Annotated in this window: 51 protein-coding genes (2 of these 51 cut by a window edge); 22 read left to right on the top strand and 29 right to left on the bottom strand. The window is 68.9% G+C overall.

The window, feature by feature from the left end:
• A protein-coding gene (locus N7L95_RS09935) for a right-handed parallel beta-helix repeat-containing protein (protein ID WP_301259660.1) crosses the window boundary here: on the top strand, positions 1-692 show its 3' end. 937 nt of this gene lie to the left of the window's left edge; 692 of the gene's 1,629 nt are visible here — the last part of the coding sequence; its start codon lies beyond the left edge, outside the window; it ends in the stop codon at positions 690-692.
• A gap of 421 nt (positions 693-1,113) precedes the next feature.
• Here N7L95_RS09935 and N7L95_RS09930 read toward each other — a convergent pair whose 3' ends face one another.
• Positions 1,114-2,142 carry a capsular biosynthesis protein gene (locus N7L95_RS09930; protein WP_301259659.1) on the bottom strand — a complete coding sequence of 343 codons (1,029 nt, stop codon included), beginning with the start codon at positions 2,140-2,142 and terminating at the stop codon, positions 1,114-1,116.
• Between the two features lie 448 nt (positions 2,143-2,590).
• A complete protein-coding gene (locus tag N7L95_RS09925; protein WP_301259658.1) occupies positions 2,591-3,763 on the bottom strand; it encodes a sigma-54 interaction domain-containing protein in 1,173 nt (390 codons plus the stop codon).
• Positions 3,764-3,999: 236 nt separating this feature from the next.
• Here N7L95_RS09925 and N7L95_RS09920 point away from each other — a divergent pair, with 236 nt between their 5' ends.
• The 7 genes from N7L95_RS09920 (at position 4,000) to N7L95_RS09890 (ending at position 9,982) form a co-directional block, all read left to right on the top strand.
• Positions 4,000-4,218, top strand: a complete 219-nt coding sequence (locus tag N7L95_RS09920) for a TOBE domain-containing protein (protein WP_301259657.1) — start codon at positions 4,000-4,002, stop codon at positions 4,216-4,218.
• Positions 4,219-4,246: 28 nt separating this feature from the next.
• On the top strand, positions 4,247-4,861 hold the full coding sequence (locus N7L95_RS09915) for an RBBP9/YdeN family alpha/beta hydrolase (protein ID WP_301259656.1): 615 nt from the start codon (positions 4,247-4,249) through the stop codon (positions 4,859-4,861).
• A 139-nt stretch (positions 4,862-5,000) separates the two neighbouring features.
• Complete coding sequence (locus N7L95_RS09910; RefSeq protein WP_301259655.1) at positions 5,001-6,011, top strand: sulfate ABC transporter substrate-binding protein; 1,011 nt, start codon at positions 5,001-5,003, stop codon at positions 6,009-6,011.
• A gap of 124 nt (positions 6,012-6,135) precedes the next feature.
• On the top strand, positions 6,136-7,173 hold the full coding sequence (locus tag N7L95_RS09905; protein ID WP_301259654.1) for a sulfate ABC transporter substrate-binding protein: 1,038 nt from the start codon (positions 6,136-6,138) through the stop codon (positions 7,171-7,173).
• 13 nt (positions 7,174-7,186) lie between these two features.
• Positions 7,187-8,029 (top strand): sulfate ABC transporter permease subunit CysT, encoded by an 843-nt coding sequence (gene cysT / locus N7L95_RS09900; RefSeq protein ID WP_301259653.1) that lies wholly within the window; start codon positions 7,187-7,189, stop codon positions 8,027-8,029.
• A 13-nt stretch (positions 8,030-8,042) separates the two neighbouring features.
• The gene (gene cysW / locus N7L95_RS09895; protein WP_301259652.1) at positions 8,043-8,951 is read left to right on the top strand and encodes a sulfate ABC transporter permease subunit CysW; all 909 of its coding nucleotides are present in this window, start codon (positions 8,043-8,045) and stop codon (positions 8,949-8,951) included.
• Positions 8,948-9,982, top strand: coding sequence for a sulfate/molybdate ABC transporter ATP-binding protein (locus N7L95_RS09890; protein ID WP_301259651.1), 1,035 nt, complete (start codon positions 8,948-8,950; stop codon positions 9,980-9,982). Before cysW ends, N7L95_RS09890 begins: the two co-directional genes overlap by 4 nt.
• Positions 9,983-10,004: 22 nt before the next feature.
• Here the strand turns inward: N7L95_RS09890 and N7L95_RS09885 are convergent, their stop codons facing one another.
• The 4 genes from N7L95_RS09885 to N7L95_RS09870 form a co-directional block, all read right to left on the bottom strand.
• Positions 10,005-10,823 carry a DUF72 domain-containing protein gene (locus N7L95_RS09885; RefSeq protein ID WP_301259650.1) on the bottom strand — a complete coding sequence of 273 codons (819 nt, stop codon included), beginning with the start codon at positions 10,821-10,823 and terminating at the stop codon, positions 10,005-10,007.
• Positions 10,824-10,898: 75 nt separating this feature from the next.
• Positions 10,899-11,843, bottom strand: coding sequence for a CysB family HTH-type transcriptional regulator (locus N7L95_RS09880; protein ID WP_301259649.1), 945 nt, complete (start codon positions 11,841-11,843; stop codon positions 10,899-10,901).
• A gap of 129 nt (positions 11,844-11,972) precedes the next feature.
• Positions 11,973-12,620, bottom strand: coding sequence for a peroxiredoxin (locus tag N7L95_RS09875; RefSeq protein WP_301259648.1), 648 nt, complete (start codon positions 12,618-12,620; stop codon positions 11,973-11,975).
• 132 nt (positions 12,621-12,752) lie between these two features.
• The gene (locus tag N7L95_RS09870; protein ID WP_301259647.1) at positions 12,753-13,310 is read right to left on the bottom strand and encodes an HNH endonuclease; all 558 of its coding nucleotides are present in this window, start codon (positions 13,308-13,310) and stop codon (positions 12,753-12,755) included.
• Between the two features lie 196 nt (positions 13,311-13,506).
• Here N7L95_RS09870 and N7L95_RS09865 point away from each other — a divergent pair, with 196 nt between their 5' ends.
• The 10 genes from N7L95_RS09865 to N7L95_RS09820 all read left to right on the top strand — a co-directional run bounded on the left by N7L95_RS09865 (position 13,507) and on the right by N7L95_RS09820 (position 25,745).
• Positions 13,507-14,871, top strand: a complete 1,365-nt coding sequence (locus tag N7L95_RS09865; protein WP_301259646.1) for a S1 family peptidase — start codon at positions 13,507-13,509, stop codon at positions 14,869-14,871.
• A complete protein-coding gene (locus tag N7L95_RS09860; RefSeq protein WP_301259645.1) occupies positions 14,859-15,857 on the top strand; it encodes an FHA domain-containing protein in 999 nt (332 codons plus the stop codon). Before N7L95_RS09865 ends, N7L95_RS09860 begins: the two co-directional genes overlap by 13 nt.
• A 517-nt stretch (positions 15,858-16,374) precedes the next feature.
• On the top strand, positions 16,375-17,085 hold the full coding sequence (locus N7L95_RS09855; RefSeq protein ID WP_435870073.1) for a TetR/AcrR family transcriptional regulator: 711 nt from the start codon (positions 16,375-16,377) through the stop codon (positions 17,083-17,085).
• 31 nt (positions 17,086-17,116) lie between these two features.
• Positions 17,117-18,907 carry an acyl-CoA dehydrogenase C-terminal domain-containing protein gene (locus N7L95_RS09850; RefSeq protein ID WP_301259644.1) on the top strand — a complete coding sequence of 597 codons (1,791 nt, stop codon included), beginning with the start codon at positions 17,117-17,119 and terminating at the stop codon, positions 18,905-18,907.
• A 72-nt stretch (positions 18,908-18,979) separates the two neighbouring features.
• A complete protein-coding gene (locus N7L95_RS09845; protein ID WP_301259643.1) occupies positions 18,980-19,423 on the top strand; it encodes a DUF2147 domain-containing protein in 444 nt (147 codons plus the stop codon).
• Between the two features lie 55 nt (positions 19,424-19,478).
• Positions 19,479-21,863 carry a 3-hydroxyacyl-CoA dehydrogenase/enoyl-CoA hydratase family protein gene (locus N7L95_RS09840; protein ID WP_301259642.1) on the top strand — a complete coding sequence of 795 codons (2,385 nt, stop codon included), beginning with the start codon at positions 19,479-19,481 and terminating at the stop codon, positions 21,861-21,863.
• A gap of 18 nt (positions 21,864-21,881) precedes the next feature.
• The gene (locus N7L95_RS09835; protein ID WP_301259641.1) at positions 21,882-23,081 is read left to right on the top strand and encodes an acetyl-CoA C-acyltransferase; all 1,200 of its coding nucleotides are present in this window, start codon (positions 21,882-21,884) and stop codon (positions 23,079-23,081) included.
• A gap of 193 nt (positions 23,082-23,274) precedes the next feature.
• Positions 23,275-24,165: an alpha/beta hydrolase family protein gene (locus N7L95_RS09830; protein WP_301259640.1), complete on the top strand. Its 891-nt coding sequence runs from the start codon at positions 23,275-23,277 to the stop codon at positions 24,163-24,165.
• On the top strand, positions 24,162-24,926 hold the full coding sequence (locus N7L95_RS09825) for an enoyl-CoA hydratase (protein WP_301259639.1): 765 nt from the start codon (positions 24,162-24,164) through the stop codon (positions 24,924-24,926). Before N7L95_RS09830 ends, N7L95_RS09825 begins: the two co-directional genes overlap by 4 nt.
• Before the next feature lie 24 nt (positions 24,927-24,950).
• On the top strand, positions 24,951-25,745 hold the full coding sequence (locus tag N7L95_RS09820) for an SGNH/GDSL hydrolase family protein (protein ID WP_301259638.1): 795 nt from the start codon (positions 24,951-24,953) through the stop codon (positions 25,743-25,745).
• Between the two features lie 30 nt (positions 25,746-25,775).
• On the opposite strand, the gene N7L95_RS09815 is transcribed toward N7L95_RS09820, so the two are convergent.
• The 3 genes from N7L95_RS09815 to N7L95_RS09805 all read right to left on the bottom strand — a co-directional run bounded on the left by N7L95_RS09815 (position 25,776) and on the right by N7L95_RS09805 (position 29,692).
• Positions 25,776-27,995, bottom strand: a complete 2,220-nt coding sequence (locus N7L95_RS09815; RefSeq protein WP_301259637.1) for an amylo-alpha-1,6-glucosidase — start codon at positions 27,993-27,995, stop codon at positions 25,776-25,778.
• An 85-nt stretch (positions 27,996-28,080) separates the two neighbouring features.
• Positions 28,081-29,151, bottom strand: a complete 1,071-nt coding sequence (locus tag N7L95_RS09810) for a glycosyltransferase family 4 protein (RefSeq protein ID WP_301259636.1) — start codon at positions 29,149-29,151, stop codon at positions 28,081-28,083.
• Between the two features lie 94 nt (positions 29,152-29,245).
• Entirely contained in the window at positions 29,246-29,692 is a 447-nt protein-coding gene (locus N7L95_RS09805; protein ID WP_301259634.1) for an acyl-CoA thioesterase, read from the bottom strand.
• 54 nt (positions 29,693-29,746) lie between these two features.
• Here N7L95_RS09805 and N7L95_RS09800 point away from each other — a divergent pair, with 54 nt between their 5' ends.
• Positions 29,747-31,567 (top strand): ABCB family ABC transporter ATP-binding protein/permease, encoded by a 1,821-nt coding sequence (locus tag N7L95_RS09800; RefSeq protein ID WP_435870096.1) that lies wholly within the window; start codon positions 29,747-29,749, stop codon positions 31,565-31,567.
• A 62-nt stretch (positions 31,568-31,629) separates the two neighbouring features.
• Here the strand turns inward: N7L95_RS09800 and N7L95_RS09795 are convergent, their stop codons facing one another.
• Positions 31,630-31,815 (bottom strand): hypothetical protein, encoded by a 186-nt coding sequence (locus N7L95_RS09795; protein WP_301259632.1) that lies wholly within the window; start codon positions 31,813-31,815, stop codon positions 31,630-31,632.
• 92 nt (positions 31,816-31,907) lie between these two features.
• Here N7L95_RS09795 and N7L95_RS09790 point away from each other — a divergent pair, with 92 nt between their 5' ends.
• Positions 31,908-32,462: a YaeQ family protein gene (locus N7L95_RS09790; protein WP_301259631.1), complete on the top strand. Its 555-nt coding sequence runs from the start codon at positions 31,908-31,910 to the stop codon at positions 32,460-32,462.
• Between the two features lie 118 nt (positions 32,463-32,580).
• Here N7L95_RS09790 and msrQ read toward each other — a convergent pair whose 3' ends face one another.
• From msrQ to N7L95_RS09760, 6 genes are all read right to left on the bottom strand, one after another.
• Positions 32,581-33,201: a protein-methionine-sulfoxide reductase heme-binding subunit MsrQ gene (msrQ, locus tag N7L95_RS09785; protein ID WP_301259630.1), complete on the bottom strand. Its 621-nt coding sequence runs from the start codon at positions 33,199-33,201 to the stop codon at positions 32,581-32,583.
• A gap of 16 nt (positions 33,202-33,217) precedes the next feature.
• Positions 33,218-34,219: a protein-methionine-sulfoxide reductase catalytic subunit MsrP gene (msrP, locus tag N7L95_RS09780; RefSeq protein WP_301259629.1), complete on the bottom strand. Its 1,002-nt coding sequence runs from the start codon at positions 34,217-34,219 to the stop codon at positions 33,218-33,220.
• A 232-nt stretch (positions 34,220-34,451) separates the two neighbouring features.
• Positions 34,452-34,892 carry a hypothetical protein gene (locus tag N7L95_RS09775; protein ID WP_301259628.1) on the bottom strand — a complete coding sequence of 147 codons (441 nt, stop codon included), beginning with the start codon at positions 34,890-34,892 and terminating at the stop codon, positions 34,452-34,454.
• A 56-nt stretch (positions 34,893-34,948) separates the two neighbouring features.
• On the bottom strand, positions 34,949-36,286 hold the full coding sequence (ccsB, locus tag N7L95_RS09770) for a c-type cytochrome biogenesis protein CcsB (protein WP_301259627.1): 1,338 nt from the start codon (positions 36,284-36,286) through the stop codon (positions 34,949-34,951).
• Complete coding sequence (locus tag N7L95_RS09765) at positions 36,283-38,409, bottom strand: cytochrome c biogenesis protein ResB (RefSeq protein WP_301259626.1); 2,127 nt, start codon at positions 38,407-38,409, stop codon at positions 36,283-36,285. The genes ccsB and N7L95_RS09765 overlap by 4 nt, the downstream gene beginning before the upstream one ends.
• A gap of 132 nt (positions 38,410-38,541) precedes the next feature.
• The gene (locus N7L95_RS09760) at positions 38,542-39,153 is read right to left on the bottom strand and encodes a c-type cytochrome (RefSeq protein ID WP_301259625.1); all 612 of its coding nucleotides are present in this window, start codon (positions 39,151-39,153) and stop codon (positions 38,542-38,544) included.
• A gap of 59 nt (positions 39,154-39,212) precedes the next feature.
• Here N7L95_RS09760 and yihA point away from each other — a divergent pair, with 59 nt between their 5' ends.
• A complete protein-coding gene (yihA, locus tag N7L95_RS09755) occupies positions 39,213-39,962 on the top strand; it encodes a ribosome biogenesis GTP-binding protein YihA/YsxC (RefSeq protein WP_301259624.1) in 750 nt (249 codons plus the stop codon).
• Between the two features lie 58 nt (positions 39,963-40,020).
• On the top strand, positions 40,021-40,917 hold the full coding sequence (locus N7L95_RS09750) for an alpha/beta fold hydrolase (RefSeq protein WP_301259623.1): 897 nt from the start codon (positions 40,021-40,023) through the stop codon (positions 40,915-40,917).
• Positions 40,918-40,935: 18 nt separating this feature from the next.
• Here the strand turns inward: N7L95_RS09750 and N7L95_RS09745 are convergent, their stop codons facing one another.
• The 13 genes from N7L95_RS09745 to N7L95_RS09685 form a co-directional block, all read right to left on the bottom strand.
• The gene (locus tag N7L95_RS09745) at positions 40,936-41,997 is read right to left on the bottom strand and encodes a protein-glutamate methylesterase/protein-glutamine glutaminase (protein WP_301259622.1); all 1,062 of its coding nucleotides are present in this window, start codon (positions 41,995-41,997) and stop codon (positions 40,936-40,938) included.
• Complete coding sequence (locus N7L95_RS09740; RefSeq protein ID WP_301259621.1) at positions 41,994-42,794, bottom strand: CheR family methyltransferase; 801 nt, start codon at positions 42,792-42,794, stop codon at positions 41,994-41,996. The genes N7L95_RS09745 and N7L95_RS09740 overlap by 4 nt, the downstream gene beginning before the upstream one ends.
• A gap of 37 nt (positions 42,795-42,831) precedes the next feature.
• Positions 42,832-43,362 (bottom strand): chemotaxis protein CheW, encoded by a 531-nt coding sequence (locus N7L95_RS09735; RefSeq protein ID WP_301260114.1) that lies wholly within the window; start codon positions 43,360-43,362, stop codon positions 42,832-42,834.
• A 16-nt stretch (positions 43,363-43,378) separates the two neighbouring features.
• A complete protein-coding gene (locus N7L95_RS09730; RefSeq protein ID WP_301259620.1) occupies positions 43,379-45,049 on the bottom strand; it encodes a methyl-accepting chemotaxis protein in 1,671 nt (556 codons plus the stop codon).
• A gap of 42 nt (positions 45,050-45,091) precedes the next feature.
• Positions 45,092-47,107: a chemotaxis protein CheA gene (locus tag N7L95_RS09725; RefSeq protein WP_301259619.1), complete on the bottom strand. Its 2,016-nt coding sequence runs from the start codon at positions 47,105-47,107 to the stop codon at positions 45,092-45,094.
• Positions 47,104-47,454, bottom strand: coding sequence for an STAS domain-containing protein (locus tag N7L95_RS09720; protein ID WP_301259618.1), 351 nt, complete (start codon positions 47,452-47,454; stop codon positions 47,104-47,106). Before N7L95_RS09720 ends, N7L95_RS09725 begins: the two co-directional genes overlap by 4 nt.
• A complete protein-coding gene (locus tag N7L95_RS09715; RefSeq protein ID WP_301259617.1) occupies positions 47,451-47,819 on the bottom strand; it encodes a response regulator in 369 nt (122 codons plus the stop codon). The genes N7L95_RS09720 and N7L95_RS09715 overlap by 4 nt, the downstream gene beginning before the upstream one ends.
• Positions 47,820-47,827: 8 nt before the next feature.
• Positions 47,828-48,958, bottom strand: coding sequence for a methyl-accepting chemotaxis protein (locus N7L95_RS09710; RefSeq protein WP_301259616.1), 1,131 nt, complete (start codon positions 48,956-48,958; stop codon positions 47,828-47,830).
• Positions 48,959-49,212: 254 nt separating this feature from the next.
• On the bottom strand, positions 49,213-50,853 hold the full coding sequence (gene groL / locus N7L95_RS09705) for a chaperonin GroEL (protein WP_301259615.1): 1,641 nt from the start codon (positions 50,851-50,853) through the stop codon (positions 49,213-49,215).
• Between the two features lie 58 nt (positions 50,854-50,911).
• Positions 50,912-51,202: a co-chaperone GroES gene (groES, locus tag N7L95_RS09700; protein ID WP_301259614.1), complete on the bottom strand. Its 291-nt coding sequence runs from the start codon at positions 51,200-51,202 to the stop codon at positions 50,912-50,914.
• Between the two features lie 284 nt (positions 51,203-51,486).
• On the bottom strand, positions 51,487-52,887 hold the full coding sequence (locus tag N7L95_RS09695; RefSeq protein ID WP_301259613.1) for a PQQ-dependent sugar dehydrogenase: 1,401 nt from the start codon (positions 52,885-52,887) through the stop codon (positions 51,487-51,489).
• Between the two features lie 32 nt (positions 52,888-52,919).
• Entirely contained in the window at positions 52,920-54,017 is a 1,098-nt protein-coding gene (locus N7L95_RS09690; protein WP_301259612.1) for a catalase family protein, read from the bottom strand.
• Between the two features lie 81 nt (positions 54,018-54,098).
• Positions 54,099-56,088, bottom strand: partial view of a penicillin acylase family protein gene (locus N7L95_RS09685; protein ID WP_301259611.1) — the 3' portion only. Its footprint extends 476 nt past the window's final position; only the last 1,990 of its 2,466 coding nucleotides appear in the window; its start codon lies beyond the right edge, outside the window; the stop codon is at positions 54,099-54,101.

The raw sequence follows: 56,088 nt of genomic DNA, 5'->3' as shown, positions 1-56,088 counted from the left end.
TGCGCTACAACCGCATCGAGGACGGCGCCCACGCGCTCGACCTGGTGGAGACCGAGGACTACTACAACAGCCACGCCAAGAACGATCCGACCTACCGCTACACCTATGTGTACGGCAACCAGATCGTCAAGGACGGCCGCAAGGGCACCACCATCCATTACGGTGGCGACCATGCCGGCAACGAGGCGAGCTACCGCAAGGGCACGCTGTACTTCTTCAACAACACCGTGCACCTCACCGGTGGCGACTATGCGGTGGTGTTCCAGCTCTCCACCACCGACGAGAAGGCCGAGGTCTGGAACAACGTGTTCATGTTCGACCGCGACATCGAGTTTCCTCGCATGCGCGAGAAGCAGGACAACGCCGAACCCTTTGCGCTGCCCTCCCAGACCGGCGGCATCGTCAACCTGGGCCGCAACTGGATCGATGCGAAGTGGAGCGACGCCGGCCCCTGGCACAAGGTGGGCGGCCAGCTCAATGGCGCTGCCAACCTGATCACCGGCACCACCCCGCCGGTGGACCCGGCCACGATGCAACCGCTGCCCGGCAGCCCGGTGCTCGATGCCGGGCAGGAGGCGCCGCTGGCTGCGCGCAACGTGACGGTGCAGTACCAGTTCGACGGCAAGGGCCAGCTCGTCAAGCGCCAGAGCGTGGGGGCCGGGATGGACCTGGGCGCCATCGAGCGCCAGTGAGGCGCGGGCAGCGGCGCCCCGAGGCGGGCCGCTGCTGCCACCGCCTGATGGCCTGGCCGCGGTCCCCCGCGGCCTGGTCAGGTTCGGGCCTGGCCTGGGCAGGGCGCCGGAAGAAGGCGCCGCAACGGCGCGTGGCAAGGGGTGCCTGAAGAGAACGCGGGCCTGCGGCGCTGGTAAGGCCAGGCCGTTCGCGGTTGAGCGCCGCGGCGGGAGCCGCTGCCCGGTGGAAGCGCCGCCACCTGCATTGCTCGATCAATGGGGAGCCGTCGGTGTCAGCCGTCAGTGGCAACACACCGGTGGCAACACACCGGTGACGACGCAAAGGTGACGACTCTCCGCGAGCGTCGCCAGCGGTGGCTGCCGTGGGCAGCACACGCCCGGCAGCCCGCAGGGCGGGCGGCGCCGCCGCCGCCCGGCGCCATCAGCTGCGCAGGTCGCGCATGCGCCCGGCGATGCCGGCCGCCGCATATTCCAGCCGGCGTCGGACCTTGCGTTTCCAGGTCAGGGCGGCCCGCACCTCGGACCAGTCGAACATCGAATCATTGATGTTGTAGTCGCCGCGCTGTGCCTCGGGCACGTCGCCGGCCTCGATGCGTGCGATCAGGTGCGGCAGTTCCTGGTAGAAGCGCGGCGAGCGGTGCACCGGATGCAAGGTCCACAGGCCCGGGCCGTTGCCGAGGAAGTCCAGTCGCGACAGGCCACGTTCCACCATCAGCGCGCCCAGGCTGTCTTCCAGCGCGAGGTAGGGCGGCGTGTAGTTCACATAGCACTGCAGGCGCTTGGACAGGCCCGGGTTCAGCAGCGGCACGCGCAGCTCGCCGCTGCGGAAGCGCCGCGTGTCGAGCAGGCAGACCCGGGTGCTCAACGAATGGAAGCGGAACGCCGGGTAGGGCGCCGGCACCCGCTCCGCCTGCTGCGAACGCAGGCTGCCGTCCGCGGTCGGCGGGCCGGGCAACGGGTTGCAGGTCAGAAGCTGCCGGTCCTCGGCGAGCTTGGCCACCGCTTCGCGCACCCAGGTCAGCGAGCCGCCGCCGAACAGCATGTCCGAGTCCAGGTGCAGCACATGCGGCGAGCGGGCCGAATACATGCCGAAGAGGTAGGCGTAGAACGGGCTGCCGTTCTCGGCCCGCATCGGAATGAAATCGCCGCCGAGGAAGGCACGTGCCACCTGGCGCGCGGTCTGCTCGGCATAGTCGACCTCGACCACATAGGCCTTCGGATGCTCGGCGCAGATGCGGTCGATGGTCTGCCGCAGGCTCTTGAGCTTCTCCGGGTAGTCCGTGGTGCGGTAGCGGCTGCCCTGACTCAGGTGCAGGTCCAGCGTCAGCTGGATTTCGTCGACCTGCGGGCCCAGGGCGCGCATCTGGTGGGGAAGGGTGTGGACGGCGTGGGGCGCATCCAGCGGATGCAGATTGATCTGTAAACAGACCTCCCGGTCGTTGACATCCATCGTCGACTCCTGTTTTGCAGCCTGCATTGTAAGTGGGAGGGGGTCCGCGCCCGACCGCCGAGGTGTGAGTGGGCGCCCGGGCCGGCTGGCCGGCCGGTGGCGCGGGCCGCGGGTCAGGGGAGCCGCCGAGCCCACTGCCGGTGAGCACCGCGCTGGCTGCCGGTCGATGCAGGCGCTGTATCGCCGGGCCTGCCCGCCAGGCGGCCGACGCCGGGGCTTACGTTTCTTACCTCACTGCGCGCGTCAGGGCACGGGACCCGTCGGCCTGCAACGGCCGGCAAAGCGGTGGCCAGGGGCAGGGAGCCGGGGCGCGAAGCCAGGCCGCAGGGCCCGGCGGCGCGCCGGTGCGCGGCGGCCACACGGGTCATCTTGTGACGGGGTCCGCGGCTCTGGCTTGCGCTGCGTCGTGCCGGAGGTGCGCCTTCGCCATCCACGCCGTCGCGGTGGCTCAATGGGTCAGGGCCGGCTCGCCGGCGGCGTCCGCCTCGCCGGTCAGCTCGCCGCCATCGCCGAGCAGGCCATAGCGCTTGAGCAGGGTGCGCAAGGTGTTGCGGGTCACGCCCAGCAGGCGGGCGGTTTGCACCTGGTTGTCGTCGCAACGGGTGTAGGCGTGTCGCACCAGGCTGGCCTCCACGGTACGGAAGAGGTCGCGCTGCCCGCCGGCCAGCAATGCCTCGAAGGCGGTCAGCAGCTGCTCCACCGGCTCGGGCGCCGCAGCGCCGCAGCGGCCCGGCAGGGCAGTGCTGGCCAGGGGGTCGCCATGTGGCGGCAGCGGGCCGAGCGGCGCGGGTGCCGGGCGGCCGCGCAAGGGCACGAAGCGGAAATCCTGCGGGCGGATGACGCCATGGCGGCAGACGATCAGCGCGTAGTGGACGACGTTCTCCAGCTCGCGGATGTTGCCGGGCCAGGCATAGGCCAGCAGCGCCGCCTCGGCCTCGGGCGACAGCGCCACCTCGTCCAGCTGCAGCTTGTCGCCATACAGCTCGATGAAGTGGCGCGCCAGCGGCAGGATGTCGCCGGGCCGCTCGCGCAGCGGCGGCAGCTGCACCGAGGCAACGCTCAGCCGCCAGTAGAGATCGGCCCGGAAACGCTGGCCCTCGACCGCCGCGCCGAGGTCGATGTTGGTCGCCGCCACCAGGCGCACGTCCAGCGGCGTGGCGCGCCGCGAGCCCAGCCGCACCACCTGGCGCTCCTGCAGCACCCGCAGCAGCTTGACCTGCAGCGGCATCGGCAGGTCGCCGATCTCGTCGAGGAACAGCGTGCCGCCGTTGGCCGCCTCGAACCACCCCGCCCGTGCCTGCGAGGCGCCGGTGAAGGCACCCGACTCATGGCCGAACAGCTCGGCGTCGATCAGGGACTCGCTGAAGGCGCCGCAGTTGACGGCCACGAAGGGGCCCTTGCGGCCGCTCTGCTTGTGGATGTGGCGCGCGATCAGCTCCTTGCCGGTGCCGGTCTCGCCGATGACCAGCACGGTGGCTTCGCTGCGGGCGATGCGCTCCACATGCTCCAGCAGCTCGAGGGAACGCCGGTCATGGAACAGCAAGGCCTTGGCCCGGTGCGACCGGGCCAGGGAGGTCGGATCGGGAAAGCTCAGCAACTGGTTCACGGCGGGCAGGCTCACGGCGGTCAGCACGGGAAGTGGCGGGATGGGTGACCTTAAGGCCGGGCCCGGACGAGGCCAAGCGTTGATTTCGAGTTTGCATATGCGCTGGCGCGCGCCCGGCCAGGCCGGCTCAGGCGCGCGGCGCACATGCGATTTCGGCATGTGCAGCGCCGAAATCCTTCGTTCGGGATGACGGCCGGCTTGGCTACCTTTGCGGCCAGGCTTCATCCCCATCCACGCAGGAGTTCCCGAGCATGAGCATCACCGCCATCAATGTGCGCAACCAGTTCCGAGGCAGGATCAAGGAGGTCATCGAAGGCCCGGTCGTGTCCGAGATCGATGTCGAGACCGCCGGTGGCCTGATCGTCACCTCGGTCATCACCACCCGCTCGGTGAAGGAGCTGGGCCTGGTGGAAGGCAAGGAAGTGATCGCCCTGGTCAAGTCGACCGAGGTGTCCATCGCCACGCTCTGACGAGCGCCAGCAGCGAAAGGGGCCGACCATGCCATACCGAGGCGATCCTGTGCGCGTGCTGGTGATTCCTGGGCTGTACGACAGCGGCCCGGACCACTGGCAGAGCTGGCTGCAGCAGCAGTTCAGGCGCAGCCTGCGCGTCAGGCAGGAAGACTGGGCCCGTCCCGAGCTCGACCGCTGGGCCGAACGCATCGCCGAGACGCTCGACGGCCAGCCGCCCGGGCGCTGGGTGGCGGTGGCGCACAGCTTCGGCTGCCTGGCGCTGGCCCGCTACCTGGAGCGTGGCCGCGAGCGCCTGGCACCATGGCAGCCGCTGCCGGTGCGTGCGGCGCTGCTGGTGGCGCCGGCCGATCCGCGCAAGTTCGGGCTCGAAGCCCGGCTGCCGCAGGCGCGCCTGCCACTGCCCAGCTGCATGATGGCCAGCGAGACCGATCCCTGGATGCGGCTCGACGCCGCCCGCACTTGGGCGCGGCGCTGGGGCAGCCATTTCATCAACCTGGGCGACGTCGGGCACATCAATCCCGAGTCGGGCTTCGGCCCGCTGCCGCAGGCCAAGACGGTGACGCAGCTGCTGGTGCACCAGCTCGAGCGCACCCGCCGGCCGGAGAGGGCGCACACGCTGGAGTTCTCCTTCGCTGTCTGAGCGTGCCGCTTCCTTGTTTTCCGAATAAGCAAGGTCGCAAGGCTTCCTTCCACCGGGCGGCGGCCCTTCCTAGCATCGGGTCCATGGCCGGTGGCACCGGCCTGCAGCAAGACAACAGATCCACAACAAGGACCTTCGCATGAGCCCCCGCCGCTTCCTCCGTTCCGCTTCCGCCCTGCTGGCGCTGTCCGCCGTGGCGCTGGCCGCCCAGGCCAAGGACTACACGCTGCTGAACGTCTCCTACGACCCCACGCGGGAGCTCTACCAGGAGTTCAACGCCGCCTTCAGCAAGCAGTACAAGGCCAGGACCGGCGACAGCGTCACCGTCAAGACCTCGCACGGCGGCTCGGGCAAGCAGGCCCGCTCCGTCATCGACGGCCTCGACGCAGACGTCGTGACGCTGGCGCTGGCCTACGACATCGACGAGATCAGCGAGCGCGGCAAGCTGCTCGGCGGCGACTGGCAGAAGCGCCTGAAGCACAACAGCGCGCCCTACACCTCCACCGTGGTGTTCCTCGTGCGCAAGGGCAATCCCAAGGGCATCAAGGACTGGGACGACCTGGTCAAGCCCGGCGTCCAGGTCATCACGCCCAACCCCAAGACCTCTGGCGGCGCACGCTGGAACTACCTGGCCGCCTGGGGCTACGCACAGAAGAAATATGGCTCCGACGCGAAGGCGCAGGAGTTCGTGGCCAAGCTGCTGGCCAACGTGCCGGTGCTGGACTCCGGCGCGCGCGGCGCCACCACCACCTTCGTCGAGCGGGGCATCGGCGACGTGCTGCTGGCCTGGGAGAACGAAGCCCTGCTGGCACTGAAGGAGCTGGGACCGGACAAGTTCGACGTGGTGGCCCCTTCGCTGAGCATCCTGGCCGAGCCGCCGGTGGCCCTGGTCGACAAGGTGGTCGACCGCAAGGGCACACGCGCCGTGGCCCAGGCCTATCTTGAGTACCTGTACTCCCCCGAGGGCCAGGACATCGCCGGCCGCAACTACTACCGCCCGATCGACGCCCAGGCGGCAGCCAGGTACGCCGCCCAGTTTCCGAAAGTGCAGTTGTTCACCATCGACCAGGCCTTCGGCGGCTGGGCACGGGCGCAGAAGACCCACTTCGCCGACGGCGGCGTCTTCGACCAGATCTACTCCAAGAAATGAGGGCAGGGGGCCGGCGCCCGCTTCTTCATATATGAAAAGTTCATAAGCATTCGCGTATCAAATCGTTCCTTGCAGAAGCAACGGTCCTTACGATGCGGCATTCCTGTCCGATCGTGGATACGCCATGCCCTCTCTTGCCCTTCGCCTCTCCCTCGGCCGCCGCGCCTTGCTGAACACCCTGCTGGCTGCGGCTGCCCTGGCAGCCGCCGGCCCGGCACTGGCGCAGAAGAACACGCTGCTGAACGTCAGCTACGACGTCTCGCGCGAGTTCTACAAGGACTACAACGTCCTGTTCGCCAAGCACTGGAAGGCCACCACTGGCCAGGACGTGACGCTCAACCAGTCGCACGGCGGCTCCAGCAAGCAGGCCCGCAGCGTGGCCGACGGGCTGGAAGCCGACGTGATCACGATGAACCAGTCGAACGACATCGACCTGCTCGCCGTGCGCGGACAGCTCGTGCCGGCCGACTGGGCCAAGCGCTTGCCCAACAACAGCGCGCCCTCGTCCTCCACCTCGGTGATCCTGGTGCGCAAGGGCAATCCCAAGGGCATCAAGGACTGGGAAGACCTGGGCCGCAGCGGCCTGTCGGTCGTCATCCCGAATCCCAAGGTCACCGGCAACGGTCGCTACACCTATGTGGCCGCCTGGGGCGCCGCGCTGAAGAAGGGCGGCAGCCCGGCGCAGGCGCGCGAGCTGGTCACCCGCATCTTCGCCAACGTGCCGGTGTTCGACGGCGGCGGCCGCGCCGCCACCACCACCTTCGCCCAGCGCGGCATTGGTGACGCGCTGGTCACCTTCGAGAGCGAGGTGCCGCTCATCAAGCGTGAATTCGGCGGCGACTTCGACGTCGTCTACCCGAGCTGGAGCGTGCTGGCCGAGAACCCGGTCTCGGTGGTCGACAAGGTGGTGGACCGCAAGGGCAGCCGGGCACTGGCCGAGGCCTACCTGAAGTACCTGTGGTCCGACGAGGCCCAGGAGCTGGTGGCGCGCCACCACCTGCGCCCGCGCGCCGAGAAGGTGCTGGCCAAGTACGCGGCCGATTTCCCCAAGATCCAGCTGTTCACCGTGGACGAGGTCTTCGGCGGCTGGAAGAAGGCGCAGAAGGAGCACTTCGACGACGGCGCCACCTACGACCAGATCCTGGCCGCGGCCAAGCGCTGAAGCAAGCCCGGCCATGATCTTCTCGCGCACCCTGCTGCGGCGCCACAGCGTGCTGCCCGGCTTCGACCTGGCGCTGGGCTTCACGCTGCTGTACATCAGCCTGATCGTGCTGATCCCGCTGTCGGCCGCCTTCCTCAAGACCTTCACGCTGAGCTGGCCGCAGTTCTGGGAGGCGGTGACGTCACCGCGCGTGCTCGCCTCCTACCGGCTCACCTTCGGCGCCTCGCTCGCGGCCGCCATCCTCAATGCCGGCTTCGGCCTGCTGGTCGCCTGGGTGCTGGTGCGCTACGAGTTTCCGGGCCGGCGCGTGGTGGATGCGCTGGTGGACCTGCCGTTCGCCCTGCCCACCGCGGTGGCCGGCATCGCGCTGACCGCCATCTATGCGCAGAACGGCTGGATCGGCCAGTGGCTGGTGCCGCTGGGCATCAAGGTGTCGTTCACGCCGCTCGGCGTCTTCGTGGCGCTGACCTTCATCGGGCTGCCGTTTGTGGTGCGCACCGTGCAGCCGGTGCTGGAGGACCTGCACCGCGAGCTGGAGGAAGCGGCCGCCACCCTCGGCGCCAGCCGGCTGCAGACCTTCCACCGCGTCATCCTCCCCATCCTGACGCCGGCGCTGCTGACCGGCTTTGCGCTGGCCTTCGCCCGCGCGCTGGGCGAGTACGGCTCGGTGATCTTCATCGCCGGCAACATGCCCATGGTGTCGGAGATCACGCCGCTGCTCATCATCACCAAGCTGGAGCAGTACGACTATGCCGGCGCGACCGCGATTGCCGTCGTGATGCTGCTGGCCTCCTTCGTGCTGCTGCTGTGCATCAACCTGCTGCAGGCCTGGTCGCGCAAGCGCCAGGGCCGCTGAGCCCGCTTCCCGCATGACCACCGTGACCCTGCCGCGGCCCCAGGCCCGCCCCTCCGCAGCGGCCGTGCCGCCGCCCAACGTCCGCTCCGCGACCCAGGAAGCCGCCTGGGTGCGGCGCACGCTGATCGGCGTCGCCCTGCTGTTCCTGACGCTGTTCCTCTTCGTGCCGCTGGTGTCGGTGTTCTACGAGGCCCTGAAGAAGGGCGTCGACGTCTACTTCGCCTCGGTGGTCGAGGCCGACGCGCTGTCGGCCATCCGGCTCACGCTGCTGGCCGCGGCCATCTCGCTGCCGCTGAACCTGGTGTTCGGCGTCGCCGCCGCCTGGTGCATCGCGAAGTTCGACTTCCGCGGCAAGAACGTCGTGCTGACACTGATCGACCTGCCGTTCTCGGTCAGCCCCGTGATCGCCGGCCTCATCTACGTGCTGGTGTTCGGCCTGCAGGGCTGGTTCGGCGAATGGCTGCGCGACCATGACCTGAAGGTGATCTTCGCGGTGCCGGGCATCGTGCTGGCGACCATCTTCGTGACCTTCCCCTTCATTGCCCGCGAGCTGATCCCGCTGATGCAGGCGCAGGGCCAGGAGCAGGAGGAGGCGGCGCGCGTGCTGGGCGCTTCGGGCTGGCAGATCTTCTGGCGCGTGACGCTGCCCAACATCAAGTGGGCGCTGCTGTACGGCGTCATCCTGAGCAACGCGCGGGCGATGGGCGAGTTCGGCGCGGTGTCGGTGGTGTCGGGCCACATCCGCGGCCAGACCAACACCCTGCCGCTGCACATCGAGATCCTCTACAACGAATACCAGTTCGCGGCGGCCTTCGCAGTCGCCTCGCTGCTGGCCGGGCTGGCACTGGTCACCCTGGTGCTGAAGCTGATGGTGGAACAACACGTCAAGCGCGAGAAGCGGCTGGCGGGAGAACAGGAATGAGCATCGAAGTCCGTGGTCTGAACAAGCGCTTCGGCGCCACCGTCGTCTGCGACAACCTGAACCTCGACATCCCTTCGGGCGAGCTGGTCGCGCTGCTCGGGCCCTCGGGCTCGGGCAAGACCTCGCTGCTGCGCATCATCGCCGGGCTGGAGCGCCCCGACAGCGGCTCGGTGCTCTTCCACGGCGAGGACGCCACCTTCGCCGACGTGCGCGACCGCCAGGTCGGCTTCGTGTTCCAGCACTATGCGCTGTTCGGCCACATGAGCATCTTCGAGAACGTGGCCTTCGGCCTGCGCGTGCGGCCCAAGGCCACGCGGCCGCCGGAGCGAGAGATCCGCGCCAAGGTGCAGGAACTGCTCAAGCTGGTGCAGCTCGACTGGATTGCCGACCGCTACCCGCACCAGCTCTCGGGTGGCCAGCGCCAGCGCATCGCGCTGGCCCGCGCGCTCGCGGTGGAGCCCAAGGTGCTGCTGCTCGACGAGCCCTTCGGCGCGCTCGATGCCAAGGTGCGCAAGGAACTGCGCCGCTGGCTGCGGCGGCTGCACGACGAGATGCACGTCACCAGCGTCTTCGTGACCCATGACCAGGACGAGGCGATGGAGGTGGCCGACCGCATCGTCGTGATGAACCAGGGCCGCATCGAGCAGGAAGGCTCGCCGGACCAGGTCTACGATCATCCCGCCACGCCCTTCGTGCTGCAGTTCCTGGGCGACGTCAACCTCTTCCACGGCCGCCTCGGCCACGGCCCGGGTGCCGCGGCCGGGACGGGCGAGGTGAGCTATGTGCGGCCGCACGAGCTGGAGATCCTTGGCACGCCGGATGCCGGCACGCTGGCCGTCACCCTGTCGCAGACGCTCACCGTGGGGCCCAACACCCGCATCGAGTTCAAGCGCATCGACGACGGCAGCTATGTGGATGTCGAGCTGCCGCGGGCCGAGTTCGGCCACCTGCGCGAGCGCCTCGGGCTGCGGCCCGGCCAGACGGTGCACCTGCGGGCGCGGCGCATCACCCGTTTCGAAACGGCGGCCTGACGCCCGCGGCGGCCGTGGCCGCTCAGCCGCTGGCCGGCTCCCCGGCCAGCCGCCACAGCAGCGCGCCGGCGGCCTGCGGCGCGTTCTCCTTGGCGCCGTTGATGAAGTAGACGAAGACGTCGCGTGGCTGCCCGTCGCCGGCCGCAGCCGGGTCGATGGCCGGCAGCGCCGGCGGCCGCCCGCCGGCGGCCCAGCAATGAGCCGCTTCGGCCCAGTCGTCGAGCGCCTCGTCGGGGTAGCCGGTCGGCATGTCGGGCTCAGAGCACATCAGCCGGGCGTAGACGAAATCGGCGCTGAAGTCCGCATGGCTCGGGTATTTGTCTGAGTCGGTGTAGACGCTCGCGACCTGCTGTTCGCGCAGCAGCGCCAGGTACTCGGCATTCAGGAAGCTGTCATGCCGGGCTTCCAGCACATGCCGCCGCCGCCGCCCGCCGGCCTCGCGCGGCAGTGCCGACAGGAAGCGGGCCAGGTCCTCGGCATCGAAGCGGGTGCTCGGCGGCAGCTGCCAGGCCACCGGCCCCAGGCGGTCGCCCAGGTGGGCCGCCACCTCGAGGAACCGCGCCGCGCCTTCGGCCGACTCGGCCAGCACCTTGCGGTGGGTCAGGTAGCGGGGCGCCTTCAGCGAGAAGATGAAGCCCTCCGGCGTGGCGTCGCGCCAGCGCTCGAAGATGCCGGCGGGCGGCGCGCGATAGAAGGTGCTGTTGATCTCGATCGCGGTGAGCTGGCGGCTTGCGTAGTGCAACTCGTCGTGCTGCGCCAGGCTGTCGGGATAGAAGGTCTCGCGCCAGGGCTCGTAGCTCCAGCCCCCGATGCCGACCCGGATGCGGCCAGGACCTGCCATGCATGCGCCTCCAGAAAGGGAAGACCTGCACTGTAAGCCCTGCAGCGGCGGCACGCACGCCGCTGCCTGGCCGGCTCAGATCTCGAAGCTGGCCCCCGGCTCGGCGCTCAGCGCCCGGTCCACCACCGCGCGGGTCAGCGGCGGCGCGAAGGACTCGATGAAGGCATAGACGTAGGCCCGCAGGTAGGTGCCCCGGCGGATGGCCAGCCGCGTCATGTTCATGGCGAACAGGTGGCGCGCGTCGAGGGCCCGCAGGTTGCGGTCGCGCTCCTCGTCGTAGGCGATGGAGGCGACGATGCCGATGCCCAGGCCCAGCTCCACGTAGGTCTTGATCACGTCGGCATCCATCGCGGTCAGCACGATGTCGGGCTTGCGGCCCAGCCGCTCGAAGGCCTCGTCGATGTGGGAGCGGCCGGTGTAGCCCTCGTCGTAGGTGATCACCGGCTGGCGCGCCAGGCGCTCCAGCGTCAGTGGCTCGCCGTCCAGCAGTTCATGGCCTGGTGGCACGACCACGCAGTGCGTCCAGCGGTAGCAGGGCAGGGCGATCAGGTCGTCGTAGCGTGCCAGCGCTTCGGTGGCGATGCCGATGTCGGCCTCGCCGGTCAGCAGCATCTCGGCCACCTGCCGGGGCGAGCCCTGGTGCAGGTTCAGCGTGACGTTGGGGAAGTGGCGGCGGAAATCACTGACCGCTGGCGGCAGCGCATAGCGGGCCTGGGAGTGGGTGGTGGCAATGCAGATCTTGCCGCGCGACTGCTGCGCATAGTCCTCGCCCGCACGGCGCAGGTTGTCGGCGTCCAGCAGCATGCGCTCGATGATGGGCAGCACCTCGGCCCCGGGCGGCGTGAGGCCGGTCAGCCGCTTGCCGGCCCGCACGAACAGCTCGATGCCCAGCTCGTCCTCCAGTTCGCGGATCTGCCGGCTCACCCCGGGCTGCGAGGTGTGCAGCACGTTGGCCACCTCGGTGAGGTTGAAGCCACGGCGGGCGGTTTCGCGCACGGAGCGCAATTGCTGGAAGTTCATCGAAGGAAGAGGCAAGGAGAGGCCGGGCCCGCCGGGCAGGCGGGCTCATGCGATGCCGGACAGCGCCGGCACGGGAAGCTGGCAGCTGCCGCCGACGGCGCCCGATGGGCCCGTCGCGACGGCTGGCCGTCAGTGCGGCTTGTTGGGCTGGGGCGTCAGGCGCAGGTAGGGCGTCACCGCCTTGTAGCCCTGCGGGAACTTCTGCTTGATCAGCTCGGGGTCCTGCAGCGAGGGCACGATGACGACATCGTCCCCCTGCTTCCAGTTGCCCGGCGTCGCCACGCTGTGGTGGTCGGTCAGTTGCAGCGAGTCGATCACGCGCAGCACCTCGTCGAAATTGCGGCCGGTGCTGGCCGGGTAGGTGATGACGAGGCGGATCTTCTTCTGCGGGTCGATGACGAACAGCGAGCGCACCGTCAGCGTGGCGTTCGCGTTCGGGTGGATCATGTCGTAGAGCGTCGCCACCTTGCGGTCGGCATCGGCCAGGATCGGGAAGTTGACGGTGCAGCCCTGGGTGCTTTCGATGTCACCGATCCATTTGTGATGCGAATCGACCGGGTCGACCGACAGCGCGATGGCCTTCACCTTGCGCTTGGCGAACTCGTCCTTCAGCTTGGCGGTCAGGCCCAGCTCGGTGGTGCACACCGGCGTGAAGTCCGCCGGGTGCGAGAACAGGACACCCCAGCTGTCGCCCAGCCAGTCATGGAAGCGGATGCGGCCTTCCGTGGAATCTTGTTCGAAATCGGGCGCCAGGTCTCCAAGACGCAAACTTGCCATGTTCATTTCCTCCGTGTCGAGCGACGAAAAACGATTATCAAAAGCACTTTTTATTTAACAAACAAATAAAAAGTACTTTTCACACTCGTTTTATGCATAAGGCAGGCGCTGGGAGGGGCGCGCTGGCGCGGCTCAGCCGTGCAGCCGGCTGTTGCGTGGCACGCTCGCCAGCAGGAACTCCATCTGGTCGGCCAGGATGCGGCGGCCGCGCAGGATCATGTCCTCGTGCAGGCTCGGCACGTATGGCAGGTAGAGCAGTGGCATGTGTGCCTCTTCGGGGGTGCGGCTGCCTTTGCGGCCGTTGCAGTTGCGGCAGGCAGTGATGCAGTTCATCCAGCTGTCCTGCCCGCCGCGCGAGGTGGGGTGGATGTGCTCGCGGGTCAGGTCTTCGGCCGTGTACTGGTGGCCGCAGTAGGCGCACAGGTGGCGGTCGCGCAGGAAGAGCTTGGTGTTGGACAGCGCCGGCACCTGGCGCCAGGCCCGGCTGGGGACGCTGCCGCGCACGGCGACGATGGGATGCAGCTCGATGCGCGACTGCAGGCCGCTGACACGCTGGATGCCGCCACGCAGCACGACAAAGGGAACCCCCAACGTCCACGCGACACAGTCGCTGGCGTAAAGGAGGGCCGCATCCTTGGGCGCGATCCACGCCTGGGGCCGGCCGGAAACGTCGAGTTGAAGGACGTCCATCGCTTTTGCCTCTCCGCGCAGCATATTGCAAGACACGTTCCCGGCTCAAGTGGAGGAGTGCTGGCGACAGGGCCAGCGGGCCACACCGGAGCGTGCCAGTACCGCTTGTCATCGCGCCGCAACGGCTCGCATGGCAGGCTGCGCGCCCGGGGCGGGCCGCCACAGCGGCGGCCGGCGCCTTCCTACAATGCCGCCCATGAAGTTGTCTTTTGCCTTGTTGTGCCGGGCTGTCCTGCTGTGCTTCCCGGCACTGTGCGCGGTGCACGCCGCCGCGCAAACCGCCCCGCCGCCCACGGCGCCCCCTGCCGGAGCGGGCGCCGAAGCGGCGCCTGCCGGCGCGCCGGTGTCGGCGTCGGCCCAGCGCCTCTACGAGGGCACCCGCAACCAGCTGGTGCAGGTGCGCACCCTGCTCAAGGGCCAGGCCAGCCAGGCCTCGGTCGGCTCCGCCTTCCTGGTGACCGAGGAGGGGCACCTGGTGACCAACTACCACGTGGTGAGCCAGGTGGCGCTGGAGCCGGAGCGCTACCGGCTCGAGTACAGCACGGCCGACGGTCGTGCCGGGCCGTTGCAGCTGCTGGCCTTCGACGCCGTGCACGACCTGGCCCTGGTGCGGGCCGCCGACGCCGGCCTGAAGGGGCGCTCGCCGCTTGCCTTCCGCCCGGGCAGCCGCAGCGTCGCCAAGGGGGAGCGCATCTACTCGCTGGGCAACCCGCTGGACGTCGGCTTCGCGGTGGTGGAGGGCAACTACAACGGCCTGGTGGAGCGCAGCTTCTACCCCAACATCTTCTTCTCCGGCGCGCTCAACCCCGGCATGAGCGGCGGCCCGGCGCTGGACGAGCAGGGCCAGGTCATCGGGGTCAATGTGGCGACCCGCCGCGACGGCCAGCTCGTGAGCTTCCTGGTGCCGGGCGAATACGCCCAGGCCCTGCTGCAGCAGGGACGGGCAGCGGCGCCCATCACCGCACCGGTCTACGACCGGCTCAAGGTGCAGCTGCAGGCGCACCAGCAGCGGCTGGTCGAGCGTTTCCTCAAGCTGCCGTGGCGCTCGGGCGGGCACCCTCGCTATGCCATCCCGGTGCCGCAGGAGCAGTTCATGCGCTGCTGGGGCAGCAGCTCGCGCAGCGGCACCCGGGGCCTGGAGTTCGAGCGTTCCGACTGCCAGATGGACACGCAGATCTTCATTTCCGATTCGCTCTACCTGGGCGGCCTGACCGTGCGCCACGAAGCCTACGACGGCGCCAAGCTGGGCAGCCTGCGTTTCGCGGCGCAGTACTCGCAGAGCTTTCGCAACGAGTTCTTCGGCGCCGGCCGCAGCCGCGACCGCACGCCGCCGCAGTGCAAGGAGCGCTTCATCGAGCGCGATGGCCTGCCACTGCGGGCGGTGCTGTGCATGACGGCGTACAAGAAGCTCGAAGGCCTGTACGACCTCAGCGTGCTGGTGGCGACGCTGGACCAGCCCACCCTCGGCGTGCAGGGCCGCTTCGATGCCCGCGGCATCGATTTCGACAACGCGATGAAGCTCGCCCGCCACTACCTGCAAGGCTACGGATGGACAAACTAGCTCTGGTCGAGGTGCTCGACCGCGACGGCCTGCCGCGCCAGGCCTTTGCCGTCACGTCCTGGCCCGTGCGGCTGGGGCGTGCGCTGGACTGCGACATGGTGCTGGACGACCCGCATGTGGCGCCTCACCACCTGGTGCTCCACGCGGGGCCGGAAGGCCTGCGCCTGCAGGTGGGCGACACCGTCAACGGCGTGCGGCTGGGCCGGCTCTGGCTGCAGGCCGGCGAGTCAGCCTTGCGCCCGGCCGGTGAAGACCTGGTGCTGGGTGGCACCCGGGTGCGCGTGCGCCTGGCCAGCGACCCGCTGCCGCCGGAGCAGGTGGTGCCGCACGCCGGCCGCTGGCGCCCCGGGCTGACCAGCTCGGCGCTGGCCACCACCGGCGCCTGGGGCCTGTGGCAGGCCTGGGAGCATTACCTCACCACCGATCCCGGCAACTTCCTGGCCGGCCTGGTGGTGTTGTTGCCGGCGTTCCTGGTGTTGGCCGGCTGGGCGGTGGTCTGGGCGCTCGCCTCCAAGCTGTTCCGGCATCGCTTCGACTTCTGGACCCACCTGCGCATTGCCGCAGCCGGCCTGCTGCTGTCCAGCGTGGTGGGCGCGACACTGGGCCTGCTGGGCTTCATGACGTCCTGGACCTGGCTGAGCCGGTGCAGCGAGCTGGCCCAAGCGCTGGTGCTTTCCGGCGCCATCTACCGGCACCTGTGCGCCGTGCTGCCGGCACGCCGCAGGCGCTTGGCCGTCGGGACCGTGCTGCTGACCGCGGCCGGCCTGGCCACTGGCGCGGCACTGCGCCAGCAGCAGAGCGGCCGGCTCAGCGGGGAGCTGTACATGACCACCCTGCCGCCGCCGGCGCTCCACCTCGCTCCGTCCGTTCCGGCCGACACCTTCCTGCAGGAGGCGGCTGGCTTGAAGCAGCAGCTCGACCGCGCGGTGCAGGACAGCGCCGACGACAACGGCGAGGACACGGACGCCTTCCCGGACGAAGACTGAGCGCTGGCTCGCCTGCCGGAATCCGCTGCCGCCAGGCGGCAGCGGTTCGGCGCATCGGGCGGCGGGCCTCCTGCAGCGCTAGCCCGCAGCGCTGCGCTGCCAACCCTGCGTCTGCACCGCGCTGCTGGCACCTCGCTCCTGCCATCGCGTGGCTGCCACCGCGCGCCTGCCACCGCGCGGCGCGGGCGCCCGTGGGATGCCTGGCATTCGCACCGCGTCGCCGGCCCGCCGGGCGATGCCTCCGCCCGGCGACTGCGGCGCCCGTCACGCCTGCTCCCCTTCGGATCCGTCGCCCTAGGGAAGCTCCCCTGGCTTTGCGGGCCAGTGCCCTCCATCCTTCTCCCTGCAGCGAAGAACAGCCCGGCTTTCCGGTCAGAATCCCTAGGTGAAAACCCGCGGTTCATGGCTCGCTGTGGCTTTCTAGGCACGCGACTCTAGAAATTCCTCTCCTGCGTCCCGTCCAGGCCCCCGGATTTCTGCAAAATAGAACGATCGTTCGTTTTATTTCGGGTGCCTCTTGAGTTCGCCTTCTTCTCCCGCCACCAAGCCAGTACGCGAGACTCCCCGGGAGTCGGCGCGCGGCCTCCAGAAGGGGCAGCAGACCAAGGCGGCGATCCTCGACGCGGCCTTGAGCCTGGCCTCCCAGGTCGGGCTCGAAGGCCTGTCGATCGGGGCGCTGGCCGAAGTCACCCGCATGAGCAAGTCGGGCGTCTTTGCCCACTTCGGCTCGCGCGAGGAGCTGCAGATCTCGGTCATCCGCGAGTACCACGCGAAGTTCGAGGAGGAGGTGTTCTTCCCCGCCGTCCTCGAGCCGCGCGGCCTGCCTCGCCTGCGGGCGCTGTTCGAGCGCTGGGTGCGGCGGGTCTCGGTGGAGATCGACTCCGGCTGCATCTACATCAGCGGCGCGGTGGAGTTCGACGACCGGCCCGGCCCGGTGCGCGACGCGCTGGTGGAGATGGTGCGCATGTGGCACCGCGCGCTTGGCCGCGCCATCAGCCTGTCGATCGAGGAAGGGCACCTGAAGCCCGACGTCGATCCGCTGCAGATGCTGTTCGAGTTGCATGGCCTGATCCTGGCCCTGCACCACGATGCCCGATTCCTGCGCTCGCCCGGCTCGCTGGACCGGGCGCGGCGTGGCTTCGAGTTCATCGTCAGCCACTATGCGACCGAGTCGGCCCCGAAAGCCGCGCCCCTGGCGCGCAAGACGACCAAACCCGCTTCCCGATAACCGCCTTACCTTCCCTGAGTAGGAGACCTCCATGGCCCAGTACACCCCGCCGTTGCGCGACATGCAATTCGTGATGCACGAGGTGCTGAACATCGTCGACGAACTGAAGCAGATGCCTGCGCACGCCGAGGTCGATGCCGAGACCATCAACGCCATCCTGGAAGAAGGCGGCAAGTTCGCATCGGAAGTCATCTTCCCGTTGAACCAGAGCGGCGACGAGGAAGGCTGCACGCTGGACAAGACCACCCACGAGGTGAGCGCGCCCAAGGGCTTCAAGGAAGCCTACCAGCAGTATGTGGAAGGCGGCTGGCCGGCGCTGAGCACCGACCCCGAGTACGGTGGCCAGGGCCTGCCGGTGGTGGTCAACCAGTGCTTCTATGAAATGCTCAACTCGGGCAACCAGGCCTGGACGATGTACCCCGGCCTGTCGCACGGCGCCTACGAGGCCCTGCATGCCCATGGCACGCCCGAGCAGAAGGCGACCTACCTGCCGAAGCTGACCAGCGGCCAGTGGACCGGCACCATGTGCCTGACCGAGCCGCATTGCGGCACCGACCTGGGCCTGCTGCGCAGCAAGGCCGAGCCGCAAGCCGACGGCACCTACAAGATCACCGGCCAGAAGATCTTCATCTCGGCCGGCGAGCACGACCTGGCCGAGAACATTGTCCACCTGGTGCTGGCCCGCCTGCCGGACGCGCCGGCCGGCTCCAAGGGCATCTCGCTGTTCGTGGTGCCCAAGTTCCTGTTCGACAAGGACGGCAAGCTCACCGAGCGCAACAAGATCTACTGCGGCGGCCTGGAGCACAAGATGGGCATCCACGGCAACGCCACCGCACAGATGGTGCTGGACGGCGCCATCGGCACCCTGGTGGGCCAGCCGCACAAGGGCCTGCAGGCGATGTTCGTGATGATGAACGCCGCCCGCCTGGGCGTGGGCATGCAGTCGCTGGGCCTGACCGAGGTGGCTTACCAGAACGCGGTGGCCTACGCGAAGGACCGCATCCAGATGCGCTCGCTGTCCGGCCCCAAGGCCACCGACAAGCCGGCCGATCCCATCATCGTGCACCCCGACGTGCGCAAGATGCTGCTGACCGCCCGCGCCTATGCCGAAGGCGGCCGCGCGCTGGCCATCTGGTCGGCCTTCCAGATCGACCGCGAGCTGTCGCACACCGACGAGGCCACCCGCAAGGAAGCGGCGGACCTGGTCGCGCTGGTGACGCCCATCGTCAAGGCCTTCATCAGCGACAACGCCTGGATCGCCACGTCGCACTGCATGCAGGTCTTCGGCGGCCACGGCTACATCAAGGAGTGGGGCATGGAGCAGTACGTCCGTGACGCCCGCATCAACATGATCTACGAAGGCACCAACACGATCCAGTCGCTCGACCTGCTGGGCCGCAAGGTGCTCGCCGACAACGGTGCCAAGCTGAAGAAGTTCGGCAAGATCGTCGCCGCCTTCGTCGAGGACGAGGGTGTCAACGAGAACATGCAGGAGTTCATCAACCCGCTGGCCGACCTGGGCGACAAGGTCACCAAGCTGACCACCGAGATCGGCATGAAGGCCTTCCAGAACCCGGACGAGGTGGGTGCCGCGGCGGTCGACTACCTGCGCGTCTGCGGCCACCTGGTGTTTGCCTACTTCTGGGCCCGCATGGCCAAGGTGGCGCTGGCCAAGGTCGACTCCGGCGATCCGTTCTACAAGGCCAAGCTGATCACCGCACGCTTCTACTTCGCCAAGCTGCTGCCGGAGACCGCGTCGCTGATCCGCACTGCCCGTGCCGGCGTCAAGCCTTTGATGGAGATGGACGAGGCCTTGTTCTAAGCTGGACCGCCCCCCGGCGGCTCGCGCCCTGCTTCGCGAGCCGCCTGCGTTGCCTACTCTCAAGGAGAACACATGAAACAGCTTCTGGCCCTGCTCGCCGCCGCCCTCGTCTGTGGCGGCGCCGTCGCGCAGGCGTCTCCTGTCGGCCTGTGGAAGACCATCGACGACGGCACCAAGAAGGAGAAGTCGCTGGTGCGCATCACCGAGTCGGCGGGCGTGCTGAGCGGCAAGGTCGAGAAGATCCTGGATCCCGAGGCCAAGGCGGACGCCGTCTGCGAGAAGTGTTCCGACGAACGCAAGGACAAGCCGGTCGTCGGCCTGACGATCATTCGCAACGTCAAGAAAAACGCAGACGATGCGCAGCTCTGGGACGGCGGCGACATCCTCGATCCGAACAACGGCAAGGTCTACAAGGTGAGGCTCAAGCCCGCCGACGGGGGCCAGAAGCTGGAAGTGCGCGGCTATATCGGTGCTCCCCTGCTGGGGCGCACCCAGGTGTGGCAACGCGTCGAATGAGTCTGTGCCGCCGCCTGCGCCTGTCAGGCAGCGGCCGAATACCTAGGAGAATTCCGTGAGTCGATTCCAAGTCCGCAAAGTCGCCGTGCTCGGTGCCGGCGTGATGGGTGCGCAGATCGCCGCCCATCTGGTCAATGTCAAGGTGCCGGTCGTCCTGTTCGACTTGCCCGCCAAGGAAGGGCCGAAGAACGGCATCGTGGCCAAGGCGATCGACAACCTCAAGAAGCTCAAGCCCGCCCCGCTGGGCGTGGCCGAGGACGCCGCGCTGATCGGCCAGGCGAACTACGAGCAGCACCTGGAGCAGCTGCGCGACTGCGACCTCATCATCGAGGCGATCGCCGAGCGCATGGACTGGAAGCTGGATCTCTACAAGAAGATCGCGCCCTTCGTCGCTCCGCATGCCATCGTCGCGTCCAACACCTCGGGCCTGTCGATCACCAAGCTGTCGGAGGCGCTGCCCGAAGAGATCAAGCCGCGCTTCTGCGGCATCCACTTCTTCAACCCGCCGCGCTACATGTACCTGGTGGAGCTGATCCCGACCCCGGGCACGCAGCTGCACATCCTCGACCAGCTCGAGACCTTCGTCACCACCAGCCTGGGCAAGGGCGTGGTGCGGGCCAAGGACACGCCCAACTTCATCGCCAACCGCGTCGGCATCGCCGGCATGCTGGCGACGATCAAGGAAGCCGAGAACTTCGGCCTGTCCTATGACGTGGTGGACGACCTCACCGGCAAGAAGCTCGGACGCGCCAGCTCGGGCACCTTCCGCACCGCCGACGTGGTGGGCCTGGACACCATGGCCCACGTCATCAAGACGCTGCAGGACAACCTGGCCGACGATCCCTTCTTCCCGACCTATGCCACGCCGCCGGTGCTGGCCAAGCTGATCGAGCAGGGCGCGCTGGGCCAGAAGAGCGGCGCCGGCTTCTACAAGAAGGTCGGCAAGGACATCCTGCGCCTGGACCCCGCCAAGGCCGACTACGTGCCGGCCGGCGGCAAGGCCGACGAGATCGTCGGTCGCATCCTGAAGAAGCCGGCCGGCGAGCGTCTGAAGTTGCTGCGCGAATCGAGCAACCCGCAGGCGCAGTTCCTGTGGGCCATCTTCCGAGACGGCTTCCACTACTGCGCGGTGCACCTGGAAGACATCGCCGAGACCGCCCGCGACGTCGACTTCGCCATTCGCTGGGGCTTCGGCTGGAAGCAGGGCCCCTTCGAGCTGTGGCAAGCCGCCGGCTGGAAGCAGGTGGCCGAGTGGATCAAGGAAGACATCGAGTCCGGCAAGGCCCTGAGCAAGGCGCCGCTGCCCGCCTGGGTGTTCGACGGCCGTGACGGCGTGCACACGCCCGAGGGCTCCTGGTCGCCGGCCAAGAAGACCTATGTGCCTCGCAGCAAGCTGCCGGTGTACGAGCGCCAGCTGTTCGCCGAGGACGTGCTGGGCGCCGGCACGGCGGCCGCCGAGACCGCCGGCAAGACGCTGCACGAGGACGACTCGGTGCGGCTGTGGACGCTGGACGACGAGGTCATCATCGCCAGCATCAAGACCAAGATGCACGCCATCGGCCCGGGCGTGGTCGAGGGCCTGCTGAAGGCGGTCGACCTGGCCGAGGCCCAGTACAAGGGCGTGGTGGTGTGGTCGCCGGACGAGCCCTTCTCGGCCGGCGCCGACCTGCAGGCGATGCTGCCGGCCTTCATGGCGGGCGGCTCCAAGGCCATCGAGCCGGAAGAGAAGAAGCTGCAGGACGCGATGCTGCGCATCCGCTATGCCAACGTGCCGGTGGTCTCGGCCATCCGCGGCATGGCGCTGGGCGGTGGCTGCGAGCTGGCCGTCTACTCGGCCAAGCGGGTCGCGGCGATGGAAAGCTACATCGGCCTGGTGGAAGTCGGCGTCGGCCTGATCCCGGGCGCGGGCGGCCTGACCTACATCGCCCGCCGCGCGGCCGAGATGGCGGCGGCCGGCAATGCCGGTGCCTTCCTGCTGACCTTCCTGATCGAAGGTTTCACCGGCGCCGCGATGGCCAAGGTGGGCACCAGCGCGATCGAGTCGCGCAAGCTCGGCTACCTGCTCGACAGCGACATCATCGTGCCGAACAAAGACGAGCTGCTCTACGTCGCCATCCAGCAGGCCAAGAGCCTGTTCGACAGCGGCTACCGCGCACCGCTGCGCCGCACCTTCCCGGTGGCCGGCCGCTCGGGCATCGCGACCATCAAGAACCAGCTGGTCAACATGCGTGACGGCGGCTTCATCAGCCAGCACGACTACCACATCGGCAGCCTGATCGCCGACGTGGTGTGCGGCGGGGAAGTCGAGGGTGGCTCGCTGGTGAGCGAGGAATACCTGATGGCCCTGGAGCGCAAGCACTTCTGCTCGCTGCTGGACAACCCCAAGACCCAAGAACGCATCATGGGCATGCTGCAGACCGGCAAGCCGGTTCGCAACTGATCGCTCGGAGAACGAATCATGAGCAAGCAAATTCAAGAAGCCTACGTCGTTGCGGCCACCCGCACTCCGATCGGCAAGTCCGGCCGCGGCTACTTCAAGAACACCCGTCCGGACGACCTGCTGGTCGCCGCCATGCAGGGCGCGCTGAAGCAGGTGCCCACCCTGGATGCGAAGGCGATCGAGGACGCCATCATCGGCTGCGCGATGCCCGAGGGTGAGCAGGGCCTGAACGTGGCGCGCATCGCCGCGCTGCTGGCCGGCCTGCCCAACACGGTGGGCGGCGTCACGGTGAACCGCTTCTGCGCCTCCGGCATCACCGCGGTGCAGATGGCAGCCGACCGCATCCGCGTCGGTGAGGCCGAGGTGATGATCGCCGGCGGCGTCGAGTCGATGAGCATGGTGCCGATGAGCGGCAACAAGCCCTCGATCAACCCGGCGGTGTTCGCCAAGGACGAGAACATCGGCATCGCCTACGGCATGGGCCTGACGGCCGAGAAGGTGGCGCAGCAGTGGAAGGTCTCGCGCGAGGCGCAGGACGAGTTCGCCCTGCAGTCGCACCTGAAGGCGCTGAAGGCGATCCAGGCCGGCGAGTTCCGCGACGAAATGACCCCGGTCGAGATCGTCGAGCGCTTCCCCAACCTGGCTGATGGTTCCATCACCGTGAAGACCCGTACGGTCGACACCGACGAAGGCCCGCGCCCGGACACCTCGCTGGAGGGCCTGGCCCGCCTGAAGACCGTGTTCGGTGCCAAGGGCAGCGTGACCGCCGGCAACAGCTCGCAGACCTCCGATGGCGCTGGCTGCCTGATCCTGGCGTCCGAGAAGGCGATCAAGCAGTACGACCTGAAGCCGCTGGCGCGCTTCGTCAGCTTCGCGACCAAGGGCGTGCCGCCCGAGATCATGGGGATCGGCCCGATCGAGGCCATCCCGGCCGCGCTGCGCTATGCCGGCCTGCAGGCGTCCGACCTCGACTGGATCGAGCTGAATGAAGCCTTCGCGGCACAGTCGCTGGCGGTGCTCAACACGCTGGACCTGGACCGCTCCAAGGTCAACCCGATGGGCGGCGCCATTGCGCTGGGCCACCCGCTGGGCGCCACCGGCGCCATCCGTGCCGCCACCGTGGTGCACGCGCTGCGCCGCCACAACCTGAAGTACGGCATGGTGACGATGTGCGTGGGCACCGGCCAGGGGGCCGCCGGCATCTTCGAGCGCGTCTGATGCCAAGCGACAAGGGCCGCGGATCGCGGCCCTTGTCGCATCAGGGCCCCGCAGCGGCCGGAAGGTGCGCCGCTGCCACGGTTCGGGCCACCGTTGCCCACGAGCGGCGCCTGCTGCCGCCTCTGCAGCCGATGCCACCCGGCGCCGCGGCCGCACCGCCACCCCGATCAATGCGCCGAGGAGACAACAGCTCATGGAGAAGGTCGAGTTGCGAGCCGGCGACGGCACCCGCATCGCTGCCCGCTTCTACCGCCCCGGGCCGCAGTGCCCGGTGCCTCGAGCGGCCGTGCTGATCGGCCCGGCCATGGGCGTGCGGCAGGACTACTACGCCCCCTTCGCCCGCTGGCTGGCGGAGCAGGGCTGGCTGGTGGCGAGCTTCGACTACCGGGGCATGGGCGACTCGCGGCCGCCCGGCATGGCGCGCAGCCTGCGCGGCTTCGAGGCCGACCTCTTCGACTGGGCCGCCGACTACGACTGTGCCATCGACGCGCTGCGCGCCGCAGCGCCGCAGCTGCCCCTCTACCTGCTCGGCCACAGCCTGGGTGCCCAGTTGCCGGGCCTGCTGCGCAACCGCGACCGGGTCGCCGGCCTGGTGTCGGTGGCTGCCGGCAGCGGCTACTGGCGCGACAATGCTCCCCGCACGCGCCGCATGGTGCTGTATTTCTGGCATGTGGCAGTACCGCTGGCCACCCGGCTGTGCGGCTACTTTCCCGGCCGCCGCCTGCGCAAGGTGGGCGACCTGCCGCGCGGCGTGATCCTGCAGTGGCGCCGCTGGTGCCTGCACCCCGGCTACCATGTGGGCGCCGAAGGCCGGCAGGTGAGGCAGGCCTTCGAGCAGGCGCGCTTCCCGGTCGTTGCGCTGTCGATGAGCGACGACGAGCTGATGACCGAGCGCGGCACGCGGGCGCTGGTGGACTGCTATGCCAATGCGCCGCGCCGCATCGAGCGCATCACCCCGCAGGAGGCCCATGCCCGTCGCATTGGCCACTTCGGCTTTTTTCGGGAACAGTTCGAGGCGACCCTGTGGCGCCGTGCGAGCGAGCTGTTCCTGAGCTTTCCCGCTTTCAACCAGGAGATGTCATGAGCATCAAGACCGCTGTTGTCAACGGCGTGCACACCATCGAGATCGCACGTCCGGAAAAGAAAAACGCCTTGACCACCGCGATGTACCAGGCGATGGCCGACGCGCTCGCGGCCGCCCAGGCCGACAGCGCCGTGCGCGCGGTGCTGATCACCGGGCAGCCCGGCATCTTCACCTCCGGCAATGACCTGGAGGACTTCATGCAGCGGCCGCCGCAGGGCGACGATTCGCCGGTCTTCCAGTTCATGCGCCAGCTCACCGCGATCGAGAAACCGGTGGTCGTGGCGGTGACCGGCGCCGCCATCGGCATCGGCACCACGCTGCTGGCGCATTGCGACCTGGTCTATGCCGCCGACGATGCCCGCTTCGCCATGCCCTTCACCAGCCTGGGCCTGGTGGCGGAGTTCGCCTCCAGCTTCACGATCCCGCTGTACGCAGGCCATGTGAAGGCGGCCGAGAAGCTGCTGCTGGGCGATCCCTTCGGTGCCGAGGAGGCGCAGGAGATGCGGCTGGTCAACGCCATCCTGCCGGCCGGCGAGGTGGTGAACCATGCACGCCGCGTGGCCGAGCGCTTCAACCAGCTCCCGCCGTCCGCCGTGCGCGAGACGAAGAAGCTGATGCGCCGCGCCCACGCCAAGCTGGTGCAGGAAACCATCGTGGTCGAGGGCGAGATCTTCGGCCAGCGCCTGCGCAGCCCGGAAGCACGCGAGGCCTTCCAGGCCTTCTTCGAGAAGCGCAAGCCGGACTTCACCAAGTTCTCCTGAGCGCCTGCGCCACGGAGTGCCGTCATGTGGGGCCTGACGAAGTTCACGCTGTCGCCCTTGTTGGTGGCGCAGGGCCTGCGCGTGCGCAAGCATGCCCGTGTGCTGCCCGAAGCCGACGGGCCGCGCCAGGGGCGGGCGGAACCGGAAGGCGAGGCCGCCGCCCAGGCGCCGGCCCTGAGGGTGCTGGTGCTGGGCGATTCGTCGGCCGCCGGCGTCGGTGTGCCGACGCAGGACGAGGCGCTGGCCGGCCCGCTGGCCCGCGAACTGGCGCAGCGCCTGCTGCGCCCGGTGGCCTGGCAGCTGGTGGCCCGCAGCGGCCTGACGACGCAAGACGCGCCGGCGCTGCTGCGCCAGGCCGCGCCGGCCCGCTGTGACGCAGTGCTCGTGGTGCTGGGCATGAACGACGTGCTGACCCAGGTGCCGCCGGTGCGCGCGGTGCGCGAGCGCGATGCCTTGTGGGTGGCACTGAGCCAGCAATGCGGGCCGGGCCTGGTGCTGTGGTCCGCCGCGCCGCCGCTGGAGCATTTCCAGCTGCTGCCGTGGCCGCTGCGCTCGGTGCTGGGCCGCGACGCGCAGCAGCTCAACCGGGCCCAGGCGGCCTGGGCCCCGTCACGCCAGGTGGTGCACCTGGATTTGCCGCCCGAGCTGGCCGACGGGCAGCTGGCCGCCTCGGAACTGGCCGAGGACGGCTTCCACCCCGGGCCCACCCTCTATGCACGCTGGGCCCGCCATGTGGCCCAGGTGATGGCGCAGCGGCTGCCGCGCCTGCCGCCATCCGACCCTTTCCTGTCGACGGCGGCCTTCGTGAGGCGAGGCTGAACGAGGGCCGGACCAGGCCGCGCCCCGCGTTCAGATGACCACCCGGACCGCCAGGTCGCCGGTCTTGCGCGTGACTTCGATGCCCACGTTGTTGTCGTAGCGCTGCAGCAGCAGATCCACGCTGCCGCCGGCGACCGACAGGTTGCGGATCTTCATCCAGTCCACGAAGGCGGGCAGCCTCGGCGCCTTCAGCACCACCTCCGGCGGTTCGGCATGGAAGTCCAGGCCGAGGCAAGCCTGCACCATGCCGAAGACCGCGGCCGCGGCCCAGGCCTGTGGCGAGCAGGCCACCGGGTACAGGGTCGGCCCTTCGGAGGGGCGGCGCGGGAACCCGCAGAACAGCTCTGGCAACCGGTGCTGGCCGAAAAAGAGACTGGCCTCGAACAGGCCGGTCAGCACGCGCAGGGCTTCCTGGGTGTGACCGTAGCGGGCCATGCCGGCCGCCACCAGCGCGTTGTCGTGGGGCCAGATGGAGCCGTTGTGGTAGGACATCGGGTTGTACCGGGCCTGGCCGCCGGCCACCGTGCGCACGCCCCAGCCGGAGTAGAAGTCGGGATGCAGCAGCCGCTGCGCCATGCGCCGCGCATGCTCGGGCGAGGCAATGCCGGTCCACAGGGCATGCCCGGCGTTGGAGGTGGCGACGCGGCACGGCTGCTTGTGGCCGTCCAGCGCGATCGCATAAGCACCGATCTCGTCACACCAGAAGCTGGCCTGGAAGCGCTCCTTCAGGCTGGCTGCCTCGGCGCGCAGCCGCTCGGCGCGGTCGGTGTCGCCGAAGTGATCGGCCATCTCGGCGGCCAGCACCTTGGCCTCGTAGACATAGGCCTGCACCTCGCAGAGCGCGATCGGCGCTTCGGCCATGCGGCCGTCGGCGTGGAACACCGAGTCGTTGGAATCCTTCCAGCCCTGCTGCACCAAGCCGTCCTTGCTGCGGCGGGCGTATTCGACGAAGCCGTCGCCGTCGCGGTCGCCGTAGCGGTCGATCCATTCGAGGGCGGCCAGCACGTTGGGCCAGATGCCACGCAGGAACTCATGGTCGCCGGTGCGGCGGTGGTAGGCGCCGGCCAGTGCAACGAACAGCGGGGTCGCGTCGACCGTACCGTAATAGTGACCGAACGGGATCTCGCGCGTGTTCGCCATCTCGCACTTGCGCGCCTCGTGCAGGATCTTGCCCGGCTCGGCATCGCGCTCCGGGTCTTCGCACGTGGCCTGCGTGTCGGCCAGGAAGCGCAGCACCCCGCGCGCCAGCGAGGGGTCCATCCAGAGGTACTCGCGCGCGGTGAGGATGCCGTCGCGGCCGAAGGTGGTCGAGTACCAGGGCGTGCCGGCATACGGATAGAGCCCGCTGGGCAGCTGCGTGTTGAGCATCGCCAGGTCCGACGCCGAGCGCTTGAGCCAGAGGTTGACCAGCGGGTTGGACGTTTCGATCTGGCAGGACATGCCGAGCGCGGTACGCCGGGCCGTGTCGTTCTGGCGGAAGGCTTCGTCATAGTGCAGCAGCGTGGGCGCTGCGGCAGCGGTCGCGTCGGTGGCGCCGATGGCTCCCGCGGCCGCCGGCTGGCTGGCCTGCGCCGCGCGCTGCTGCTCGCAGCTGACCACGCAGTACAGGTGCTTCTCTTCCTTGGGTTCGACCTCGATGTCGAACTCGGCCTGGCTGTCGGTCAGCGTGGCGGGCTCGGGGTCGAACACCAGCCGGCTGCGCCGCAGGATGCCGTCGAGCCCGCGGTAGCCGAGCACCGCCTCGCTCGCGGTGCATTCGCTGGGCAGTCGTTCACCGCGCCGCGCCCGCTCCATGCCGCGCACCTCGAAGAGGTCGACGAAATCGGCGTCGAAGTGCAGCGACAGGCGCAGCCGGGCGGTTTCGTCGCCATGGTTGGTGACGCGGATGTGCTCGTAGCAGGCATCGTTCCACAGCAGCTTGGCGCGGAACAGGTGCAGCGTGCCCTTGGGGACGCCGTTGCGCGGCAGGTCCGGATTCATCAGCTCGACGATCAGCAGGCTGTTGTCCTCCTTGACCGCCGAGCCGAGGAACATCGGCCGCACGCCGTCGATCAGCAGCTCCAGGTGCGAGAGGTAGCGGGTGTCCTCGTGGTAGATGCCCTGCTCGCCGGCGCCGAGCGACTGCACGTCGCCAAAGCGGTCGAACAGCACGAAGGTTTCGTTGTGCTTGAGCACATGCGGGTTGTCCTCGGTGCGGGCGGCATGCGCGCTGACATACCACTTGTCGCCGATGCGGATCTTGTCTGTCACGCTGGTCTCCTGGCTGGCTGGGGGCGTCCCGGCGTCTGCAAGACGCCGCGGCCGGCGGCAAGGACGGATCGCCGCAGCGATCACTTCACATGGTTATTTCAGCAGCCCTGGTGCCGGTGCGCTGCTGCGTCCGCGTTCGCATCAGGGTCTGATAGACCTGCAGGTAGTGCTCGGCCATGGCCGCCGAGCTGTAGCGGCGCTCGAACACCTGCCGGCAGGCCCGCCGGTCGATGCGGTCGATATGGCGCGCAGCGTCGATGGCCTCGGCCTGGGTGTTCACCACCCGGCCGGTGATGCCGTCTTCCATCACCTCCGGCACCGAGCCGCAGGCATAGGCCACCACCGGGGTGCCGCAGGCCATCGACTCGATCATCACCAGGCCGAACGGCTCTGGCCAGTCGATGGGGAAGAGCAGGGCGCGGGCCTGGCCGATGAAGTCGTTCTTGCAGCTCTCATCGATCTCGCCGACGAACTCGACCAGCGGATGGCCGAGCAAGGGCTGGATGGTCTGCTCGAAATAGGGCCGGTCGGCCCGGTCCACCTTGGCGGCGACCCGCAGCCGGGTGTTGCAGGCAATCGCGATCTCGATGGCCCGGTCCAGCCGCTTCTCGACCGACACCCGGCCGACAAAGGCGAAATAGTCGTCGGGCTGCGGATGGTAGGTGTAGAGCTCCGGCGGCAGGCCGTGGTACACGGTGGCGCACCAGTTGGCGTCGGGCAGCGGCGCCCGCTGGGCGTTGGAGATGGAGACCACCGGGTGCTCATGGAAATGCCGGTGCAGGGCCACCACGTCGGGCAGGTCGAGCCGGCCGTGCAGGGTGGTCACGCAGGGCGTGTGCCAGTGCCGCACCAGCGGGTAGTGGAGGAAATCGGCATGGAAGTGCACGACATCGAACGAGGCGGCGCGCCGGCACACCTCGTCGAGCTGCACGGTGTGCCAGACGAGCGGGTCGGGCTGGCGGGGATGCAGCCGCAGGCTGCGGTCCACGATGGGCACCAGGTCGGCGGCGGTGACGGAGTCACCACTGGCGAACAGTGTCACCTCGTGCCCCTGGGCCACCAGGGCCTCGGTCAGGTAGGAAACGACCCGTTCGGTCCCGCCATAGCCCTTGGGCGGTACGCTCTCGATGAGCGGCGCCACCTGCGCAATCTTCATGAGGACACTCCGGTGCTGCGGCCTCCCCAAGGCAGCAATCGGCATTCCATAGAAGTGATGCCCGCACAGGCGGCGGGGGCGGAAGCGCCCGGCGTCAGCCCACCGGTGCAGCGGCGTTGCCGGGCAGCGGGCGGGGCCGGCCGTCGCTGTCGATGGCCACGTAGGTGAGGTTGGCCTCGGTCACCTTCACCACCTGGATGTCGGCCGGATTGCGCTCGGCATAGACCTCCACATGCACCGTCACCGACGTGCGCCCGACCCGGTCGACGCGGGCGTAGAACGAAAGCAGGTCACCCATCGACACCGGCTGCTTGAAGACGAACTGGTTCACCGACACGGTGGCGATGCGCCCCTTGGCCAGGCGTGCCGGCAGGACCGAGCCGGCCAGGTCGACCTGGGCCATGATCCAGCCGCCGAAGATGTCGCCATTGGCATTGGCGTCGGCGGGCATTGGCATGACGCGCAAGACGAGTTGCATGTCCTTGGGCAAACTGGCGGGTTGGTTCACGCAGGAAACAGGGCTGGAAGTCGTGTCGGCCATCTGTTGTTCCTCACCTTCATAAAAACGTACACACATAAACTGAATTGTTTCATGATGCGCCGTGACGCCCTGAGCTCGCTCGAAGTTCCTGCCGCTGCCGGCGCTCCCTCCGGGGCGCCGCGCTCGGACTGGGCCACGCTGGCCCGCCTGTTCCCCTACCTCTGGCAGTACCGGTGGCGGGTGCTGGTGGCGCTCGGCTTCCTGGTGGGCGCGAAGCTGGCCAACGTCGGCGTGCCGCTGCTGCTGAAGCGGCTGGTCGACAGCCTCTCGATCGAGCCGGGCGACCCACGCGCGCTGCTGGTGGTGCCGGTGGGCCTGCTGCTGGCCTACGGTGGCCTGCGGCTGTGCACCTCGCTGTTCACCGAGTTGCGCGAGCTGGTGTTCGCCAAGGCCACCGAGGGTGCGGCGCGCAGCATCTCGCTGCAGGTGTTCCGCCACCTGCACAGCCTGAGCCTGCGCTTCCACCTGGAGCGGCAGACCGGCGGCATGACGCGCGACATCGAGCGCGGCACGCGCGGCGTCAACTCGCTCATCTCGTACTCGCTCTACAGCATCATCCCGACGCTGATCGAGGTGGTGCTGGTGCTCTCGCTGCTCGGCGCGAAGTTCGACCTCTGGTTCGCCGGCATCACCGGCGCCGCGCTGGTGGTCTACATCGTCTTCACCGTCACGGTCACCGAGTGGCGCACGCGCTACCGCAAGACCATGAACGAGCTCGACTCGAAGGCCCATACCAAGGCCATCGACTCGCTGCTCAACTACGAGACCGTCAAGTATTTCAACAACGAAGACTACGAGACGCGCCGCTACGACGAGAGCCTGGAGAGCCTGCGCCGTGCCAAGCTGAAGTCGCAGTCCACCCTGTCGGTGCTCAACAGCGGGCAGCAGCTGATCATCGCCACCGCCCTGGTCGCCATGCTGTGGCGCGCGACCGAGGGCGTGGTGGCGGGCCGCATGACGCTGGGCGACCTGGTGATGATCAACGCCTTCATGATCCAGCTGTACATCCCGCTGAACTTCCTTGGCGTGATCTATCGCGAGATCAAGCAGGCGCTGACCGACCTGGAGAAGATGTTCGGCCTGCTGGAGCGCGAGCGCGAGATCGACGACGCGCCCGGCGCGCCGGCGCTGCAGGTCCAGGCCGGGACTGTGCGCTTCGACAACGTGAGCTTCGCCTACGATCCGAGCCGGCCCATCCTGCACGGCCTGAGCTTCGAGGTGCCGGCCGGCCGCAAGGTGGCGGTGGTGGGCCCGTCGGGCGCCGGCAAGTCGACCCTGGCGCGGCTGCTGTTTCGCTTCTACGACGTCAGCGCCGGCAGCATCAGCATCGACGGGCAGGACATCCGCAGCGTGACCCAGGCCAGCCTGCGCCAGGCCATCGGCATCGTGCCTCAGGACACGGTGCTGTTCAATGACACGGTGGAATACAACATCGCCTATGGCCGCCCCGGTGCGACACGGGCGGAGGTGGAGGCGGCCGCCCGGGCCGCCCACATTCACGGCTTCATCGCCGCCACGCCCCAGGGCTACGACACGATGGTGGGTGAACGGGGGCTCAAGCTGTCAGGCGGCGAGAAACAGCGGGTGGCGATTGCACGCACGCTGCTGAAGAATCCGCCCATCCTGATCTTCGACGAGGCCACCTCGGCGCTGGACTCGGCGAACGAACGGGCCATCCAGGCCGAGCTGGCATCGGCCGCGCGCAACAAGACGGCGCTGGTGATCGCGCACCGGCTGTCCACCGTGGTGGACGCGCACGAGATCCTGGTGCTGGACGCCGGCCGCATCATCGAGCGGGGCACCCATGCCCGCCTGCTGGCTGCCGGCGGACGCTATGCGCAGATGTGGGCGTTGCAGCAAAGCGGCAGCGAGTGAACCGCAAGAGGCCCGGCCCCGGGCCGCTGTGCACGCCGGCCGGCCGCGTGGCATGCGGGCGGTCAGCCGGGGCCGGTGGGCTGCTCGCCGCCGGCCTCGCCGGTCTCGCCGGCTTCGCCAGCAGGCGGCTGCTCGCCCTCGGCCGGCGCATCGCCGCGCTCGGACTTGCGCTTGAGCTTCTCTTCCTTCTTGCGCTTCTTGGCCAGCTCGCGCTGGCGCTTCTCGTAGGAGTAGTTCGGAGTGGCCAATCGTTTCCTTTCGGTCCCGCGGCGTGCGCGAGCAGGGGTTGAACGGTGCCCATCCTACTCGCCCTCCGACGCTCTGTGCCAGACTGCGGCCCATGGCTCTCAAATCCACCATTTTCAAAGTTGATCTTCAGATCGCTGACATGGACCGCCACTACTACGCGGACCATGCCCTCACCCTGGCTCGCCACCCTTCGGAAAACGACGAGCGCATGATGGCGCGCGTGCTCGCGTTCGCGCTGTTCGCGAGCGAAGGCCTGGCCTTCGCCAACGGCATGACCACCAACGACGAAGCCGACCTCTGGCGGCGCGACCTGGTCGGCGACATCGAGCTGTGGATCGATGTGGGCCAGCCTGATGAGAAATTGCTGCGCAAGGCCAGCCATCGTTCGCGCGAGGTGGTGCTGTTGAGCTTTGGCCGCACCGCCGAGACCTGGTGGCAGCAGAACCGCAGTGCGCTGGAGAAGCTGGCCAACTTGCGCGTGCTCTACCTGCCGCCCGAATCCAGCCAGGCACTTGCCGGCCTGGTGGAACGCACGATGCGGTTGCAGTGCACGGTGCAGGACGGTCAGGTCTGGCTGGGGCACGAGAAGCAGACGGTGCAGCTGGAGGTGCAGGTCTGGAAGCAGCCGGGCGTCGGGCCGCATTGAGCCGGCCCCCCTGAGCCGGGCCGCGATGCGCTTGCTTGCCCAGAGCCGGTGGGCACTGGGGGGCCGGCCAGGGCGGCCGTGCCAGGCAGCCCGCCACAGGGCACCGGCCGCCCGGCCTTCAGGCGCGCTGCGGCTGGAGCCGGTCCGGCCGCTTGAGCCGCCGCAGCAGGCGCCAGCCGAGCAGCGTGCCGAGCACGGCGGCGTAGACAGCCACTTCCGCGAAGTTGTTCTTGCCGGCGCGCATCCAGAAGAAGTGCAGCACCCCGAGTGGCGCCACCAAGTAGACAAGCCGGTGCAGCGCCTGCCAGCGGGCGGCCCCCAGCGCCTTGATGGCGCGGTTGAAGGACGTGGCGGCCAGCGGCAGCATCAGCAGCAGCGCCAGGAAGCCCACCAGAATGAAGGGGCGCTTGGCAATGTCGCGGGCGATGTCGTCCACATAGAAGCCCATGTCGAACCAGGCATAGGCCAGCAGATGAAGCGCGCTGTAGAAGAAGGTGAACAGCCCCAGCATGCGGCGCCAGCGGGCCAGCGCCTGCCAGCCGGTCCACTGCCGCAGCGGCGTCACGGCAAGCGTCAGGCACAACATTCGCAAAGTCCAGTCGCCCAGCGAGCGGATCAGTGCCTCCGCCGGATTCGCCCCCAGCGTGTTGGATGCTGCCCCGGCAACCAGCAGGGCCAGCGGCAGCAGGCACAGCACGAAGAGGGTCGGCTTGGCCGCCGGGTGGAGCAAGGCTTTCATCGTCGCCGGCTCCCGTTCAGAAGAACTTCCTCAGGTCCATGCCGGCGTAGAGCGAAGCCACCTGTGCTTCATAGCCGTTGAACATCGCGGTGGGGCGCTTGCGCTGGAACAGCCCGTCTTCGCCGATGCGGCGTTCGCTCGCCTGGCTCCAGCGCGGGTGGTCGACCTTGGGGTTGACGTTCGAATAGAAGCCGTACTCCTGCGGCGCCGCGACATTCCAGGCAGTGGCCGGCTGCTTCTCCACCAGCCGGATGCGGACCAGCGACTTGGCGGACTTGAAGCCGTACTTCCACGGCACCACCAACCGCACCGGCGCGCCGTTCTGGGCGGGCAACACCTCGCCGTAGAGGCCGAAGGCCAGCAGGGTGAGCGGATGCAGGGCCTCGTCGATGCGCAGGCCCTCGACATACGGCCATTGCAGCACCCGGCTGCCCACCCCGGGCATCTGCGCTTTGTCCGCCAGGCTGTGGAACTCGACGAACTTGGCCCGCGAGGTCGGCTCGGCGCGCTTGATCAGCTCGGCCAGCGACCAGCCCTGCCAGGGAATCACCATGGACCAGCCTTCCACGCAGCGCAGCCGGTAGATGCGTTCCTCCATCGGAGCCAGCTTGAGCAGTTCGTCGATCGCATAGACACGAGGCTTGTCGACCTCGCCTTCGACCGCCACGGTCCACGGCCGGGTCTTCAGGCTGCCCGCCAGCCGGGCCGGGTCTTCCTTGCCGGTGCCGAACTCGTAGAAGTTGTTGTAGCCGGTGACGTCGTCATAGGCCGTGGGCTTGTCCATCGTGGTCGCACCCGCCACGTTGCTGCGCTGGGACGGCAGGGCGGCGAGCTTGCCGGGCCGGGCGGCGGCAGGCGGCTGCGCGTGCGCGGCGCGCTGCGCCCAGGCCGCCAATGCGGCGCCGGCGCCACCGGCCGCCATCAGGCGCAGCCAGTCGCGCCGCGTTTCGTAGATGTCGCGCGGCGTGATCTCGCTGGCCGCGGGCGTGTCGAAGCCGGGGTTCTTCTTGACGTACATGCTGGGCTTTCACATCAGAGGTGAAGCGTTCGACGGCCTGGACGGTGGCTTGGTTCCTCCGGCAATCTAGGGGGCATCCATTCTGGGCGTCCCCGCCACATCTCCAGCGCTTCGAGCGTCAAGGTGGCATCCGCGGTCTTCTCCTTGCCTGCGCGGGAAAGTAAGTGCAGGCACGTCGAGGGGCGCCGCCCCAGCCCCTTCGCCGCCACCAGCGGCGGTGCGAGACCGCCGTTCAGCGACCCAGATCGTCGTGGAAGTCGGTGTCGATCACGTCCAGGCCGGGCGCGGTCGGCAGGGGGCCGTCGGGCTCGGCCGGCGGCAGGTGCGTGACGGCATCCAGCGCGGCAGGGTCGAACAGCCGCAGCGAGTTGCGGTTGCGGCTGTCGCGGAAGCTCTTGCGGGAGAACAGCTTCTGCTGCGCCTCGGGCGGCAGGTCGGTGATGCGGATGACGTTGCGCGCAATCAGCAGGTCGATCACGTCTTCGAGCACCCGCACGAAGTCGGCGTCCAGCGCCTGGAAGCGCTCGCCTTCGGCATGCGGCCGCATGGGCTTGCGGCCGACGAAGGCTTCCACGTCAGGGTGGTCGTCAGGCAGGAATTCCTGGGTCTGCGGGGTCGGCTCCAGGTGCAAGCTGACGACCACGCCGTGAAGGTTGCGGGCAACAAAAGGCATGGCGGGCGGCGCAGGTGGGCGATCGGGCCACTATACGCCGCTGCTTCACCGGTCGTTCACAACTCCCCGTAGGAGTGAAGGCCGGAGAGGAACATGTTCACGCCGAGGAAGGCGAAGGTCGTGACCACCAGGCCCACCAGCGCCCACCAGGCCGCGACCGTGCCGCGCAGGCCCTTCATCAGCCGCATGTGCAGCCAGGCCGCGTAGTTGAGCCAGACGATCAGGGCCCAGGTCTCCTTCGGGTCCCAGCTCCAGTAGCCGCCCCAGGCCTCGGCCGCCCAGAGCGCGCCGAGGATGGTGGCGATGGTGAAGAAGGCAAAGCCCACCGCGATGGACTTGTACATCACGTCGTCGAGCACTTCGGCGGCCGGCAGCCGGGCGGCGATGCGCTGCCGGCCGAACAGGATGCCCGCCACGACCAGCGCCGAAATGCCGAAGTACACCGCCCAGTAGCTGCCCGAGCCCTCGGCCGTCTGGCGGAACACCATCGGCTCGAAGCACAGCACCACGCCCAGCGCCCACAGCGGCGCCAGCTTGTACCAGCGGGTCTCGCCGGCCTGCTGCTTGATCAGGTAGGCAAAGGCCACCATCGCGGCCAGTGCAAAGGTGCCGTAGCCGATGAAGTTGGCCGGCACATGCAGCTTCATCCACCAGCTCTGCAGCGCCGGCACGAGCGGCTGGATCTCATGGGCACCGCGCTCCAGCGTGTACCACAGCAGGAAGCCCACGGCGGCACTCACCACCAGCATCACGAAGGCGCCCAGCGCCCGGGTGCGGTACTGGTCTTCGTAGTAGAGGTAGAAGGTGGTGGTCAGCCAGCAGAACAGCACGAACACCTCGTAGAGGTTGCTGACCGGGATGTGGCCGATGTCAGGGCCGATCTGGTGGCTCTCGAACCAGCGCACCAGCGTGCCCACCAGCGCCATGCCCACGGCGGCCCAGGCCAGCCGCGAGCCGAGGCGCTCGGCCGTGCCGCCACTGCCGCGGCCGACGTAGCCCAGCCAGTAGAAGATGGTGCTCATGAAGATCAGCACGCTCATCCACAAGATGGCGCTCTGGCTGGAGAGGAAGTACTTGAGCAGGAAGACGTGCTCGGCCTGCGACAGGTCGGCGCCGAAGGCGTCGGCGCTGCGCGAATACAGCGCGATGGCGAGCAGCGCGGCCAGCGAGCTGGCCAGCATCAGCGCCCGCAGCGGCCGCCAGAACCAGCCGATCCACACCGCCAGCGGCATCACGCCGGCCAGGATGGCTTTCTCGTAGCCGTCCATGGCGCCGCCGTAGCGCTGGAAGGCGATGCCGCCGCCGGCCACGACCAGCGCGGCAAACAGCCAGTCGAACCAGCTGCGGCGCCCCAAGTAGCCGGGGGCGTTCAAGTCCAGGGTGGTGGTGTTCATGGTGCCTCCGGCGCCAGGGAATCGGGCAGCAGTGCTGCCTTCAGGGAATCGAATTCGCGATCGACGTCGAGCGTCTTGCGGGTGGACGACAGGGCGGCGGTCAGCCGCGTGCCGCCTGCCTCGGGTTGGAGCCAAATCCAGAGCCGGCGTTCCCGCACATACAGCATCGCGAACACGCCGATCACCAGCAGCAGGCAGCCCAGGTAGACCAGCTTCTTGCCCGGCGCGCGGGCCACCTGGAAGACGCTGGACTGCACCTGCTGGAAGTCCTTCAGCTCGAACAGCATGGGCGCGGGGTAGAGCGTGGCCTCCGACAGGGCGAACACCGACTGGATCATGAAGGCCTGGGTCTTCTCGTCCGACGGCAGCGCTGGCAGGCCGGCGGCGCTGCGCGCGAGCTGCACCAGCTCGTACAGCGAGCCGTTGAGGATGCGCAGCATCACTTCGGAGGTGCGGTTGCGGTCCTGCTCGGGCACCCGTGCTTCCATGTAGTCGGCAATGGCCTGCAGGCCGCCCACCGCGGGCCGGCCCGCCGCCGGCGGCTCGGCGCCTGCAAAGAGGTCGAGCGCGCGCTGGGCCGAGACGCGGAGCTGGTCGGCCAGTTCGGGCTTGTCGTCGGGCAGCGCCACCGCGGCGAAGCGCCGTGCAGCTTCCTCGCGGCGTGCCGGCTCCAGCAGTGCGGCGCGCAGCAGCATCCAGGTCTCGACGCTGTCCTTGTCGTCGGCCGGTATGCGCAGGTAGCGGAAGGCGTCGGCCGGCGTGTCGCGCAGGCCAGCCAGGAAGACGCGCTGGCCGTCGAGCTCCACCGGCAGCATGTAATTGTGGTATTCGCGGGCCTGGCCGCTGGTGTCGCGCAGCTTGTAGGTGATGGACGGGCCGACGTTGTGTAGCGACTTGTCGCCCGGCGCCTTGGCGCCCGAGCCAAGGTGTTTCTCGAGGCGCTGCACCAGGTCGACCTTGCGCACGTCGGTGGTGCCGCTGCCTTGCGGCGCCCCCAGGTTCTCGACGTTGATGACGCGCAGTTCACCGAATTCCAGCGTGAGCTTATCGTCGGTGTTGCTGCTCAGCGCGGTGGAGCCGCCGATCTCGCCATCCACCTCGAACCGCTTGCCGCCGGCCTGCATCGGGTAAGCCAGCAGCTTGAGCTTCGAGCCGCCGTCGCCAAAGCTGGACTGGTAGATGGCGACGCCGCGATGGAAGGCCGGCTCGTTCACCTTGACCGTGTGGGTCACGGCGCGGCCGGTCTCGTGGTCGTGCACCACGATCTCGCTGGCGAACAGCTTCGGCATGCCGGTGTCGTAGTAGTCGACGATGAACTTCTTCAGTTCGATGTCGAACGGCAGCGGCTGCAGCAGGAAGCCGTCGGACTGCTGCAGGATGGCCATGTTGGCGCGCGCGCCCTCGGGCACCTCGACATTGCCGCGGTAGGTCGGGTTGGCGGGGCTCAGCCTGTGCTGCTCGCCGATGTCGCGCAGCAGCACCGAGCCGCCGGCGTAGGGGGTCTTGCCGCTCAGCCACATCTGGGCCCGCACGATGAGGTCGCCGTCGAACAAGCCGCCCAGGCAGATCAGCACGATGGCCGAATGCGCCGCCAGGTAGCCGACCCGGTTGGCTCCGCCCTTCTTGGCCGCCACCATCACGCCTTGCGGGCGCACCTGGGCCCGGGCCTTCCACTGGTTGCGCTGCAGCAGGGCGGTGATGCGGGCCAGCACCTGGTCGGGATGCTCGGCCAGTGTGCCGCTGGCCTTGTGGTGGAAGGCCTGCAGGCTCTGCTCGCGCACATGCTCCTTGTAGGCCTTCAGGTCGTGCAGGATCTTGGGCGTGTTGCGCGCGATGCACAGGCTGGTGGAAATCACCAGGAAGGCCAGGATCAGCAGGAACCACCAGGCGCTGTAGATGGAATACAGGTGCACCACGCCGAACAGCTCCGCCCAGAAGGGGCCGAACTGGTTGACGTAGTTGACGAAGGGCTGGTGCTGCTGGACCACGGTGCCGATCACCGAAGCGATGCAGATCACCGTCAGCAGGGAGATGGCGAAGCGCATCGACGAGAGCAGCTCGACGGCTTCGCGCAGCGCGCGGGATCCGGATCGGACCTCAAGACCGGTGGTGGGGGCGGACATGGGTGCAGATTATCGAGCGGCGGCCCCGGCCGGACCTGGTGATCCGTCAAAGCCGCAATGCAAAAGGCGGGCATCCCTCCCGGGGCCCGCCTTTTTCGTGGTTCGTGAGCCTGGCCGCGCGGCGGCCGGGGATCAGTGCAGGCCGGCGATGTAGTCGGCCACCGCCTGGATCTCGCGATCCGACATCTTGGAGGCGATCGCAGTCATCTGCGCGTTGTTGGTCCGGCCACCGGCTCGGAAGGCGTTCAGCTGGGCCAGGGTGTAGTCGGAATGCTGGCCACCCAGGCGCGGGTACTGCGACGGGATGCCGCTGCCGGCCGGGCCGTGGCAGGCCGCGCAGGCCGGCACCTGCTTGTCCGCGATGCCGCCGCGGTAGATCTTCTCGCCCAGCGCGACCAGGTCCTTCTGCTTCGCGAAGCCCGGCTTGGCGTGCTTCTGGCCGTAGAAGGCCGCGACGTTCTTCATGTCCGCCTCGCTCAGCGCCGAAGCGAAGCCCTGCATCACCGGGTTCTTGCGCTTGCCGGCCTTGAACTCCGTCAGCTGCTTCACCAGGTACTCGGGGTGCTGGCCTTGCAGGATGGGATTGGCCGGGCTGCCCCGGGAGCCGTCCGCCGCATGGCAGGCTGCGCAGACCTGGGTGGCAATGGCCTCGCCCTTGGCGAGATCGGGCTTGGCCGGGGCGTCAGCCGCCACGGCAGGTACCGCTGCAAATGCAGCCAGCAGCAGGGAAACGATCGTTTTCATGACGTGGAGGGATTTGTGGGCGGAATGCAAAACCGCGGGATTTTACAATGCGCTCCACGATGTCCGACTCAAAACACACCGGTGCCCCCGTTTCCGCCCGCCAGACGGCCGATCCACAGGCCAAGATCGCGCTGGGATGGGCCCACACCGCGCGCTTCCTGACCACTGCGAGCAAGCTGGACCAGCTGCCGCAGCACGAGTTGCCGGAGATCGCCTTCGTTGGCCGGTCCAACGCCGGCAAATCGACCGCCATCAATACGCTGACGCAGAAGCGCCAGCTGGCCTATGCGTCCAAGACGCCCGGCCGCACGCAGCACATCAACCTGTTCGAGCTGGGCCCGAAGGCCCAGGCCGACGCGGTGTTCGCCGACCTGCCGGGCTACGGCTACGCAGCCGTGGAGCGCTCCGCCAAGCTGCGCTGGCAGGAAGTGATGGCCAACTACCTCGAGGTGCGCCGCAGCCTGAGCGGCGTGGTGCTGCTGGCCGACCCGCGCCACGGCATCAAGGACCTCGACCACCAGCTGCTGCAGTTCGTCGCGCCGCGGGTGAGCACCGGGCAGGTCAAGCTGCTGCTGGTGCTGACCAAGGCCGACAAACTCAACCGCAAGGAGCAGGGCCAGGCCCTTCGCGATGCGCAGGAGGCGCTTCGCGAGTTCGTCACCGACGAGTCCGACGTGGGCATCACCTTGTTCTCGGCCCTGAACAAGACCGGCCTGGACGACCTGGCGACGCTGCTGTACGGCTGGACCCATCCGGCCGCAGGCGAGCCAGCGGCCGGCGCCACGCCGCCCGAAGCGTCGCCTACGTGACGCCGCGCCCGCCAGGGCACACCGATACTCGGCGGGTCTGCCAGACCGGAGCCCGCCGATGACAGCCACTCCCATCGAGACCTTCTGCGTCGAGCTGCCGCACGGCATCCGGCTGTCCTGCCGTGCTGCCGGCCCCCCGCAGGCGCCGGTGCTGCTGTTGTTGCACGGCTTCCCCGAGGCCGCCTTTGCCTGGGACGAGGTGATGGGCCTGCTGGGCGGGCAGTTTCGCTGTGTGGCGCCGAACCTGCGCGGCTATGCGCCGTCGTCCAGCCCGGCGGAAGTCTCGGCCTACCGCGCGCGTCACCTGGTACAGGACATCGCGGCGCTGATCGATGCGCTGGGCGCACCGGTCAGTGGCCTGGTGGCCCACGACTGGGGCGGCGCACTCGCCTGGAACCTGGCGGCGCAGCATCCGCAGCTGCTGTGGCGGCTGGCCATCATCAATTCCCCGCATCCCGCGACCTTCCTGCGTGAGCTGAGGCACAACCCGGCGCAGCAGCAGGCCAGCGCCTACATGAACTTCTTGTGCCGGCCGGATGCCGAGGCCTTGCTGGCGGAGAACGACTTCGCGCGGCTGTGGCCGTTTTTCGGGGCGCCACCCGGCGGCGCGCCCTGGCTGACCGAGGCGCTGCGCCAGCAGTATCGCGAGGTCTGGCGGGCAGGGCTGAGCGGTCCGCTGAACTACTACCGCGCCTCGCCGCTGCGGCCGGCAACGTCCGAAGACGCTGCCTTGTCCCAGCTTGTGCTCGATCCGGCCCAGGTGACGGTGCGTGTGCCCACGCTGGTGGTGTGGGGCGAGGCCGATGTCGCGCTGCCGCCTGCGCTGCTCGATGGCCTGGACGCCTATGTGCCGCAGATGCGGCTGCAGCGCGTGCCCGGTGCCGGCCACTGGATCATCCACGAGCAACCGGCCCTGGTGGCCGATGCGCTGCGCGAGCATTTCGGCGGGCGCTGAACGAGGCCCGCGCAGGTCTCAGCCGAACTGCAGGATCTCGCGCGCGACGGCCTCCAGCGGCACGCTGCGCTCCACCGCGCCGCGGCGCACGGCCTCCTTCGGCATGCCGTACACGACACAGCTGCGCTCGTCCTGCGCCAGCGTGCGGGCGCCGGCCTGGCGCATCTCCAGCAGGCCGGCGGCGCCGTCGTCGCCCATGCCGGTCATGATGATGCCCAGCGCATTGGCGCCGGCAGCCTTGGCGGCCGAGCGGAACAACACGTCCACCGAGGGCCGGTGCCGGTTCACCGGCGGCCCGTCCACCACGTCCACCGCGTACTGCGCGCCGTTGCGGCGCAGCACCAGGTGCCGCCCGCCAGGGGCGATCAACGCCCGTCCAGGCAGCACGCGGTCGTTGGGCTGGGCTTCCTTGACGGCGATCTCGCAGAGCGCGTCGAGCCGCGCCGCAAAGGCGGCGGTGAATTTCTCCGGCATGTGCTGCACGATGACCAGGCCCGGGCTCACGCGCGGCAGCGCCGTCAGCACCTCCTCCAGCGCCTGGGTGCCGCCGGTGGAGGTGCCGATGGCCACCACACGCTCGGTGGTCTGGGCCAGCGGCCGGCCGGTGGCGGCGGGCAGCACTGCATCGGCGCTGAGCTTGGCGGTGCTGGGGCCTTCGCGGACGGCCAGGCGCCGCACATTGGCGCGGGCCGCCGCACGCACGGTGGCGACCAGCTGCTCGCCGGACTCGCTCAGGAACTGCTTCAGGCCCAGGCGGGGCTTGGTGACGATGGCCACCGCGCCGGCGGCCAGTGCGTCCATGGTGGTCTTGGCGCCCTTCTCGGTGAGGGTGGAGCAGATCACCACCGGCGTCGGCCGCTCCTGCATGATGCGGCGCAGGAAGCTGATGCCGTCCATGCGCGGCATCTCCACGTCCAGCACGATCACGTCGGGCCAACCGGCCTTCAGCCGCTCGATCGCCAGCAGCGGGTCCGAGACCGCGCTGCAGACCTCGATGCCGGGGGCTGCATCGAGCAGGGCCGACAGCACCTGGCGCACCACCGCCGAATCGTCGACCACCATGACCTGAATGGGCTTCATAGCTTGCGGTAGATCGAGGGAGCCACCTGCTGCACGTTGTCCACCACGCCCGACAGGCTTTCGGAGTGCCCGATGCACAGGTGCCCGCCGGGCCGCAGCGCCGACAGCACCCGGGTGGCCACCTCGCGCTTGGTGGTGCCGTTGAAGTAGATCATCACGTTGCGCAGGAAGACCAGGTCGAACGGGCCCAGCTGAGGCAGGGCCTGGTTCAGGTTGACTTGCAGGAACTGCACGCGGCTGCGCAGCTCGCGCGTGACCAGCAGGGTGCCGTCCTGGGGGCCGACGCCCCGCAGGCAGAAGCGCTTGAGGTAGGCCGGCGGGATGTGGCGGGCGCGCTCCATCGGGTAGTGGCCGGTGCGGGCGCGCTGCAGCACCCGGCTGCTGATGTCGGAGCCCATCACCTCCCAGGCCCGGCTGCCCATGCAGTCGGCCAGCACCATGGCGATGCTGTAGGCCTCCTCGCCGCTGGAGCTCGCGGCGCTCCAGACCCGCAGCGCACGGCCCTCGGCGGCCGCCCGGCTGGCCATCTGGCGCAGCAGCTCGAAGTGCTTGGGCTCGCGGAAGAAGTAGGTCTCGTTGGTGGTCAGCAGGTCGACTGCCGTCTGCACCTCGTCGTCCGCCTCCCCGCTGGCCAGCAGCTCGAAGTAGGCGCCGAAGCTGTCGAGCTGGCGCGCCTGCAGGCGCTTGGCCAGCCGGCCGGACACCAGCGCCTTCTTCCCAAGCGACATCGTGATGCCGGCCTGCTCGAAGATGAAGCGCTGGAAGCGGCTGAATTCCTGGTCTGACAGTGCGTGCACGACAGCGCTCCTTGCCTGCAGTGAAAAGCGGGCCGGCTCAGGCCGCTTCGGCCAGCGCATCGGCAGGCAGCCGGCCCAGGCTCTCGATGTCGTCGACGGACAGCACCCGGTCCACGTCGAGCAGGATCACGAACTTGCCGCGCACCTTGCCCATGCCGTGGATGAAATCGGTGCGAATGCGGGCGCCGAAGGCGGGCGCCGGCTCGATGTCGGCCGGCGGGATCTCCAGCACTTCGTTGACCGCATCGACCACCACGCCGATGACCTGGCGGTCCTGCTGCGCGTGTTGTGCGGCGACCTCGACAATGACGATGCAAGTGCGCTTGCTGACGGGCGAGGGTGGCCGGCCAAAGCGGGCCTGCAGGTCCATCACCGGCACCACGGCACCGCGCAGGTTGATGACGCCGCGCACGCACTCCGGCATCATCGGCACCGTCGTCAGGCTGTGGTACTCGATGATCTCCTTGATTGCGAGGATGCCGAGGGCAAACGCCTCGCCGGCCAGCATGAAGGTGAGGTACTGCGTCGGCTCCTGGGGCAGGGCGGCGCGGCGCTCGGACGGGTTCATCACGTCAGGCCTCCGCTCAGAACCGGACGAACTGCGATTCGTCGGGGCCATCGCCAGCGGTGGCCAGGGCCGGTGCGCGCAGGCCCAGGCCGCCCTTGCGGGACGGCACTGCCGCAGCGCGGCGCGCTGTGGCAGCGGGCGCCGCCTGCGCCGCCTGCGCCGCCGGGCGCGACTGGCTGCCGGCCAGGCGGAAGAAGGCCATGCTCTGCTGCAGCTGCTCTGCCTGGCTGCTCATCTCCTCGGCGGTGGCGGCCAGCTGCTCGGAGCTGGAGGCGTTCTGCTGGGTGGTCTGGCTGAGCTGGCCGACGGCGGCGTTGATCTGGCCGACGCCGGACGACTGCTCCTCGCTCGCCGCGGTGATCTCCTGCACCAGGTCGGAGGTCTTGCGGATGTTGGGCACGATCTCGTCGAGCAGCGTGCCGGCTTTCTCGGCCAGCTCCACGCTCTCACTGGCAACGGTGCCAATCTCCTGCGCTGCCACCTGGCTGCGTTCGGCGAGCTTGCGCACCTCGGCCGCCACCACCGCGAAGCCCTTGCCGTGCTCGCCGGCGCGAGCGGCCTCGATGGCGGCATTGAGGGCCAGCAGATTGGTCTGGTAGGCAATGTCGTCGATGATGCCGATCTTCTGCGCGATCTGCTTCATCGCACTGACGGTGGCCTTGACGGCTTCGCCGCCCTCGGTGGCCTCGCCGGCCGCCTTGGTGGCCATGCCGTCGGTGACGCGGGCGTTCTCGGTGTTCTGCGAGATCGAGGCGGTCATCTGCTCGATGGAGGCGCTGGTCTGCTCGACGCCGGCGGCCTGCTCGCTGGCGGCCTGCGAGAGAGCCTGCGCGGTGGCGCTGACTTCCTCCGAGGCACCGGCCAGTGCTTCGGCGCCGCTGTTGACCTCGCTCACCACCTGGGAGAGCTTGGTGATCATGTGCTGCATCGACTGCAGCAGCTGGCCGGTCTCGTCGCGGCTGGTGGCCTCGACCTGCACGGTCAGGTCACCGGCGGCCAGGCGGTTGGCCACTTCCACCGCGCGGCGCAGGGGGCGCGTCACGCTGCGGCTGATCAGGAAGCCGAGCGCAACGCCCAGCAGCACGCCGATGCCGATGGCGGTCAGCATGGCCGAGCGGCTGGCCTGGTAGACCTCGGTCGCGTCCTGCGAGGCCTGCCGGGCGTTGGCTTCCTTGCGCTCGCTCAGCTCCGTCATCAGCGTGTCGAGCCGGCCGTTGGTCTCGGCCAGGCGGCCCAGCAGGGCGGCCAGTGCGCTGTCGCGCTCCTGCAGCTTGGTGGTGGCCACCATGGCCTTGGTCTCGCGCAGCAGGCGGTCGTATTCGTCCGCCGTGCTGGCGATGGAGGCGAAGTTGCGCTTGGCTTCCTCGGTGTAGAAGAGCGGCTTGGCTTTCTCCAAGTAGTCCTTCATCGTGGTGCTGCTCTTCTCCATGATGGAGAGCTGCTTGTCGCGCTGCTCCTGGGTGGTGGCAAGCATGTACTCGGCCCGCGCACGCGCCACATAGATGAGGTTGATGTTGGCCTCCTTGACATACGACAGGCCGAGCAATTCGGTGCCGTACAGCCGGTCGGCCATCGCGTTGAGCTTGCCGGCATTGGAGATGCCGATGAATCCGATGCCTGCGCTGATGGCCGTGACCAGCAGGAAGCCGGCGATCAGCCGGGTGCCGATCCTGAAATTGCCGAACATGATGGAGGGGTCCTTGTGCAAAGAAAACGGGTGGGGGATCGATCAGGCCGCCGCCAGGGGGGCACCGTGGGCGACCGTGGAAGCCCGGGCCTGCTGCAGCAGGCCGGGCACGTCAAGGATCAGCGCGACTTCGCCGCTGCCGAGGATGCTGGAGCCGCCGACGCCCGTCACGCGGCCGAACATCTTGTTCAAGGGCTTGATGACGGTCTGCACTTCGCCGAGCAGTGCGTCCACCACCAGGCCGGCCTTCTGCCCGGCATGGGTCACGACGACCAGGTTGTCGCGCGAGCCGCGCGGGCCCTGCAGCTCGAACAGGTCGCGCAGGCGGATCACTGGCAGCACCTGGCCGCGCAGGTCGATGTAGTCGCGCGCCTCGTCCTCGGTGAAGGCCACGCATTCCTCCACCATGTCCAGCGGCACCACGAAGACCGAATGGCCGACGCGCACCTGGAAGCCGTCGATGATGGCCAGCGTGAGCGGCAGCCGCACCGTCACCGTGGTGCCGGCGCCTTCGGTGCTGCGGATCTGCACGCTGCCGCGCAGCGCGGCGATGTTGCTCTTGACCACGTCCATGCCGACGCCGCGGCCCGACAGGTTGGTGACCTGCTCGGCAGTGGAGAAGCCCGGCTCGAAGATGAGGTTGAAGATCTCGGTGTCGCTCAGGCTCTTGCCTGCCTCGACCAGGCCACGCTCGATGCCCTTGGCGAGGATGCGTTCGCGGTGGAGCCCGCCGCCGTCGTCGCTCACCTCGATGACGACGCTGCCCGAGTCATGGTACGCATTGAGCCCCACCGTGCCGCGGGCCGGTTTGCCGCGCGCCAGGCGCTGCTCCACCGGCTCGATGCCGTGGTCCATCGCATTGCGCACCAGGTGGGTGAGCGGGTCGGCGATGCGCTCCACGACCGTCTTGTCCAGTTCCGTGTCCTCGCCGTTGACCACCAGGGCGATGTCCTTGCCGATCTCGCGGGACACGTCGTGCACCACGCGCTGGAAGCGGCTGAAGGTGGTGCCGATCTTGACCATGCGCAGCTGCAGCGCGGTGTCGCGCACCTGCTCCACCAGTGCGGCCAACGTGGAATGGCTCTCGAGCAGTGCCGGCACCCGCACGCTGCGGGCCACGAGGTGGGCGCCGGCGGAGGCGGTGACGAGCTCGCCGACCAGGTCGATCAGGCGGTCCAGTTTGTCGGCGTCGACCCGCACCGAGCTGCGCTCACCGGCGCGCGGTGTGCGGGAGGCGGGCTGCGCCGCTTCGCTGGGGGCCGATGTGGCAGGAGCGGCAGAGGCCGCAGAGGCCGCAGGGGCGGCGGGGTTCGCCGCGGCGGCGGGCTGGCCGGCGCCGACCGGTTGCAGCGTCAGCTCGCAGTCGTCGCGAACGAACTCGAACGCGCCTTCCAGCGCTTCGCGAGGCGCGGTGCTGTCGATCTCGATGTCGAAGGCGAGGTGGCAGCTCTCCGGGTCCAGCTCGGTCAGCGGGGGCACCTGAGCGGTCCGCAGGTGCACGCGGCGCAGCGTGCCCAGGGTGCCGAGGTAGCGGATGAAGGCCAGCGGGTCCATGCCCTGGCGCAGCACCTCGGTGCCGAAGCCCACGGACAGCTGCCAGCGCGTCTCGGCGTCGGCCGGCTCGCATGGCGGCGGCGCAGCGGCGAGCACTTCGGCCTGCGGCTCCAGGTAGGCCGCGAGCCGCCGCAGCAGCGGTTCCCCAGGGGCGGCCACTGTCGCGTCCGGGTCACCGCGCTGGAGTTCGGCGGCATCGATCAGGGCGCGCATGTGGTCGCCGCAGGCGAGCATCAGCGTCACCAGCGCTTCGTCGATCGCATGGTGGCCGGCGCGCACTTCATCGAGCACGCTTTCCACCCCGTGGGTGAAGGCGACCACGCGGTCCAGCCCGAACAGCCCGGCCGAGCCCTTGATGGTGTGCGCCGCACGGAAGATCGCGTTGACGGCCTCGCTGCGCGCCTCGCCCTCGGCGGCCTGGAGTCCGAGCAGTGCCGTCTCCATCTCAGCCAGCAGGTCGCGGCTTTCGGCGATGAAGGTGTGCAGGGCCTGGTCGAGGTTCATGCCGGTGTGTCCTGCGTCATGGGAAGGGCAGTGGGACCGAAGTGCGGTGCCAGCTCGAGCAGGGCCAGCATGTCGCCCACGGCCGGGCTGGCTGCGACCAGGTGCACATGGCCGCCGCGCGCCATGGCGGCCTGCTGGGTCGCCACCAGCAATTGCAGCCCGGCACTGTCCACCTCGCTGACCTCGGCCAGGTCCAGCCGCAGGCAGCCGTCGCTGCCCAGGCTGGCCAGCAGCTGCGCGGCCAGTTCGGCGGCGCGATAGATGGTCATCTCGCCTTCGATGCGCAGCGTGCCGGCGCACGGGGCGCCCGCCGCCTGCCCGCTGATCGCGCCGTGTTCCTGCGTCATTGCAGCACCAGCTTCTGGACCACTGCGAGCAGTTGCTCGGGCTTGAAGGGCTTGACCACCCAGGCCTTGAGGCCGGCTTCCTGGCCGGCGCGCTTCTTCTCGTCGGCCGACTCGGTGGTCAGCATGACGATGGGCGTGAACTTGTAGCTGGGCAGTGCCTTGACGGCCTTGGCGAAGCTCAGGCCGTCCATGTTGGGCATGTTGAGGTCGCTGACGATCAGGTGCACTTTCTGGCCGGCCAGCTTCGCCAGCGCATCACGGCCGTCGCTGCCTTCAAGGACGTCGTAGCCCGCGGCCTTGAGCGCGATGCCGACGACCATCCGCAGCGAGGCGGAGTCGTCCACGATCATGATGGTCTTTGCCATGGTGTTCCTCAGAAAAATGTGACTTCTTCGGCCGGTGCCGGCGTGGCAGCGGCCTGGCGTTCGCCGCGGTGCAGCGCGTGTTCCTCGGCCATCGCGTAGGTGGCCTGCAGTTCCGACAGCAGGGCGGTGGCGTCCAGCGGCTCCAGCGTGCCGGCCTGCGCACAGGCGCGGCCGTGCTCGGCCAGCACCGTCGGCAGCCGTTCGATGTTGGCCTTGACGTGGGTCATGACCTGGCTGACGCGGTCCTGGAACTGCAGTTGCACCAGGGCTTCGCCGATGTCGTTCTTGATGCCCAGGCTGTCCTGTTCCAGCTGGCTGGTGGTGGCGGCCAGTGCCTCGGTGACGCCACGCATCTCGGCCAGCACCTCGCCGATGTGGCGTTGCGAGGCACAGATGGAAGCGTCCTCTTCGGCCGAGGAGGCTTCGGCATGCTGGCGCGTCGCCTCGATGGCGGCGTTCACCAGGGCCACCTTGTCGGCGATGCGGCGGCCCATGTCCCCGGACAGGGCGGAGAGCTTGCGCACTTCCTGCGCCAGTACCGAGAAGCCGCGGCCGTGCTCGCCGGCATGCGCGGCTTCGATGGCGGCGTTGATGGCCAGCAGGTTGGTCTGCCCGGCAATGCTGGCGACATCGCCGGCCATCTGCTGCAGCTCGGCGACAAAACGGGTCAGGCCCTGCACTTCATTGAGCACCGCTGCCTTGCTGCGCATCACGGCCTGCATGGAGGCAATGACCGCGTCGAGCTGGTGTTCGCTGCGTGCGAACACGGCCACCACCCCCTGGTCGCCGCTGTCGCGGCTGCCGGTGGTGGCGGTGGTGGCACGGGCGGTCTGGTCGAGCTTGTCGACGATGCCGCCAAAGCGTTCGGCGAGTGCGGAGATGGCCGATTCCATCTGCGCGCGGGAGGATTCGATGTGGCCGCTCCAGACCGGCGCGAGTGCCTGGGCGAACCCTTCGCGCTCGGCCAGGTAGCGGTTGAGCATGGCCTGTTCGGCACGCCGTGCAACGGCGAGCTCGCGTCCGGCCAGCAGGCCGAGCGCGCTCAGCAGCACGGCGGCCGCCCAGGCGGCCGGGTGGCTGGCGGCCGCCATCAGCACGGCGGCCGCCCCGGCCATGCCCAGCAGCGGAGCGTGGGCCACGCACAGCCGAGCGCGCCGGGAGGAAGCCGCAGGCGGCTGCGGAAGCGGGGAGGGGGCGATCGGGGCGGGCATGAGAGCAATTTCGGCAGCCCAGGGCCGTGCTTCATGCGAGGTTCGACTAGCGCCCCCTAAGCCAAATACCTAGGGGCTTCGGAGCGCGACCATGGCAGGCAGCCTGCCGAAGCCCGCAGCCCCATGAAAAAAGGGCCGCTGTGCAGCGGCCCTTTTTAGTGAGCGAGAAGCTCAGGCGGACATTACATGTCCATGCCCATGCCGCCCATGCCGCCCGGCATGCCGCCGGCTGCAGGTGCGTCTTCCTTCGGGGCTTCGGCGACCATGCACTCGGTGGTCAGCATCAGCGAAGCGACCGAGGCGGCGTTTTGCAGCGCCGTGCGGGTCACCTTGGTCGGATCCAGGATGCCCATCTCGATCATGTCGCCGTACTGGCCGTTGGCAGCGTTGAAGCCGTAGTTGCCCTTGCCGCTCAGCACGGCATTGACGACCACGCTCGGCTCGTCGCCAGCGTTGGCCACGATTTCGCGCAGCGGGGCTTCGATGGCCTTCAGGATCAGCTTGATGCCGGCTTCCTGGTCGGGGTTGTCGCCCTTGATCTGGCCAGCCGCCTGGCGGGCACGCAGCAGGGCCACGCCACCGCCGGCCACGATGCCTTCCTCGACGGCGGCACGGGTGGCGTGCAGCGCGTCTTCGACACGGGCCTTCTTCTCCTTCATCTCGACTTCGGTCGCAGCACCGACCTTGATCACTGCCACACCGCCGGCCAGCTTGGCCACGCGCTCTTGCAGCTTCTCACGGTCGTAGTCGGAGGTGGCTTCCTCGATCTGCACGCGGATTTGCTTCACGCGGGCTTCGATGTCGCCAGCGGCGCCGGCGCCGTCGATGATCGTGGTGTTTTCCTTGCCCACTTCGACGCGCTTGGCCTGGCCCAGGTCAGCCAGGGCGACCTTCTCGAGCGTCAGGCCGACTTCTTCGGAGATGACCTTGCCGCCCGTCAGGATGGCGATGTCTTCCAGCATGGCCTTGCGACGGTCGCCGAAGCCCGGAGCCTTGACGGCCACGACCTTCAGGATGCCGCGGATGGTGTTGACCACCAGGGTCGCCAGCGCTTCGCCTTCGACTTCTTCAGCGATGATCAGCAGCGGACGGCCGGCCTTCGCCACTTGCTCCAGCGTGGGCAGGAGGTCGCGGATGTTGCTGATCTTCTTGTCGTAGAGCAGCACGAAGGGGTTGTCGAGCAGCGCGCTTTGCTTCTCGGGGTTGTTGATGAAGTAGGGGCTCAGGTAGCCGCGGTCGAACTGCATGCCTTCGACGACATCCAGCTCGTTGTCCAGCGACTTGCCGTCTTCGACGGTGATGACGCCTTCCTTGCCGACCTTGTCCATCGCGTCAGCGATGATCTTGCCGATGGATTCGTCGCTGTTGGCCGAGATGGAGCCGACTTGCGCGATTTCCTTGGAGGTGGTGGTGGGCTTGGAAGCGGCCTTCAGCTGCTCGACCAGGGCGGTGACCGCCTTGTCGATGCCGCGCTTCAGGTCCATCGGGTTCATGCCGGCGGCCACGTACTTCATGCCTTCGCGCACGATGGCCTGGGCCAGCACGGTGGCGGTGGTGGTGCCGTCACCGGCGTTGTCCGAGGTCTTGGAAGCGACTTCCTTGACCATCTGGGCGCCCATGTTCTGGAGCTTGTCCTTCAGCTCGATTTCCTTGGCGACCGACACACCGTCCTTGGTGACGGTGGGGGCGCCGAAGGAGCGCTCCAGCACCACGTTGCGGCCCTTGGGACCCAGGGTGACCTTGACGGCGTTGGCCAGGATGTTCACACCCTCGACCATGCGGGCACGGGCTTCGCCGCCGAAAATGACGTCTTTAGCTGCCATGTTTGATTTCTCCGAATGCTATGAACTGGTTGGATGAGAGGTGTCGCGGGTCAGAGAATCACTTCTCGATGACGGCGAACAGATCCTCTTCGCGCATGACCAGCAGTTCGTCGCCGTCGACCTTGACGGTCTGGCCGCTGTACTTGCCGAACAGCACGCGGTCGCCGACCTTGACGTTCAGGGCCACGAAGTCGCCCTTCTCGTTGCGCTTGCCCGCGCCGACTGCCAGCACTTCGCCTTGGTCAGGCTTCTCGGCAGCGTTGTCGGGGATCACGATGCCCGAAGCGGTCTTGGTTTCGTTCTCGAGGCGCTTGACGATCACGCGATCGTGCAACGGACGAAGTTTCATTGCATCTCCTTGGATTCTGAGAAGGCACTTCTGAGAAGGAACGAGCGCCAAGTGAGCGCTCGTTGACATCAACTAGCACTCGCTACTGTTGAGTGCTAACAGGACCAATTATAGGGACGGCCGAAGGCGATTCAAGAGGGAGGGACAGGGGAATGTAGAGGCCGGCCCGTTCAGCGCCGGCACGAGCCAGCGCGGGCGGCCTGCACCAGGAGAGGCTGCAGGCGCTTGGGGCGAGTCTGTTGACGGGCTGTGCGATCCAGGGGTGGCTGGAGTCCCCGGACTGGCTACTGCGGTGCCGCAGGGTTCGCTGCGGCCGAGGCTGCTGGCGCGGAGGCCGGTGCGGCCGCTGTGCCGGCCCGCACTCGCCACACCACATTCCCCACATCGTCGGCCACCAGCAGTGCGCCGGTCTTGTCCAGCGCCACGCCCACCGGCCGGCCCTGCGCCTCGCCGGTGTCGTTCAGGAAGCCGGTCAATACGTCCTGCGGCTGGCCCACCGGCTTGCCGCCCTGGAAGGCGACGAACACCACCTTGTAGCCGCTGCGCGGCTGGCGGTTCCAGGACCCATGCTGGCCGATGAACATGCCGCTGCGGAACCGCTCCGGCAGCGAGGTGCCGCCCGACCATGCCAGGCCGAGCGAGGCCGTGTGCGGGCCGAGTGCATAGTCGGGCACGATGGCGCGGGCCACCAGGTCGGGCTGCTGCGGCTCGACCCGCCGGTCCACATGCTGGCCGTAGTAGCTGTAGGGCCAGCCGTAGAAGCCGCCGTCGCGCACCGAGGTCATGTAGTCCGGCACCAGGTCGCTGCCGATCTCGTCGCGCTCGTTGACGGCGGTCCACAGCGCGCCGGTGTCGGGCTGCCAGGCCAGGCCGTTGGGATTGCGCAGGCCGGTCGCGAACAGCCGGTGCTGGCCACTGCGGAGGTCGACTTCCCAGATGGCGGCCCGCCCCACTTCCTCGTCCAGGCCGTTTTCGCCGACGTTGCTGTTGGAGCCGGTGGTGACGTAGAGCTTGGTCCCGTCGCGGCTGGCAATCAGGTTCTTGGTCCAGTGATGGTTGCGCGGGCCGGCCGGCAGGTCCACCAGCTTGGTGCCGGGCGCGGTGATGCGGGTCTCGCCGTCTCGGTAGGGGAAGCGCAGCACCGCGTCGGTGTTGGCGACATAGACATCCTGCCCCACCAGCGCCATGCCGAAGGGCGAGTTCAGCCGCTCCAGGAAGGCCGAGCGGGTCTCCGCCACGCCGTCGCCGTCGGCGTCGCGCAGCAGAGTGATGCGATTGGCGCTGGGCACGCCAGCGCCGGCCTTCGACATGACGCGCTGCATCACCCAGGCGCGCAGGCCGCCACCGCTGCCTTCGGGCTTGGGCGGCGCGTTGGTCTCGGCGACCAGCACGTCGCCATTGGGCAGCACATGCAACCAGCGCGGGTGCTCCAGGCCGTCCGCGAAGCGGTCGACCACCAGGCCTTCGGCAGCGACCGGCTTGCCGCCGGCCGGCCAGCCCTTGGCGGGGGCGATGTGCACGGTGGGCAGCAGTGTGCGCCGGGGCTCGGGCAGTTGGGGCTGCGGGCCGGTGCCGGCCGACACCGGCAGGCGGGCGGTCTCGCCACAGCCGGCCAGGGCCAGCAGGCCCAGCAGTGCCAGGGACAGCGCGTGCCGCGCGGTCGGAAACAGGGGCGTGTGGATCATGCGGATCTCCTGGAAGCGGGGCGGCTTGCGCCTCAGTCGGGAATCTGGTCGAGCGCGTCGGGCTCCACCCGCGGCTGCAGGTTCATCTCGTGGCGAAAGCGCGAGGACTGCTCGTAGGCCTTGATGCGCACCCGCATGATGGAGCCGAGCGGGCGGTGCGCCTCGATGCCCTGCCAGGGGTTGAAGGACAGGATGTCGTCGCCGCAGACGCGCCGCGCGGGGCTGTAGGCGTCTTGTTGCGGCAGCGAGAGGGTGGCCACCGGCAGCCAGGGCGAGTCGGATTCCGGCCATTCGATGGAGGCGTCCTCGATCGGCATGCGGGTGAGATCGGTGCACAGCTGCACCCTCAGCTGGTATTCGGCCGACTCGCGGCTGAAGAAGTCGACCACCGCGTCGCGCAGGGCCGAGTCGCCTTCGCCGGGCAGCGGCTGGCCGGCGAGCCGGCGCACGCTGGCGGACAAGGGGGCGGCGCTGACCTTGGCCACGTGATCGCCGTAGCGCAGCGCGGCCATGCTGTAGTAGGTGTCGCCCAGCAGGTGGTCGCGCGGGGTGGCCAGGGTGTCGAGCGTCGGGTTCTCCACGCCCAGCAGGTCGGCCACCTTGCCGGCGCCACGGGCCAGGGCCGCGACGGTGCGGCGCAGCAGCTCGGGGTCGTCGATGTGCTTCTCCATGGCCTGCTGCGCTTCCCAGTAGGCCTGCACATGGCCGAAGGGAATCACCGGATGGTTGACCAGCAGGAAGTCCTGGGTGCGGGCTGGCCGGGCCTGCGGCAGCAGGCGCGGGCCGTCGACACCGATGAGCTTGATGGCCATGCCGCGTGGCGAAGGCACTCGGTCGCTCATGAGCTCGCCCGGCGCGCTCGACAGGCGCACCACCACCGGGTAGCTGCGGGGCTCGGCGAACACGCCCTGGCGCAGGAAGCCGGGCAGGCCGTCGTGCACGGTCAGGCGGCCCTTGAGGATGCCGTGGCTCTTGGCATGCGCGTCGCGCACCGCATGCCGGTGGCGGTCGAAGACGATGCGATTGACCCGGCCCATCGAGGCGACGATCTGCTCGATGAGCTGCTCTTCATTCGGCTGGCGCTGCTCCAGCTGCTCGCTGTAGCGGAGGTAGGAGGCAGGGGCGGACATGGGACTCCTTGAAGTAGGGAAGGCGGTGGGCGCCCGGCACCGCGCGCCCACGAGCCGCACTTCGGCAAAGGCCGTGCCGGCCTATTCCGACAGCCACAGCGCGACCGGCGGCCGGGCCGCGGTGATCTCGGCTTCCGTGAACGGCACCCGCAACCACCGGCCCGCGCTGTAGCGGCGGCTGGCATCGGCATGGTGGGGCGAGGCCGGATCGTCGGACTGCGAGTGGCTGAGCAGCGTCCAGGGCTGCACCCCTGCGTCGGTGAAGGCCACCACCTGGAGATAGCTGTTGTTGAACCGCTGGCCCTCCACCGCATAGCCGCCCTGCTCGATGCGGTAGGCCGAGCAGGCGAGCGTGAAGTAGCCGTGTTCTTCGCAGCCGCCGTACAGCGGCAGCCGCTCGCTGCCGCGGCGCAGGAAGACCGTGTCGCCGCGCTCTGCGTCGAGCGGGTAGCCGCTCTGCTGCACGCGCAGCACCGCAGCGGCGAGGGCTTGCGGAATGCGCGCGTCGGGCCTCAGCGCCTGCGGGGTGCTCAAGGGCCGCCGGGGGTCGAAGGCATCGGCGTAGAGCTGCTCGGCCGGGATGCGGCGCAGCCGGGCCCAGAACTCGTCCCACAGGTGGGCGCCGCGGGCGTGGCGGGTGCCGGTGTTGTTCCAGGCCGCGAGCTGCCGGCAGGCCGCCTGCACCGCAATGCGCCGAGGTGGCTCGAAGTGCTCGCCGTTCAGGCTGTCGTCGCTCAGGGCCACCTGGGGCTCGGCGCAGGCCAGCGCGAGCGCCTGTGCCTTGAACCGCTCGGCCGAGAGGGATCGACTGTCCAGCAGCAGGTGCTGCACGCTTGATGCGTCGGTTCGCCGGCCACCGTGTCCATCGGTGCCAGCCAGGCGGGCCTGCGCCATGGCGTGGCCGAGTTGCGTGCGCAGCGACACCGGGGCGCCTTCCGGGCCGATGATGCGGTCGAAGCCAGTCAGCGGTTCGGCGGGCTGGCTCAGCCAGTGGCTGTCGTTCATGTTGGCGACATAGTCCTGCCGCAGCAGGCTCGGCATCCGGCTGGCGCCGAAAGTGCCGGGCACGGGCGAGTCGGCGTCACGGGCCCACTCGCAGTCGGCCCGCGAGCCGTCCAGGAAGGGCACGCCGGGCGCGAATGGCGCGAAGGCGCGGCCCAGGTCCGTCGTGCAGCGGGCGGCGTGCGCATCGGTGACATGCGGGACCGCGCCGATGTCGGCATACCAGACGCGGGTGTCCCCGCGTGCGGCGGCCAGCGTGTTGTTCCAGGGGACCGAGCATTCTTCGGTCTGGATGCGAATGAACTCGTCGAGCGATCGCGCGGCGGCCCAGCGCAGGAAGGGGCTGAAGGAGCGCGGGTGGGTGGCACTGACGTCGCGGATGGCAAAGGCCTTGTCGCGGGTCCAGGCCAGCGCGGGCGAGAAGCCCGACAGGTCGACGAGCGGGCCTGCATGGCTGCGGTAGAGCGTGCGGGTGACCGAGGCCTCGAAGCGCGGTGCCACCGGCTGCACCGGCACGGTGATGCGGTGGGCCGTCATCGGCAGCACCCGGCCCTCGTAGAGATAGGACGTGGCCGAGCCCGGAGCCAGGCTCAGTTCATAGAAGCCGAAGCGGCGGGCGGTGGACGTGGTGTGGGTCCAGGCCAGGTGGGCGTTGTAGCCGATGAGGATCAGCGGCACGCCGAGGATGCCGGCACCTGCGACATCGAGCGTGCCCGGCAAGCTCAGGTGGGCCTGGTAGAAGCGGTCGGGCCCGCGCAGGAACCAGTGCGGGTTGCCGGCCAGCAGCCCGTGGCGGGTGCCGGTGGCCTGGCCGCCGAAAGCCAGGCCGTTGCTGCCCAGCCCACGGCCACGGCCCGGGCTGAAGAAGGCGGCCGGGTCGAGGGCGGCGGTGGCCCGCCGGAGCACGTCGCCCGCTGCCCCGGGTGGCTGGGCGCCTGCAATCTGCTCGGCAAACACGCTCCAGCCCCCGGCCGCGCTGAGGGCCAGCAGGCGACGCCAGGCATCGGACTCGTCGATCTCGCGCACCCACGCCTGCTGCTGGCAGGCCTGGTGAGCCCCGGGCAGGCGG

Origin of the sequence: Eleftheria terrae (assembly GCF_030419005.1) — a bacterium.
GTDB lineage: Bacteria > Pseudomonadota > Gammaproteobacteria > Burkholderiales > Burkholderiaceae_C > Caldimonas > Caldimonas terrae.
This window is presented reverse-complemented; position numbering and strand designations above follow the sequence as displayed.

What these genes read in the sequence shown, in the direction of transcription:
- N7L95_RS09930 (WP_301259659.1), bottom strand. Translation starts at nt 2,142, where the DNA reads ATGGATGTCAACGACCGGGAGGTCTGTTTACAGATCAATCTGCATCCG.
- N7L95_RS09920 (WP_301259657.1), top strand. Translation starts at nt 4,000, where the DNA reads ATGAGCATCACCGCCATCAATGTGCGCAACCAGTTCCGAGGCAGGATC.
- N7L95_RS09915 (WP_301259656.1), top strand. Translation starts at nt 4,247, where the DNA reads ATGCCATACCGAGGCGATCCTGTGCGCGTGCTGGTGATTCCTGGGCTG.
- N7L95_RS09910 (WP_301259655.1), top strand. Translation starts at nt 5,001, where the DNA reads ATGAGCCCCCGCCGCTTCCTCCGTTCCGCTTCCGCCCTGCTGGCGCTG.
- N7L95_RS09905 (WP_301259654.1), top strand. Translation starts at nt 6,136, where the DNA reads ATGCCCTCTCTTGCCCTTCGCCTCTCCCTCGGCCGCCGCGCCTTGCTG.
- cysT (WP_301259653.1), top strand. Translation starts at nt 7,187, where the DNA reads ATGATCTTCTCGCGCACCCTGCTGCGGCGCCACAGCGTGCTGCCCGGC.
- cysW (WP_301259652.1), top strand. Translation starts at nt 8,043, where the DNA reads ATGACCACCGTGACCCTGCCGCGGCCCCAGGCCCGCCCCTCCGCAGCG.
- N7L95_RS09890 (WP_301259651.1), top strand. Translation starts at nt 8,948, where the DNA reads ATGAGCATCGAAGTCCGTGGTCTGAACAAGCGCTTCGGCGCCACCGTC.
- N7L95_RS09885 (WP_301259650.1), bottom strand. Translation starts at nt 10,823, where the DNA reads ATGGCAGGTCCTGGCCGCATCCGGGTCGGCATCGGGGGCTGGAGCTAC.
- N7L95_RS09880 (WP_301259649.1), bottom strand. Translation starts at nt 11,843, where the DNA reads ATGAACTTCCAGCAATTGCGCTCCGTGCGCGAAACCGCCCGCCGTGGC.
- N7L95_RS09875 (WP_301259648.1), bottom strand. Translation starts at nt 12,620, where the DNA reads ATGGCAAGTTTGCGTCTTGGAGACCTGGCGCCCGATTTCGAACAAGAT.
- N7L95_RS09870 (WP_301259647.1), bottom strand. Translation starts at nt 13,310, where the DNA reads ATGGACGTCCTTCAACTCGACGTTTCCGGCCGGCCCCAGGCGTGGATC.
- N7L95_RS09865 (WP_301259646.1), top strand. Translation starts at nt 13,507, where the DNA reads ATGAAGTTGTCTTTTGCCTTGTTGTGCCGGGCTGTCCTGCTGTGCTTC.
- N7L95_RS09860 (WP_301259645.1), top strand. Translation starts at nt 14,859, where the DNA reads ATGGACAAACTAGCTCTGGTCGAGGTGCTCGACCGCGACGGCCTGCCG.
- N7L95_RS09850 (WP_301259644.1), top strand. Translation starts at nt 17,117, where the DNA reads ATGGCCCAGTACACCCCGCCGTTGCGCGACATGCAATTCGTGATGCAC.
- N7L95_RS09845 (WP_301259643.1), top strand. Translation starts at nt 18,980, where the DNA reads ATGAAACAGCTTCTGGCCCTGCTCGCCGCCGCCCTCGTCTGTGGCGGC.
- N7L95_RS09835 (WP_301259641.1), top strand. Translation starts at nt 21,882, where the DNA reads ATGAGCAAGCAAATTCAAGAAGCCTACGTCGTTGCGGCCACCCGCACT.
- N7L95_RS09830 (WP_301259640.1), top strand. Translation starts at nt 23,275, where the DNA reads ATGGAGAAGGTCGAGTTGCGAGCCGGCGACGGCACCCGCATCGCTGCC.
- N7L95_RS09825 (WP_301259639.1), top strand. Translation starts at nt 24,162, where the DNA reads ATGAGCATCAAGACCGCTGTTGTCAACGGCGTGCACACCATCGAGATC.
- N7L95_RS09820 (WP_301259638.1), top strand. Translation starts at nt 24,951, where the DNA reads ATGTGGGGCCTGACGAAGTTCACGCTGTCGCCCTTGTTGGTGGCGCAG.
- N7L95_RS09810 (WP_301259636.1), bottom strand. Translation starts at nt 29,151, where the DNA reads ATGAAGATTGCGCAGGTGGCGCCGCTCATCGAGAGCGTACCGCCCAAG.
- N7L95_RS09805 (WP_301259634.1), bottom strand. Translation starts at nt 29,692, where the DNA reads ATGGCCGACACGACTTCCAGCCCTGTTTCCTGCGTGAACCAACCCGCC.
- N7L95_RS09800 (WP_435870096.1), top strand. Translation starts at nt 29,747, where the DNA reads ATGCGCCGTGACGCCCTGAGCTCGCTCGAAGTTCCTGCCGCTGCCGGC.
- N7L95_RS09790 (WP_301259631.1), top strand. Translation starts at nt 31,908, where the DNA reads ATGGCTCTCAAATCCACCATTTTCAAAGTTGATCTTCAGATCGCTGAC.
- msrQ (WP_301259630.1), bottom strand. Translation starts at nt 33,201, where the DNA reads ATGAAAGCCTTGCTCCACCCGGCGGCCAAGCCGACCCTCTTCGTGCTG.
- msrP (WP_301259629.1), bottom strand. Translation starts at nt 34,219, where the DNA reads ATGTACGTCAAGAAGAACCCCGGCTTCGACACGCCCGCGGCCAGCGAG.
- N7L95_RS09775 (WP_301259628.1), bottom strand. Translation starts at nt 34,892, where the DNA reads ATGCCTTTTGTTGCCCGCAACCTTCACGGCGTGGTCGTCAGCTTGCAC.
- ccsB (WP_301259627.1), bottom strand. Translation starts at nt 36,286, where the DNA reads ATGAACACCACCACCCTGGACTTGAACGCCCCCGGCTACTTGGGGCGC.
- N7L95_RS09765 (WP_301259626.1), bottom strand. Translation starts at nt 38,409, where the DNA reads ATGTCCGCCCCCACCACCGGTCTTGAGGTCCGATCCGGATCCCGCGCG.
- N7L95_RS09760 (WP_301259625.1), bottom strand. Translation starts at nt 39,153, where the DNA reads ATGAAAACGATCGTTTCCCTGCTGCTGGCTGCATTTGCAGCGGTACCT.
- yihA (WP_301259624.1), top strand. Translation starts at nt 39,213, where the DNA reads ATGTCCGACTCAAAACACACCGGTGCCCCCGTTTCCGCCCGCCAGACG.
- N7L95_RS09750 (WP_301259623.1), top strand. Translation starts at nt 40,021, where the DNA reads ATGACAGCCACTCCCATCGAGACCTTCTGCGTCGAGCTGCCGCACGGC.
- N7L95_RS09745 (WP_301259622.1), bottom strand. Translation starts at nt 41,997, where the DNA reads ATGAAGCCCATTCAGGTCATGGTGGTCGACGATTCGGCGGTGGTGCGC.
- N7L95_RS09735 (WP_301260114.1), bottom strand. Translation starts at nt 43,362, where the DNA reads ATGAACCCGTCCGAGCGCCGCGCCGCCCTGCCCCAGGAGCCGACGCAG.
- N7L95_RS09730 (WP_301259620.1), bottom strand. Translation starts at nt 45,049, where the DNA reads ATGTTCGGCAATTTCAGGATCGGCACCCGGCTGATCGCCGGCTTCCTG.
- N7L95_RS09725 (WP_301259619.1), bottom strand. Translation starts at nt 47,107, where the DNA reads ATGAACCTCGACCAGGCCCTGCACACCTTCATCGCCGAAAGCCGCGAC.
- N7L95_RS09720 (WP_301259618.1), bottom strand. Translation starts at nt 47,454, where the DNA reads ATGACGCAGGAACACGGCGCGATCAGCGGGCAGGCGGCGGGCGCCCCG.
- N7L95_RS09715 (WP_301259617.1), bottom strand. Translation starts at nt 47,819, where the DNA reads ATGGCAAAGACCATCATGATCGTGGACGACTCCGCCTCGCTGCGGATG.
- groL (WP_301259615.1), bottom strand. Translation starts at nt 50,853, where the DNA reads ATGGCAGCTAAAGACGTCATTTTCGGCGGCGAAGCCCGTGCCCGCATG.
- groES (WP_301259614.1), bottom strand. Translation starts at nt 51,202, where the DNA reads ATGAAACTTCGTCCGTTGCACGATCGCGTGATCGTCAAGCGCCTCGAG.
- N7L95_RS09695 (WP_301259613.1), bottom strand. Translation starts at nt 52,887, where the DNA reads ATGATCCACACGCCCCTGTTTCCGACCGCGCGGCACGCGCTGTCCCTG.
- N7L95_RS09690 (WP_301259612.1), bottom strand. Translation starts at nt 54,017, where the DNA reads ATGTCCGCCCCTGCCTCCTACCTCCGCTACAGCGAGCAGCTGGAGCAG.